Origin of the sequence: Brucella anthropi ATCC 49188, assembly GCF_000017405.1 — a bacterium.
GTDB lineage: Bacteria > Pseudomonadota > Alphaproteobacteria > Rhizobiales > Rhizobiaceae > Brucella > Brucella anthropi.
Map to the genome: position 1 here is coordinate 1 of NC_009670.1, position 56,402 is coordinate 56,402.

Sequence of the window (56,402 nt, forward strand, 5' to 3'; positions counted from 1 at the left end):
TTCAGATTCGCATTTTCGAGAATCATCGTCAAGAGTTTTCGGCGCCATTTTGGCGAACAAATTTCTTTTGCCTGTTGACAGGTAGAAAACGATGCAGACAGGAAATGTTTCAACGCCGTTCGGACGGCGTCCGATATCTCTTGCCCTCGTACGGCGGCAACTAACTGCCGGGGAAATCAGGGCGGGCAAGAGCGTAGACAAGTGGAAAGTGTTCCGCGACGCCTCGGTGGCTATCGAGTTGTTAGGGATCCAGTCAAACAGCCTCGCGGTCCTAGACGCGCTTCTGAGCTTCTATCCCGAAAACGAGCTTCGTCCGGATGCGCAACTCATTGTTTTCCCATCAAACATCCAACTGTCACTGCGAGCGCACAGCATGCCTGGTTCGACGCTTCGGCGGCATATCGCGGTTCTGGTCGATGCGGGACTGATCGTCCGAAGGGACAGCGCTAACGGCAAGCGTTATGCGCGGAAAAATACATCCGGCACAGTCGATCACGCGTTCGGTTTCGACCTGTCTCCCCTGCTCGCTCGTGCTGAAGAATTCGCAATGATGGCCCAACAGATATTGGCCGACCGCGCGGCCCTCAAGAAAGTCAGGGAGGCGCTGACCGTTTGCCGGCGGGACGTCAGGAAGCTAATCACAGCGGCTATGGAAGAGGGGGCTGACGGAGATTGGCAAGCTGTTGAGGACACGTATGTGGGGCTCATTGCCCGTATCCCACGCTCCCCGGATCTCAGCCAGGCGACGGCCATGCTCGATGAGATGGGAGTACTGAAGGAAGAAGTACTCAACCGACTGGCAATGCACGATAAAGTCATAAATAATAGCACCAATGCTGCCCATATTGAGCAGCACATACAGAATTCAAAACCCGAACCCCTAAATGAACTTGAACCACGCTCCAGAAAAGAGCTGGGAGCAAAGCCGAGTGCCGTTAGTGGAAGACGGAGTGAGCCGCCGAAGGTGTTCCCATTGGGATTGGTGATGAAGGCATGCCCGCAGATTGCGGATTACGGCAAGAACGGAGAAATTGTGCACTGGCGAGATTTTATGTCCGCTGCTGTCGTCGTGCGCTCAATGCTGGGTATCAGTGCTTCCGCGTATCAGGAGGCCTGTGAGGTTCTGGGGCCTGAAAACGCTGCGGTGGCGGCGGCCTGCATCCTCGAGAAGGCGAATATGATCAATTCTCCGGGAGGATACCTCAGAGACCTGACGCGGCGAGCCGAGCGCGGGGAGTTCTCGATCGGGCCTATGGTGATGGCGCTCCTCAACGTTAGTCGGCGAGAGGCTCGAAGCGCAGGATAGGTCTGGCGGGAACCCTTGGGTCTCGTTTGGTCTTGGTGCGGCGCTGGCAGTCTATTGCACTGCCGAACCACGAGGCATAGGCGGCCAACGGTTTTCATCGCCGATGGTGCCGTTGCAAAATCCTGGCGGGAACAGTTGAGAGGGCCGGAACGCATCACACATTTCTTCTGCTGGGCGAAAGAGCGATGTCAGAAGGCTTGGAAACGGGATCGCTACAAAACCCCATGGCCGCGTCATCCATATCTTGATCGGCGCTACCTCTTGCGAACGCGGCAATGTGCGTATGAGCATCTAAGACAGGAGATACATTAACGAGACCTCCTGCGAGCTCGGCCATGAATTGAAGGTTGTACCTGCGCCACGTTTGAGACAGCGTTTGCGCGAAGGTTGTCGAGCTGAAACTGGCGAACGATATCTATGCAACGCGCTCGGCAGCGCGAGACTATCGCGCCACAAAAGATTGTTCGACCACTTGCGCAGCCCGCTAGTCGCGGGATTGATTTACCTTTCGGTTTCGGCCGTTACAGCCGCAACCCATCTTCCGCGGTTTCCGGAAGCACGGTAGAGCGTGGGCGACCCAAATGGATAAAGTGCATCTCAAATTACCGCTTGCCGACGTGGATATGGGAGAGAAGCGCCTGCTAAAGACTTCAAAACTGCGACAAAAATTTAATCGATATCCATCGGGTTTGGCAGGCGGCCGTACATTCATTCCAAGGTAATGATATCGACCTGGCCGATCTCCACAATCAGCAGGTCGGTCGATCTAGGAGTGTTGCGTATTGGTTTCGTCGAAAGGAGTTTTGGGACGCCGTTCATCAACAATCGACGCGGCAGTCTGCAATGAGAAGGAGCCAGGAGGAGGATCTGGTCGGGTATCGTTGCCTGGACGCCTCGTATGGGATCTAAAAAGCGCAGGCGATGTCCTCCCTTTCACGGCAGTGAAAAAAAGACCGGAAATCTCCTTCTTGGAAAATGACGAAGGCAAGTATCTCGGCAATGTCTTCGTTGAAAGCGTTCCGGTCATCGATCACATGTCCAGAAAGCCGTGTCCGACATCTGCGCTGACAGAGGCTACTGTCAGAGCAACTATCACAGTTAGATGGCCGCTTTCACCGTTCCGGCGCTGTTTCTCGGATCTGGCTTCCTTGAACTGCCCGCGATAACACCAGCAGGATCGGGGTGAAGACCTCAATCTGTTGGACGAAACTCCAAGGCAAACCCCTCCAAGTCCATCGCGGTGAACGAGGATGAGGTCGCAGGCTTCAGCGGCACAATCCTGCTTGAAGAGGGTGGCTCATCGTTGAGGCAAAACAGATAGACGGAAGGTTGACGTCACACGTTTGCTCGATAGGCTGTCCGATATAGAAGAGGACTGCAGATCAAGGGCTAGCTGTGTTAATATGAAGGTCCGACTTTCTGACAAAAACAACACCAGTTGGTCGGCAACATCTTGTGGGAGCTCCCACAGCAACTAATGCGCTGAAAATAAAAAGATTTTTGAAAACCGTCTTTTTCCCTGTCGCGACTGTTGGTCAATTTGCATACCTGTAGACGGTTTTCGATAAGCCATGTTGTGATTTCCCCTGCCCGCAATTCGTTCCGCCAACCGCGGCGATGCCGAAGGAGTATCAGATGTTGTATCCTTTGCTGTCGATTTGAGCCGCGCGTTCAAAGCCAACAGACTCGACGTTGTTTGCTCCCGCGATAATTAACTGCCGTGATTTTTTGTGTCTGTTGATTTTGGTGCGCAGGACGGCGGCGACGGGGGAGTTATGTACCATGAGCGCTTGGGCCATTGCCGAGCTTGTCGGATGAGTTGACTCGCGATCAGAGGTGGCAGAGAAGATCATGTAGCAATAGAGGATAATCAATGGCTGACGAAGAAATCCGTACCCCTGCTGAAGGGGACCCGCAGACTGAGATTGAACAACGAGGTCCGAAGTCGCCTTCCAAGTCAAGAAGCGTTGCAGGTGGCAAGGCCCGTGGGGACACGAAAAAGCAAGTAAGGCGGAAAAGCCGCGGTCTAACCGAACTGGAGAAGCTCGACCGCGTTCGCCACATTGATGAGCACGTTGCGGCTGGCGATACCCTCAAGGCCGCGGTTGAAAAGGCCGGGATATCTGACCAAACCTATTATCAATGGAAAAAAGCGCTGGGACCCGCTCCCCAGTCAGGAATTCCAGAAGATGATGAGTTTGCCGAGTTTGTTCACCTCGAAGAAGAGAACCGTCGGCTGCGCAAACTCCTGGCAGAAAAACTTCGGGCGGAAAACGCCGATTTGCGTCGAAGGCTGGGTTTGAAATAGCCATCATATTAAGGTTTATCGAGCCATAGGAACGCATGAAGCTGATGAGCATGCGCTTTATAACGGGCCCAAGTCGATTGGTCTTGGGACTCTATTTAATTCAGACATACGACCCATGAGAACACCACGACCCAATTTTGTCGTCGAGTACAAGACGAACAGGCGCCAAGTGAAGCCAAGAGGAACCTCAATTTGGGGCAGTCTCGATTTGCAGGCCGTCGCTCGACAAATCGAAGTCGATGGGATGGTACCGGGTGATTTGGCAAACGCGGGCACTGCACCTCGCTCGCTAACGCCTGATAGTGCATCGCCGGTATCGATTCTGGAATCGCAGCCAGAACCACATCAACATACGCTTTCTTCGGGCGGCGAACGAATGCCGGAGCAAAGCCCGGATGTCGGCGCGCTAGACGATCAGACTACCGAAGCCGCATTAATGGTTCCGGCGCAGGATGACGATTCAGCAAAACCGGTGCCAGGCCGAGCTCAGGTGCGGAAGGGGAGGGGAGCCAAACGAGCACCTCCGATAGCCCCTAAACTCTTCAGAACGGAGGACGACGACACAGCGCCAAGCGTACTCGCGTTGCTTGAGGCTGACAATCGCTACCTAAAACGACTGATGATGAACAAGCTTCGTGAAGAAAACGAGTGGATGATGTCCAGGCTCAATCGCTTGCCGAGGTGAGGCCGTCCGGATCGCGCGTCACGTGGAATCTGGTGGTTGCCTTTTGATGCTCTTCGTCTGAAGGTTCAACGAGCTTTTGCTGCAAGCTCTCCCATTGGTGTCCCACCTCTAAGAACAGGGCGCGCATAGCACATGCGCTCGAAGGCTTTTCGAGCGGATCACCGTCTACATCCGTGGTTTTTCCAGGGGTCTTAATATGGCGGACTACGTACATCCAGTTCGCCTCAGCTGCGGCGCAGTTTGGTCAAGCTCCCGAATAGAGCGCACAAACAACGTCCCGGCCGGTTCTGCGATTACAGTGAGGTTATGCGAGCTGCAATAAGCAGTCTGCTCTTTGGCCTCTTCATGGTCTTCACTTTCACATGGATTCTCATGGAAGTTTGGTCGAACTAGTCCCGATTTCTCGGGGTCTTGAGACGGATCTGGTGAGGGGGTCTGCCGCTCTTGACGGTAGCTATACCGAACATTGGGTTCGTGTTGGATCGTTGGTGCGAGCCCTATGCGACGACAATACCCTCGTCTGACATAGGCTGGAAATGCACATCATTAGCTGGTGTTCCAGATTGACTGGCAAAGATTTTGACAGGCCCTGTCGACCCGCATCTGTCATTGGATCGCATGTATCTGTTACTCCCCAACACCGGGGCCCTTTAATAATCGTCGGCTCATTGTCGTAGCGCCAAGAAAGAACATAAAGAGAACGAAGGGGTGAGTTAGCTTCGTCACCCGACCCCTTGTTGGCGGTGCGCCTTTCCGTGCGCCCGTCGAACTTCCCGTCCGTGGCCCGAGCTTTGCGCGCTTGAATATCGAACACACCGATTGCCGTGCCGCGGGAAGTGGTGAATGTGTTCGACGCCTGTTATGGCAAGAATGTGGATGAAGAAAAGATCCCGCCTCTTGAATCTTTGCCCTGGCTTGATCTGAATCTATTGCAGAACCCAGAGGGGAGGGGAGGTGATTGCCCACCGATCGGCGGACATGTCGGCAGAAGCGGGCAGCGTCGGATCGCGGCATCATGGATTTTCTCTGTCCAACGGGTGAGGGGATGAGCCCATCACACTGAACCATCAAGAGTCGGACAGCATTGCCCAAGACGCGGAATCTTGCCGATCAATATGCACCCATTGATCCGCAGAGGATACTCAATCGAGATTCCGTTAACCGCTACGCACATTCCCCAGCGATTTAATGCAAAGCGTCGTCGAGCGAGACTATATGAGTTGCTGCAAATGAAAATTGAGCGACGAGGACGTGCCGTTGCAAGGCCTTTTGACCGTTTGCGCCAAGCAAGTTTTTCCAAAGAAACCGATACCAGCTGGCTTGGATCGAGCAATGGATAGCCGGTGAAATCGAAATTCCAGAAGCTCGGCATAACTACATGCAACTGCTGCAGGAGCAGTGCTCACTGCAAAAATACGCCCAGGACAGATACTTTCAGGCGTGCAGACAAATGATGCGTGGAGCGACAATCTTTCCCGCTCGGCCAACAGGCGATCGCCTCGCGCAATGACCGTGCTGATTGACCCGGATCCCGGCGCACATCGGCGAACATGGAGTTCATTGCGACGGCCCAATACTCTCAACAACTTCGTAACGCTGAACAAATGAACCTAAGCCCTTATTCAATAACGCAAGTATACTCTCTGAGTTGACGGGGACTGTTACTACTTTTTCTATGTTCATAACCGGCCACTCCATCTCGGGGTCGGCTACTATATCTGCGCGCATTTCTTTCAAGGCGCGCTGAGCTTCTTCATGACTGTCAAAGAAAACATCTGGAATGCCGGTTGGCTTCCAACGCTCCTCGGCGGTTACACCGGCATTTGAATATGTGTAAAAGGTGAAGGCAATGTCCTGTGCCAATGGTTTCTCCTAAAGCAATTTCGGCGGTGCGCCCCCGCCGTTCAATGCTCATTGACCCCTGGTGATCGGGGGATTCGAAACCGCATACCACGGCCCCATGGCCTTTAGTTCCGGAGAACCTATTGCATACGCCACAGGTCCCCCGACCGCAAAGGTCAAGGAGTCTGGTGCCTTACGGGTGGCACCAACCGGGTATGAGGGGTTTCGACGCCCCGAAGCGGCGCGTACCGCTTCGCTGCGGACGATATGTGATCTTGTTGAATTTGTCCTGAAATTTCTTCGATTATCTTCGATCACGGCTCCCTCGACATTGCGAATATCGGCATATCCGCAGAATGGCGTGGAAGGGGCCTGTGGCAGTCAAAATGGGCGCTAGGTGAAAGCCTGGAGTGTTTCGCCAGCCAACTTTCCAACGGTCCGGATGGAGGTTGCCGCTCTTTAGTGACATTTCGTTCGCTAGCAGCGGCTTGATCGAGCCGAGCCTGATGAAGCCGGCTCAAGACGCCGCCGGCTTGCCCTCTCGGGTGCCGCTTGCGAGCCGGCGGCGGCAAGGGAAGCTTCGCCGCGGCGGGCAGGTGGCGCTTGTGGTTCCGGACCTGCCGGCAACTCCCGCCGCGCCCTTGCCTCCGCATGCTCTTCGCGGCTGTCAGATGGGGTCCCGCAAAATGTGTGGGAAGGCAACCCAAGTGGAAAAGAGGGCGGCAAGAAATGCCGAAAAGAGAATGGAAAAGAAAGAAATCCAGGAACTGCGCATTCGTGTGCCATGCTCTGCGGTGCTGGAAAAAGCGGGCTTCGTCATCGATCTGAAAGAGAGCACCCTGCGGGCGGTAAAATATCGCCGTGACAGCGAAATCATCATCATGATTCATGACGGTCACGGCTGGTTTGACCCGCTTTCCGAAGCCAAGGGTGATGTATTCTCGCTCGTCGCCCATCTGGATGGCGGAGGCTTTAGGGCAGCACGCGATCGCGTCGCCGAGTTGATCGGCTATGTCCCGCAAGGAACCGCCAGACGCACGGTTAATCGTGTCCGAGGGCCAAACCTTGCAATTGCCGAACGATGGAACCGCCAACGCCGGCCATGGCCTGGTTCTCAGACCTGGCACTATCTCTCCGAAATAAGGTTGTTGCCATCGCATACACTCCATGCTGCCATTTCCCAGAACGCTGTTCGCGAAGGACCTTACGGCAGCATGTGGGCCGCCCATACGAACGATCTTGGCGCCATTACGGGCTGGGAGGAGCGAGGCCCGGAATGGAGGGGCTTTTCGACCGGGGGAACAAAGGTTCTGTTTCGCCTCGGCCGGTCTGTGGCGTCCCGGCTCTGTGTCACTGAAGCGGCGATCGATGCCATGAGCCTTGCTGCCTTCGAGGGTCTGCGTGATGGCACCCTCTATCTCAGTACCGGCGGGGGCTGGTCTCCGGCAACAGATGCGGCGCTGCGCATGCTTGCCGCCCCTTCCGGTGTCCAATTGGTCGCGGCAACGGACAATAACGCGCAGGGCGACACGTTCGCCGATCGGCTTCGAACCCTTGCGGAAGAGGCGGGCTGTGGCTGGCAGCGATTGCGGCCTCCTGCAGATGACTGGAACGAGGCTCTGCAGGAGAGGGAGGCGGAAAGAAGAAAAAGAAGGGGGGAAAGGGAAGGCGTGCCGCATTCGCGCCAGCCGCATCAAGGGAAGCTTCGCCCGGCCTGAAGCCGGCCCTTGACCCGGCCGGTCACGATGCCGGCGGCTGAGAAGGGGTAATGAAGGACTGAAGTGGATGGTGAGGTCGAGAGGGCAGCGCCGCGCATCGGTCCGGAACAACTCCCAGGGAGCCGAAGATGAATACCTCACCCGCAATCCGCAAGGTCTATCAGGGGGTCGCCGATCGCCACCAGATGTTCCGCATGTTCGACCGCCACGCCCAGCGACCTGATCGTTGGAACGATGATGCGACAGCGCTCTACAGCGGGGAATGGTTTGAGATCCGCGAGAGCGAACACGATTACATGTTCGAGATCCTGCCACCCCTATGGATCCGGGGGTCGTTGTTCGCCATGCGCGAGTTTCTGACCGGATCGATCACCAGCGTCTTCTTCGCGCTGCGCATCGACGGAACCATCCGCCACTTCCACGGCTATTGCGATCTTTCAGACACGTCTTCTGTCGAAAACATGCGGCTCGCCATCACCGAGCGCGAAACCCGGCCGGTGCGTGCCATGACCCGGGATGAGCGTCTGGACCACATCTGGAGCAGCACGGCCGATGATTATCGGGGCTATGCCACTGATCGCTGGCCACACGCCTCACGCGGCAAGAAAACGATCATCCTCTATGGTGGCGCGGCCGGCACCACGCTCAAGCTGCTCGAAGACCTGACCGACGACGAGATCGCTGCGAAACTGCCCGTGCATCTGCGCCACCTTCCCGTTTCCATCGCAGCGTGAGGGGGCGTGACATGGCCGACTATCATTCTCCCACCGTGGTAACCCCGAACGTCCCGTTTCACGACGTCACCCCTCTCGAAGCTCTCCTCTTGCCGCTCGTGTTCGATGAAAGTGCCGAAGAGGACGGGTTCTATTTTCATTCCTGGTGTGGGCCTTCCCACGTCATTACCGTAGGTATCGGCGAGCTTCGCGAGGCTCTTCATGCGTCCCAAAGCACCGAATCTAGGATCACCGTCTACGTGACCAAGCTGCTGGAGGAGCACGAAGCCACCCCCGAGGAAGATCTTCCGGATGATCTTGATATCGATCTGACGGCTGGGCCGGGCTGGGACGAGATCCTTCAGGATATCGCCCGTCGTTCATCCATATTGGACGAGATCGTCGTCACCGCGGCCTTCACCTGCACGAAAATGCGCGCAGACGGCTTCGGCGGCAGTGTCATGCGCATCACGAAGACGGCGATCCAGTATTCCTCGACGACCGACATGCTGGAGCGCATGTGGAACGAGCACCCAACGCAGCCGGCGCCAGACACCGGCTCGAATGAAACCGGTGGCCATGACACCCGGAGCCGTCTGGAGGGCATCGCCGCCGCCGCGGGTTGGGACAGTTTCACGTTGTCGCTGCAAATCTCCCGCTGGCTTGACCAGAACCGGCACACCGAAGCGCTGGCCGGCTATCTCGACGGCCTCGCATCCGACGAGACGGACTGACGTCAGTCCGACCACAGAACCCCGTCATCGAAGGAGCGATCCGGATGCCCACCACATCTCTCTTCTCGCCGTTCCGTCGCATCAACACGGGGACGGCGTCTGCTGCTGAAGTTCGAGCGCTCCTCTCGAGGCACGATACAGCACCCATGTCCCTGCGACGCTTCACCGGTATCCTGCATGCAGGTGAGTGGTTCGAGCTCGACGAGCCCGCGGCGCGCGCGATGGCTGGTCTGTTTCTCGGCCGTCTACGGCCCGGTGGTCTTATCGTGCTCCCAGGGCGGCGCCCCGAGCAGATCCGGTCCGTCTCTTCAGCCTTGTGACCAGTTATGGCGAACGCTGGTTCCACGGTTTCGTCAGCGTCACCGATCCCGCCGTGACGCCTGAGGCCATGCGGGCGGCGATTGTCGCGCGGGAGACCGGCGAACCTGTCCCGTACATCCGCGAGGAAGAGCTCGAACGCATCTGGAACGGCGCGGGTAGCGATGGCGGCTATGCCGACGACGTCTGGCCGCCGGGCAATAAGGGGTTCAGGACCATTATCGTCCGCAAGCCGGGCTTCAGGCCCGTTCTCAAACTTCTCGTCCACCTGTCTCCCGACGAGGTGCAGCAGCTTTTGTCGGTACCCTGACCGCCATCCGCAACGCCGCAGTCAATCAACATTCATTCCGACCAACTGGCCCGGAGCATCGTTTCGGGCCTTTCCATTTTCAAAAAGGACAACCCCATGGACGACCTCGAAACCACCATCGTGATCAACCCGGCGATCCCACTCGTCGACATCACCGAACTCGAACGGCTGGTTCTCTCCAGCGTGTTCGACGCAGGCGAGGTCGACAACGCGCTATTGCTCTATACCGACCGCGGCGCCGCCCTGACGTTCAGCCTGGCGGCGGGCGATCTCTCGGCAGCCTATGAAACGTCTCGCCGTGTGCCCAAGAGCGAACTGAATCGGATCGTTGCCGAATGCTGGCGTGACCAGATCGATGGTCGGGACAGAATAGAAATCGATCTGCGACCGAGCTCCTGGGAGTTCATTCTGCAGGACATTGTCGCGCGCTCCGAAACGCTTTCGGAAGTGCGCGTGCTCGAATGGTCCCGGCATTCATCGCAGAGACCTGACAGTTTCAGCGCCAGCATCATGCTGATCACCGCAACGGAATGCGCCGGCCGTTCCAGCGACAATCTCTTTGAGGATCTGCGCGCTGCGACCGAGACACAAAGGCCCGCCGAGGGCCTGCGATACCCGCCCGGTGCGCCTGATCTCTCAAATGCCGATCCGGTTCTTGCGCGTATGCGCCGCACGATCGACCGCCAGATCACAGGGCGTTTCCCGCACGACCAGTTCATGCTCGATCGGGGCGGTCGCAACTCGCTGACCACCATCCGCCGGTTCATCGAGTCCTTCGCCACGTCGGCGCCAGTGATCGCCGACATTGATAGCCGGCAGTTGGACGCGGCCCTGTGCTGCTGGGAGGCCATGCAGGACTACCGCATCCTGTTCGAACACGACAAGCCGCTGGTGCGGAACATTCATGCTCTGATGTTGCACTGGACCCAGCTCGGTTCGATCGAACTGCGGCGCTGGGCGCGGCCGGCTGCCATCTATGCGCTTCAGATCCATGACCATCTTGGACGGGAGCTGATCGATCGTCATGCCCCGTTCCACTACGGATTTATCCCGGCAGTCCTCGAAGTGCTCGAATGGACGGAAAATGGCCCGGACTTCGCAACAACGCTCGAGGACGCCGCCGTCCGCGTGCTGAAGAAGCTCGACGTGCAGCAGGGAGCAAACCGATGAGCGAGCAAGCCCCATCTCCCGCAATGTCGGCAGCTGGAAAGGATCCTGGCGATCCTGCGCGCAGAAAGCATTTCGTCCATGTCTACGCCGTGGTCCGGGTGAAGGTTGAAGTCGATGCCGAAAACCACCGGGCGACCATGGCCGCGGCTGACGAACGTCTGTTCGGCAACGGATTTGCCGTCAGCCTCAATCCCCGTGGCAACGGCGTGATCGAGGCCGATTATGCCGGGGAAGTGGTCGGTTATCTCGTCGATGAGGTGGACGACCCGGTCTATGAGAGAACCCGGAACTATGGTGCGGACCACCAACTGCAAACATTGGATGAGGGACGCCGGCGTCTGCCTGTCACTTTATCGGAGGACCTGCGCGTGACGCTGACGTTCGTACCCCAGATCTGGCGCGACGATCAGGCGATTGAGGACGATGTCTCCGAGCCGACAGACCGGACCGTGTCGCGGTCGCTGCTTCTCGAACGGTTTCCGACAGAGGCGGACTGGTATGCCAAGGCTGAGATCAGGGATGACCTGCGTTACGAAGGTGATGCTCCGCAATGGATCCGGGACTGGCCCGGCCCCTTTGAAGTACGGCTGGACGATGACGTTGCGGACGTCTGGGATGGCGCCGATGAATAATGAGCGTCTTCTGCGGTGCCTCCGAGCTCACCCTGATCTGTTTGGCGATGACGATGAACGGTCCCGCCGCGAGACACGCCTGATCCTGCGTTGCAAGGCGCGGCTGATGTCCGAATGGAACGCCCGCTCCGAGCATGTACGGCTGGAGGCCGACCGTCGTTTCTGGTTCCGGACCCTGTGAAGGGAAGGGAAGGGGAGGGAAGGAGAAGAAAAGAAGACCTCTGCCGCATGTGGCTCCGGCCCGTCAAGGGCGGGCTTTGCCGCTAAAGCGGCCCTTGACCGGCCATCGCCAATGCGGCGGTGAAAAGCTGGATTGGAAGGTCCGAAAAGACGCGAAAAGCGTCGGGGAGCTTCCGCTCCATCCCCGAAAAACAGCGATCACAAAGCCACGACATGCCCCGGCGGATTTTATTCCGGCCGCGCGATCGGTCGCTCAACAGAATGGAGAAGAGCATGCCCAGCAAGTCCTTCACGTCAACTTCAATTCCATCGTTTGCCGGTCGGCCTGGTGGATCGGAAAGCCGGTTCATCCCGGCGGCTGCCAATGACGACGATCCGGATCCGACGCCGCCGTCACCTGCGGCCGCCGCAAGGCCAGCATCGGTGGCGAATGAGATCCCGCCACTTCCCATCGCGGTTTGAGGGAGGATCGAACATGTTGACTTTCCCGGTCCAATCCATCCTCGACGTCATCGCACGTGGTCGAGCCGATGCAGAAGTCAATGGCGGCTTCCGTGACCCCTATTATGGGCTCGAACCCGGCAAGGGCGAGAAGCCCGGCCTTTGGCTCGTCGGGGACCACGGGGTTTACGTCATGTCCAACGGAAAATTGCCTGACAACGGCAAGCCGCTGGTCATCTATGCCGAACAATGCCACCCCGAGCGAAATGACGACTGGTTCGAGGTCAAACGCCAGACCTTCGGCGGCGACGACGGTGTCGATTTCATCGATGCCGAGAGCCTCGAAGCAATGATCGCCGCCAGCCCCGGCGGTACGCATCTCTCTTTCGCCTTCGATGACGACGCGATGCAGATCTCGGTCATTCAACGCGGCTGACGCATCGGCGTCCGCTACAACCACAACCTTTCCCCCTTCCACGCGAGCGTCATGCCGGTTCACCCGGTCGATGACGCTCGTCTTTTTTCAGGAGCATTCACCAGATGTCCAACGATTCCTTTTCCCTCGATATGTTCGGCAATACCGCGCTCTCCTCCGGGCTTGGTTTTGGCCTTGGCATGAACGAAGAATTTGCCCCCGAACCGGCCACGCCTGAAAACACAAGCGCCGCGCCTGAAGCGCCTATCGTCCCGTTACCGGTTGTCGCGGCGAAACTACCGTCGCCTCGCAAGATGGGCGATCGTGCCAATTTCTATCTCGATGACGATGATCGCGACCTTCCGAAAAGCTGGAAGGAGCGCGCCAGGATCAATGTCGCCGCCATCCTCTCCGCCAACGAGATCGAGAAGCTCGATATTCCGGTGACGCGCGAACACCAGAAGCGGCTGATCCGCTTCACCGGTTTCGGAGCCTCCGAACTGGCGAACGGCATGTTCCGTCGCCCCGGCGAGGTCGAATTCAGGGACGGTTGGGACGATCTTGGCGGTTCGCTGGAAAGTGTGGTTTCAGAGACGGATTACGCCTCGCTGGCACGTTGCACGCAATATGCTCATTTCACGCCCGAGTTCATCATTCGCGCCATATGGGCAGGTCTTCAACGTCTGGGATGGCGCGGCGGCCGCGTTCTTGAACCGGGAATCGGTACAGGCCTATTCCCGGCCCTGATGCCGGAGGCATTCCGCGCCTCCAGCTATGTCACCGGCATCGAACTCGATCCGGTCACCGCCCGGATCGTCCGCCTCCTTCAGCCGAAGGCGCGGATCGTCAATGGCGATTTCGCCCGCACCGATCTTGGGGTGATCTACGATCTTGCCATCGGCAACCCGCCGTTTTCTGATCGAACGGTGCGCTCCGACCGCAACTATCGCAGCCTGGGTCTCAGACTGCATGATTACTTCATTGCAAGGTCGATCGATCTGCTGAAGCCAGGCGCTCTCGCCGCTTTCGTCACCTCCCACGGTACGATGGACAAGGCCGATACGACGGCCCGTGAGCATATCGCGAAATCGGCCAACCTTGTCGCCGCCATTCGCCTGCCGGAAGGCGCGTTTCGCGCAGATGCCGGGACCGATGTCGTGGTCGACATCCTGTTCTTCCGCAAACGCAAGGCCGGAGAGCCCGAAGGCGATGTCACCTGGCTTGACGTCGACGAGATCCGGCCCGCCACCGCCGATGAGGGCGCGATCCGCGTCAATCGCTGGTTTGCCAGACATCCCGTCTTCGTGCTCGGCGACCATGCCCTGACCTCCGGGCCCTTTGGCGAGACCTATACCTGCCAGCCGCGTCCCGGCGAGAACCTTGAGGGTCTGCTGAAGGACGCCATCTCGCTGCTTCCCGAACATCTCTATGATGGCGAGCCGAGTATCATTGATCTCGATCTGGAAGAAGAACTCGCCGAGATCGTCGACCTGAAGCCCGATAATGCCAAAGTCCGCGAAGGCAGCTTTTTCCTCGACAGCCAAAATTCCCTCATGCAACTGATCGACGGCTCCCCCGTGCCTATCGGCATACGCAAGGGTCGCGGCGGCGACGGCATTCCGGAAAAGCATGCCCGCATTATCCGCAAATTGCTCCCGATCCGCGATGCCGTTCGCGAGGTGCTGAAAGCCCAGGAACAGGATCGTCCCTGGCGGGATCTTCAGGTCCGGCTGCGCATCGCCTGGGGGGCCTTTGTTCGGGAATTCGGCCCGATCAATCATACTACCGTCTCGATCAGCGAGGACGAACAGACCGGTGAGGTCCGTGAGACCCACCGCCAACCGAACCTGGCGCCGTTCAGGGACGATCCCGATTGCTGGTTGGTCGCGTCCATCGAGGACTACGACCTCGATACCGACACGGCAAAGCCCGGTCCGATCTTCTCCGAACGGGTAATCGCGCCACCGGTTGCGCCTGTCATCACCAGCGCCGGGGATGCGCTTGCGGTCGTGCTCAACGAACGTGGCCGTGTCGATCTCGAACACATCGCCGAACTGCTGCACATGTCCGCCGAGGAGGTGATCGAAGAACTCGGCGAAGCAATCTTCCAGAATCCCACCGACGGCTCCTGGCAGACCTCCGATGCCTATCTCTCGGGTCCGGTTCGGACCAGGATGACAGAAGCGGAAGCAGCGGCCAAACTCGATCCAGCTTTTGAGCGCAATGTCCGTGCCCTGCAGGCGGTCCAGCCGGCCGATCTTCGGCCTTCCGATATTACCGCCCGCCTCGGTGCTCCCTGGATCCCCGCATCCGACGTCGTGGATTTCGTCAAGGAGTTGATGGGCGCCGAGATCCGTATCCACCACATGCCGGAACTCGGCAGCTGGACGGTCGAGGCGCGCCAGCTTGGATACAGTGCAGCAGGTACGTCCGAATGGGGCACCAGCCGGCGCGATGCCGGCGAACTGCTCGCCGATGCACTGAACTCCCGCGTGCCGCAGATCTTCGATACGATCAAGGACGTCGGCGGCGAGCGGCGCATCTTCAATGTGATCGACACCGAAGCAGCGCGCGACAAGCTTCAGAAGATCAAGGAGGCGTTCCAGAAGTGGGTCTGGACCGATCCGGATCGCACCGATCGATTGGCCAGAATCTACAACGACCGGTTCAACAACATCGCGCCTCGGGCTTTTGACGGTTCGCATCTGAAACTGCCGGGCGCCAGCGCCGCCTTCCGCCTCTATTCTCACCAGAAGCGTGGCATCTGGCGCATCATCTCCGCTGGTTCCACCTACCTCGCGCATGCTGTCGGGGCGGGAAAAACCATGACGATGGCCGCCGCGATCATGGAGCAGAAGCGTCTGGGCCTGATCGCCAAAGCCATGCAGGTCGTGCCAGGACATTGCCTTGCACAGGCCGCCCGAGAGTTCCTGGCGCTCTATCCATCCGCCAACATCCTTGTTGCGGACGAGACCAACTTCACCAAGGACAAGCGGGCGAGGTTCCTCTCCCGCGCCGCGACCGCGACCTGGGATGCGATCATCATCACCCATTCGGCTTTCAAGTTCATCGGTGTTCCCTCCGCCTTTGAACAACAGATGATCCACGACGAACTGGAGCTTTATGAGGAATTGCTGACCCGGGTCGACAGCGAGGATCGTGTCTCACGCAAGCGGCTGGAACGATTGAAGGAGGGATTGCAGGAACGGCTTGAAGCGCTTTCGACGCGCAAGGACGATCTTCTGACCATCTCCGAGATCGGTGTCGACCAGATCGTCGTTGATGAGGCCCAGGAATTTCGCAAATTGTCGTTCGCGACAAATATGTCGACGCTCAAGGGCATCGATCCGAACGGTTCGCAGCGCGCCTGGGATCTCTATGTGAAATCCCGCTACATCGAAACTCGCAATCCCGGCCGCGCGCTGGTGCTCGCCTCGGGGACCCCGATCACGAACACGCTCGGCGAGATGTTCTCGATCCAGCGGCTGCTCGGACATGACGCGCTTGCCGAACGTGGCCTGCACGAGTTCGACGCCTGGGCAAGCTGCTTCGGCGATACGTCAACCGAGCTGGAGATCCAGCCGTCCGGCAAGTACCGACCCGTCAGCCGCTTTGCGAGCTTCGTGAATGTCCCGGAGCTGATCGCCATGTTCCGGGCCTTCGCCGACGTGGTGATGCCCGACGATCTTCGCGAATATGTCAGGGTGCCGGCGATTTCGACCGGCCGCCGCCAGATCGTCACCGCCAAGCCGACGCCTGCCTTCAAGATGTATCAGCAGATCCTCGAAGCGCGCATCAAGGCAATCGAGATGCGTGAGGGACCGGCGCAGCCCGGTGACGACATTCTCCTGTCGGTGATCACCGACGGCCGCCACGCGGCGATCGATCTTCGTCTGGTCATGCCGGCGAATGATAACGAGGACGAAAACAAGCTGAACATGCTTGTGCGCAACGCTTTCCGGATCTGGCAGGAGACAGGTGAAAGCATTTTCCGCCGCCCGGATGGCAAGGATTACGATGTGCCGGGTGCTGCCCAGATGATTTTTTCCGATCTCGGAACCATGAATGTCGAGAAGACACGTGGCTTCTCCGCCTATCGTTGGATACGCGATGAACTGATCCGGCTCGGCGTGCCCGCTTCCGAAATTGCCTATATGCAGGACTACAAGAAGACCGAGGCCAAGCAACGGTTGTTCGGCGATGTGCGTGCCGGCAGGGTGCGGTTCCTCCTCGGATCCTCCGAGACAATGGGAACAGGTGTTAATGCGCAGTTGCGCCTCAAAGCCTTGCATCACCTCGACGTGCCGTGGCTGCCTTCCCAGATCGAACAACGCGAAGGACGCATCGTCCGTCAGGGCAATCAGCATGACGAGGTCGATATTTTCGCCTACGCGACGGAGGGCAGTCTCGATGCATCCATGTGGCAGAACAATGAGCGCAAGGCGAGGTTCATCGCTGCGGCGTTGAGCGGCGATACCTCGATCCGCAGGCTTGAAGATCTCGGCGAGGGCCAGGCCAACCAGTTCGCAATGGCGAAAGCGATCGCCAGTGGTGACGAGAGGCTGATGCAAAAGGCAGGTCTGGAGGCCGATATCGCCCGGCTCGAACGGTTGCGTGCTGCCCACGACGACGATCAATATGCCGTTCGACGCCAGATCCGTGACGCCAAGCGTGACATCGAAACGGCGACCCGCCGGATCGCTGAGATCGGTGAGGACTTGATACGGCTGATTCCGACCGCGGCGGATTCCTTCACCATGACCGTTCTGGGTGAGGTCCACGATGAACGCAAGGAGGCTGGCCGGGCACTGATGCGGGAAATCCTGACGCTCGTACAGCTTCGCCAGCATGGGGAGGTTCATCTCGCATCGATCGGCGGGTTCGATCTCATCTATGAGGGCGAACGGTTTGGCAAGGCGGACGGTTATCGTTATGCGACGCTGCTGCAGCGCACCGGTGCGGACTACGAGATCGACCTAGCCGTCACGGTAACGCCGCTCGGGGCGATCTCCCGCCTCGAACATGCGCTCGACGGGTTCGGGGAGGAGCGTGATCGTTATCGCCATCGTCTCGAAGACGCCCGCCGACGGCTCGCCTCATATCGCACCCGTGAGGGCGGCAGCTTCGCCTTCGCTGAGGAACTTGCTTTAAAGCGTCGCCAGTTGAGCGATGTCGATGAGGCATTGGCCGCCTCGATGCGTGAGGAGAGCCACGGTGTTGAGCAGGCAGCCTGATCGCTTCCATCGCTTGTCCCCGCTGATCGGGGGGGACAAGTTGTATTTCTACGCTGCCTTCGGCTGTTCACATACGCAGAACCGCCGGAATTGCAAAATAGTCAAATAATTTGTATATTCCGATTAAATTGAATGGAGCGTGACCATGAAAAAGTTTTCGACTGTCGAACTGCTGCGTGACATCAAGACCGTGACGATGGCAGCTGATCGTCAGCCTGTTGCGATCACGCAGCATCGCAAGCCAAGATATGTGCTGATGACCTATGACGAGTTTGAGGCGTTGAAAGGCAGGAGCGATCCCCGCCGGGTCTACGGCCCCAATGAAGCACCAGCTGACCTCGCGGCGATGGTCCTGCCTGAACTGGACAGGCTGATCGAGGAAGGGCGTGACCCCAATGGTTGACGGACCGTCGAATGGCTCTGTCATTTCCTACCCCTATCTTTGGGCATGGCAACGCGACAAAGGGGAGACGGAGGGTCGAAAAGAACGGCCCGTCTGCATGGTTCTTGCAATCGCCAAAGGTAGCCAGACAAATCTCATTCTGCTGGCAATCTCGGGAACACCACCACGTTCAGATCAGACAGCGCTCGAGATCCCGCAGCTCGAATGCCGCCGTGCCGGTATCCGAGATTGGAAAGATGCCTGGATTACTGTGTCGGAATTCAATCACGACGTGGCAGAGACCTCCTTCCACTATGACCCGAACATGGAAGTGCTGGGATCGTTCAGCAAAGGCTTTCTTTCCAAGATTGCCGCAGCCTTCAAGCCGTATCTCGCAACCTTGAGCGCAAAAATCAGCCGTATCGACTAAATCTCATACGCGGCACACAGGGTCTATCCGTTCTTTTTTCCAGATTTTTGCTTGACCCGGATACGCAGCGGGCGGCCCTCTGCATGCTCAAGATCGAAGGCGTTTGTTTTCCTCACGAGATCGCTCAGCTTGCGAAACCCATAAGTTCGCGGGTCAAAATCCGAAGCGAGATTTGCAAGTTGATTGCCGACGGCGCCAAGCGGCACCCATCCATCCTCGCTTTCCATCTGGGCGATGACCTTCCTGATGATGGGCGTGGCGGCTGTCGGAGGCTGGAGAGAGGCTGTCGCCTGTGCCGTATCTGTCCCGTTCGCGGCAGCCACGGGCAACAGATTTTCGGTATAGATGAAACGCCGGCAGGCCTGCCTGAAACTTTCAGGCGTCTTCTGCTCTCCAAAACCGAAGACGTCGATGCCTTGTTCACGGATGCGAGAGGCGAGGCGGGTGAAATCGCTGTCGGAAGATACCAGGCAAAAACCGTCGAAGCGACCACTATGCAGCAGGTCCATCGCGTCGATGACAAGCGTGATATCGGAAGCATTCTTGCCGGCCGTGTAGGCGAACTGCTGCTGGGGAATGATTGCGTGCCTTGCGAGAACGTCGATCCACGCCTTTGAACGAGGATTGGCGAAGTCGCCATAGATGCGTCGAACACTCGCTTCGCCGATCTTGGCAATTTCTTCAAAAAGGCCATCAACGATTTTCGCGGACGCATTGTCAGCGTCGATAAGCACCGCGAGGCGCGGGGAACGGGGTTCTGCCATGCCAAAGGATCCTGCCTATCACAATTGACTGTAATCCAGCATCAACGAGCGGGTGGCGTGTGGCAACAACCTTGTTTCCCTACGCTCGCGATAGCTGGTCTATAAATTGATGAGCGCTCCGCATCCCCAAGAAAACAGGGAGCGCAACGAGTGCGGCCAGTCGGTCCCGCCGTCTCAGTGCATTTTCTGGAATTGCTCGCCCCAGTCGCGCATCGTTATCAGTATGGGGGCGAGTGAGACACCGAGCGAGGTGAGTTCATATTCTACCTTGGGCGGCACCTCGGGATAAACGATGCGCCGAATGATCCCATCCACCTCCAGCTCTCGCAATTGCAGTGTCATCATGCGGGGTGTGGCTGCCGGGACGAGGCGACACAGTGCGTTGAAACGCAGCTTGCCGTCCAGCAGGTGAAACAGAATGACTGGCTTCCATATGCCGCCGATAACCGACAGCGTAGCTTCGACTGCGCATCCGGTGCGATCGGCGCGGCGCCGCCCCCGTTTCATGCGGGTACTATCGTTCATGATACTACATGCTCAATTTGTATGTACTTCATCAAATTGACTTGTAGGCTTATCTGGAGGCTCTGAAAAGGAGATGCCTCGATGCAACGATACATATTGACCGGAAACGAAAACCCGCGCCTCAAGCTCGCCTCGGCCGATGTGCGCCAGCCGGAGAAAGGCGAAGTTGCCGTAGATCTGCGCGCTGCCTCCCTTAACTTCCGCGACGTGATCATCGCCAGAAACTTCAAAGACGTGGTGCCGCTCTCCGATGGCGCAGGCATCGTGTCGGTCGTGGGCGAACAGGTAGACGGCTGGGAGGTTGGCGATCGCGTGGTAATCGGATTTATGCCGGGATGGGTAGATGGCCCGATCACTGCCGCCAAGAAGGCAACAAGCCTCGGGGGTCAGACCATGGACGGCGTTCTGACAGAGCGCATTGTCGTGCCCGCCGACAGCATCGTGCGCCTTCCGGACGCGATGACGTTCGAGGAAGCCGCGACGCTGCCTTGCGCTGGCGTGACGGCGTTCGCCGCCCTGTTTGAGCGTCGGCCGGTGCAGCCAGGTGAATCCGTTTTGTTGCTCGGCACGGGCGGCGTATCGATCTTCGCTCTTCAGCTCGCTAAAAAGGCAGGCGCCCGTGTCATCATCACCTCCAGCTCGGACGAAAAGCTCTAGCGTGCCCGTAAGCTGGGCGCGGATGAAGTCATCAACTATCGCCGTACTCCGGCCTGGCAGGATGAGGTTCTGAAACTCACAGATGGCATCGGCGCTGACCTGGCGGTTGACGTCGCTGGCCCGGCCACGCTCAGCCAGACACTTGCCGCTACCCGTTTTGATGGTCGTATCTCCCTGATGGGAGTGCTAACCGGGTTTGACGGTCACATTGATACGGGAGCGATTCTCGAAAAGCGGATCACCCTGCAGGGGATCTATGTCGGCCCCGTGGCAACGCTCGCGTCCCTCGTGAAGACCGGAATCACCCCCCAGGTTGACCAGGTGTTCCCTTTCGAGGAAGCAGAAGCCGGCTATAACGCGCTGCGGGATGCAGGCCATTTCGGCAAACTGGTCATCAAAATAGGATAAAACCAGTGCGCGACGATTCCGTTCCCGCACCCTATGTGCCAGCTGAGGCGGCTTATCTTGCAATTTAAGGTGATGCGCGCTAAATGTAGTTACGTAACCACGATATTTGGAGGCTTGTCATGACGGTCACCACGCTTTCAGGCCGGGAACTCAATCAGGATCTTGGCCGCGCAAAACGCGCGGCCAACGAGGGGCCAGTCATCATCACCGACAGAGGACGGCCAGCGCATGTCCTCTTGTCGTTCGACGAGTATAAACGGCTGACCGGAAAAATGCGGACGCTCGGCGACATGCTGGCTGCACCGGGTGCGGGAGAAATAGATTTGCCGCTTTCGCCGCGGACGGAACGTGCGCAGGCAGTTGACCTGTCCTGATGCTGTTACTCGATACGAATGTTGTCTCCGAACTGCGCAAGATTGTGAGCGGCAAGGCGCATCCCAATGTCGTGGTCTGGAACGAAACCGTTGATCCGGCCGAAACGTTCATCTCTTCTGTTGTTCTGCATGAGCTTGAGATCGGTGTGCGGTTGGTGGAACACAATGACAGCGCTGCCGGGAGAGTATTGCGCAACTGGCTGGACAACACGGTTATTACGGCGTTCTCGGGTCGAATCCTTCCCCTTGACGACGCGGCGGCCTTACAGGCAGCCAAATGGCATGTGCCTGACCCCAAGCCGATCAACGACGCCTATATCGCGGCAACGGCGCTCACCCGTCGCATGACACTCGTCACGCGCAACATCAAGGATTTTGCGGGGATGGGCGTGAAACTCGTCAATCCTTGGGATCCTGCCATGTAGCAGCGGTGTGATAAACTTCGTTCGCGCCAAAACATAGCGACGAAACCGCGATAGCGCTCAATCTTTGCGCAAACCCGCATCCGGACCCAGAAATATTCCAACCCCGTTTGCGGGCATGTGGTCAGCGGAACTGTGCTCGGCAATTGGGGCCATTCACAAACGCAGTGCAGCATCTGCATGGCTGCATTGCACAATAAATAGTTTCCATCTGGGCAGAAATTAGTCATACAGCACATAGCTGATGCATTTTGACGGTCACCTCCCAGTTCCGTCGCATCAGCTGTTCCCCTCTGGAGGTTCAAGATCTCCACACTTCATGGGCCGCGGTTTCCGACGGCCCATTTTTTTATCTTTCGCTCAACTCTGATGTCGCGCGCCTCGCAAGAGGTGGCATCGGCCTGTCCCTCGTGCGTGGTGGGCGGAAAAAGAATGGGAAGGAAGAAAAGGGGGAAGAAGAAACCGGTCGCAGATCGGTCCTCCCGCCGACGCTCACGCTCAACCGCCGCCTGCCGCATCCCGGCAACTCGTCCTTCGCAGGGCCCATAGCCCCGCTTGTCCTTCGCCGCAGGGACGCTCGGCCGCAGTTGCGCCGGTCCGGCCGTCCCGCGGTCCGGAAGATGTCTTCGGAAAAAAGAAGACACGAACAGGAGTGGCAACGGGCCGCTCCGTATCCGGTGAAGGAGAAACCCATGTATCTTGTCACGCTCGATCCACGCGCGCTGAAAGACAACCCCGACAAGACACGCCAGTCAAAGTCATCGCCACAGGGTGATGCGCTACTTCTGGCCACCATCAAGGCCGTCGGTATTATCCAGCCGCCAGTGGTCGAACCCGAAAAGGATGGCGGTAACGGCTACATCATCGATGCCGGCCATCGCCGCGTGCGCCAGGCCATCGCCGCTGGCCTTGAGGAAATTCAGGTTCTCGTCGATGAGGCGGCGAACGACAATGGTGCGATGCGCTCCATGGTGGAAAACACGGCACGCGAACCCCTCAACCCGGTCGACCAATGGCGTGGCATCGAACGGCTCGTGGCTCTCGGCTGGACCGAGGAAGCGATCGCGCTGGCGCTGACACTTCAGGTACGGCAGGTCCGCAAGCTCAGGCTTCTCGCTAACGTATTGCCTGCGATGCTCGACCAGATGGCGCTCGGCGACATGCCGTCCGAGCAGCAGCTTCGCACCATCGCCTCCGCCAGTGTCGAAGAACAGAAGCAGGTCTGGAAAGCCAACAAGCCGAAGAAGGGCGAGCGGGCATCCTGGCACCAGATTTCCAGTGCACTTGCCAAGAAGCGTATGTACGCCAAGGACGCGAGCTTCGGCGACGATCTCGCGGCAGCCTATGGTGTCGAATGGGTCGAGGATCTCTTCGCTCCGGCCGACGAGGATACGCGCTACACAACCAACGTCGAGGGCTTCCTCGGTGCTCAGCACGAGTGGATGACGGCCAATCTCCCGAAACGTGGTGCCATCGTCGAGGTCAATTCCTGGGGACAGCCGGAACTGCCCAGGAAAGCCGAGCGCGTCTACAGCAAGCCGCAGAAATCGGACCATGCCGGCATCTATCTCGATCGTGATGGTAAAGTGCAGACGGTCTATTATCGTCTTCCCGAGGTGAAGAAGCCGAAGGGCGCCGGTGGTGCGACGACGGGCGGTGTCGGAGAGGCCGAGGACGACACGATCATTGGCGCAAAACCACGCCCCGATGTCACTCAGAAGGGCCTCGACATGGTCGGGGATTTTCGGACCGATGCCTTGCATGAGGCGCTCGGCCGCGCGCCGATCGAGGACGATACATTGCTGGCTCTGCTGGTACTCGCCTTTGCAGGTACCAACGTACGCGTCGATTCCGGAGCCGGGGACACGGTTTACGGGCAGAAGCGTTTTGCCCGGCATGTCGTCCGACTGATCGATGAGAATGGCAAGCTGTCCTTCGATCTCGACACCTTGCGGGTCGTTGCCCGCTCGACGCTGGTCGAGGTGCTGTCATGCCGCCGTGGTATGTCGAACAGTGGCGTTATCTCCAGGATTGCCGGCGATGCCATCGGGGCGGATGGCTATCTGCCGAATATGGGCAGCGAAGACTTCCTGCTTTGCTTGTCGCGCCAGGCGCTGGAGGCGTCCTGCAAGGACGCTTCCGTTCTGCCGCGCCAGAAGGTGCGCGAAACCCGCGCTGCGCTGGTCGACCATTATCAGGACGGCCATTTCGTGCACCCCTCGGCTCTCTTCGCACCGGAGGCTGGCGACGTGGCAGATCTGATAAAGCGTGGCGAGGTCATCGACGCCGATGACGACGGCCCGGGTAGTGACGAGGAGGAGATTGCCGCCTCCGAGGATGTCGAGGCTGGAACCGAGGCGGCTCACAGCGACCCGTCCGAAGCCGGTGATGGTGAATCGGGTGAGGATCCTGCCGATACAGACGGTGGATCCGACACGCCGGCAACCGACGAAGACGACAGCGCCTACGGTATCGCCGCCGAATAGCGGTGCAGCTCTCATCCAGATCGTCACCCGCCGCCGGCTCATCACCGGCGGCGGTTTTGTTTCCAGCCCCTCAAATCCACAGGAGAAATCTCATGTCCGCCTCTCTCGTTTTCACGCTCGTTCCGATCGGATCCATCGTGTCCTGGTCTGATGGAACGCCCAAGCCGCCGGAGCGCCATAAGAAAAAACTCGCTGCCTGGAGGACCAGAAACAGCTCCGGCCGCCTGATCCGCAAGCAGCCCAGCCAGACCCGTGGCAGCTACACCGCGCCTGACTGCTTCACCATCCATGAAGGCGACCATGGCAGCAAGGGCACCATCGTGCTGCGTGTCTATCGCACCTTCGATGTTGGCGCCTGCTCCCTGAGTTTCACCGTGGTGGAGCGTCCGGCGATCGGTTCGGTCCGCATCTTCGATCGCGCCGGCGAGGGCGCGGAGCTCGTTCATGTCGCTGCCGATCATCCCGCGGCGGAAGAATGGCTCGCCCGCCACCGGCATCCGCACGCCGTGCTGGAAGAGGTAACGCGCAGCCAGGAAAGCCCGTCCGAGGACAAGGCCGCCGCATAAGCCGCCATTCCCTTTGTACATCGAAATCATCTACCGCCGCCGGCCTGTCCGGCGGCGCTTTCGTGTTCAATTCCCTTATCGAGAAGGAGGACATAGATGTCCGCACTCATGATCTTCGACCTTGCGCCGATCGGCGCCGTCATTTCCTGGTCGGACGGCAATCCTCGCCCGTCCGAGGACAGAATTCACACGCTTGCCGGATGGAAACGCGACAATGCGGTTGGACGGCTGGTGCGTAAACGCAGCCGTACTGTCATGGCACAGTCTCGCATTCCCGCAAGTTTCAAGGTTGCCACGGACGGTATCGACGATCTCGGTGCCATCATCGGCGCCGACTTCAGGATGTTTTCCGTCGGCAGCGTGCTCACTTTCGCCGTGCTTGAACGGCCTCAGGTCGGCTCCATCCGTATTCTTGACGGTGATGCCGAGGATGCTGAACTCCTGCATCTTGCGGCCGATCAAGCCCATGCCGAGATCTGGGTACGGAGCTGTGGCTTCAGCAATACGATGTTGCGCGAGGTCACCGCGGATGAGGTTGCCGCTGACCGGATCGAGGGGAGGGTGGCATGAACAGGCAAGCCAACGCCCATGATGCAATGACCCCCCAAAATTCAGGGGTCGAGTTCGCGCGCAGTGCTGATGATTTCCCGGTCGCCCGGATCGGCGATATCACGCTCGCGATGCTGCCGTTGGTTGATGGCGGCGTTTTCCTTGCCAGTGCCTGGCGTGTGTACCGGCCACTCGCGGAGATGACACGAGCCGATTTTTACGGTCACGAACGCCGGCTGGACGACGAGGCGGCATTCCGCGATCGCGTGTTCGAGACGGCCGAACACCGTCGCGAGCTTGCAGGTCTTGACCGTGTCGAGAGGCGGATCGCCTGCAGCACCCCATGGGGCGCCTCGCAAATGGCGACGGTCTATGCCGAGGGTGTGACGTCACACATGACGGCCGGTCACGGCGGATTTCACCTGTCGATGGAACGCAATCTGCGAATCCATCCTTCGCTTCGCAAGGAGACCCCGTGGTACGAAGAAGATGCCGAATGGGCGATCGTCGCCGTGACTTTCCCGGAGCTATTCACCAGCTACGAGCGCCGGATCGCCGGAAATACGATCCGCAATAGCTGGCCGGATGCGTGGGAAACAATCAACGGCTGCGTGCTGGATCCTGCCGAATCCTGGGAAAAGGCCCGCAGGCTTTTCGACACCGCGCATGCAGACGATTGGGTGGTCATTTCCGCCATCCTTTCCGACCAGCATCAAGGCATGACCGAAGTGATCGCCACGCTCGGCGGGAAACGCGACCTTTCTGCCGGGGAGCGGCGCTATCTTGTGCCAAGTCCCGAATATGGCACCCGGAACCCGCTCGGTTTCGTCATCGATCCGGGCCGTCATCAACTCTACGACGGTTCGTCGAGCTTCGTGGGCTGGAAGGCGCGGAGGACGGCCGGATGAAACCCGTCAATCCTCGCGTGCTGTTGAAGCGAATGGAGGCAGCCCATCGGGACACCCGCCGGCACCTCGATCTCGTTCATCGGCAGATCGCATGCCGCGCCGAACGCATTACGATCACACAGAAGGCAAAGGCGAGACACTCATCCCGCAAGCGGTCGGGTACGCGGTGGTGCCGAAACGACCAGATGCTGCTTCAGGCACATCTCGATCGGCTTCAATTCGAGCGGCGTCTTGAACTCGATGGGCTCGCCGGCAAACTGGCTCGTCAGGAACAGGCGATCGACACGCTGCGTCGAAAACTCGGCGAAGAGGCCGGCCGCAGGGTTGCGTGAGCACCTCGCAGGGACGGTCTTGCGAAGGGGACCCGGGGTGCTGACACGGTGATCGCCAATTGTGGTGAGGGCGCGTCATTGTCGGGCGGGTATCCCACCACGCGTTTCCAATGATGCCTTAAACCCCTTGCCGCTCCGCCCCTCGGTTGTGTTGCGGTCTAAACCGGCGGCCGTCTGCTTCAAGGCCGCTATCGCGCCGCGCGGCGGCCGGAACAGCCTGTCTCACATCACCATCCCGCGTCCCGCGCAGGGCTGCACCCCGCTTGGCCGCAGGCCGATGACGCTCGTCATGGCCGCCCCGGACCCTGAAGCAACCGTCATTCCGCCGGCTTTTCCAGACCGCACCCGAGGGACGGAGCGGCAAGGGGCCGCTTCGGGTCCCCGGAGGAAAACCCGAAGAGGAAACCCTCATGGCAAAGCCCGCTACCCCCTCCCGTCAGTCGCCCCGTCCGTCGGCACGCGTCGTCCAGCTCCGCAAGGGAGCCACCCTCGAAATGGTTCGGCTCACTTGCCCCGATACCGCACAGGCACTGCTGATCGCGGAGAGTTTCGGGACCGCCGTGGTCGATAGCGGCGGCATCCGCGATCTGCATGAGCGGCTGATTATCGAAACCGCAGACAGCCTTTCCGAGGGCCTGGGCGAGCGGGCGATGCAGATCCATCTCCAGCGTGTCGTTGGCGCCTATGTCGGGTCCGCTCATGGTGCGGGACAGTTTTACAGCCGCGCCGTCACCGAGGCTCGCGATGCAACGGCCAAGGCGGCCAACGACGCCCGCGACGAGGACCTCGATGGACCGGTCGGCTACGATAGCGCCGCCCAGCGCAAACGCGAGTTTGCCGCGGACATGGCGATACAGTCCCACGCCCTGCGGATGGCAGCCGAAGGGGCCGTCGCGGCCTATGAACAGGTGGTTGGTGAAAGCTGGAAGCCGTTCGACCGCCCGGTCGAAAATCCCGGCCAAAATCTCGACCGCAAGGCTGCCGCGGCACAGATGGCGGCATTCGACTGATCCGCAAGATGGCGGGGCTTCGGCCCCGCTTTTTTTGTGCCTATAGCGGTGCCCGCTTTCGGCCAGCTTCGCCGGCAGCCGTTTAACCGTCGCAGTTTGTCACTATATCCCCATGGACGGCGTTATCGAAGGGGATCACATGAACAACGAACAAACGTCCAAGATGAAGCCCTGGGTCACCTCGCAAGGCCCGGTTCCTGCCAGTGCCAATGATCTCAAAAAAGCCGCTGCCATCAACGAGTTGCTGACCGAACCCGCGGCAATCCTTCCGCAGCAGGAAACCGATCCGATCTTACCATTCGAGATCGGCATCTTCGAGCAATTCAGCGGCAGACTTCAGCCTAAAATTGCCAGGATCCGTCTTCGGCGTGCTGTCGCCGCCTATGCGGCTGCAAAAAACTACCTGCTGGCCTGCGCCCAGCCGGATGCCATGCGCCATGATATTGCCGGACGTCCGACATCGCCGGTCAGTGCCGACGACAGAATGGCAGCGCAACTGCGCGTGACCGAAATTCGCCGCCAAAGAAAATTGCAGGCCGATATGGCCGGCGGCACACCCGATATCGATATCGGCGGTACCCAACAGGATTGACCCTATCCATCTCCGTCCAGCGCGCCACCCCTTTGTCGTCTTCGGGTGAGGACCAGTGTGGGTCTGCCCCTGCCGTGAGCGCATCGATGGCCAAGAGGCTTTGAACGGTCGCTGCAATGCGGCCCCGTCCTTGCTGTCGGTCCTGCAGGAGCCGGCGGCAAGCCGCAACGGCTGCGCCGTCCTCCACTGCGTTCCGGCCGTTCCGGTGCAGCTCACCGCCTGACAGCTCCTGCCCTAGTCCCTCCGCGACGAGGCCGCAATGGCGCGGCCTCCTGATTGGAGGGCAAAGGAAAATGAGCAGGAAAGAGCACAGCGATCGAAGCGATATCTATTCACGGATCACCGACCGGATCATCGCCGATCTGGAAAAAGGCGTCCGGCCGTGGATGAAACCCTGGAGTTCCGCCAACGCCGCTGGTCGGGTTACCCGGCCGCTGCGCCACAACGGACAGCCCTATTCCGGCATGAACGTCCTCCTGTTGTGGTCGGAGGGTATCGCGCCAGGCTTTGCCTCACAGACCTGGATGACGTTCAAACAGGCCTTGCAGCTGGATGCTGCCGTGCGCAAGGGCGAGACCGGTTCCACCGTCGTCTTCGCCAGCCGCTTCACAAAGTCCGAGGACGATGGAAAGGGCGGCGAGGTCGATCGGGAGATCCCGTTCCTGAAGGCCTACAGCGTATTCAATGTCGAACAGATCGACGGTCTGCCCGACCATTATTACCATCATCCGGTCGTGCAGATCGATCCCGTCGAGCGCCTCGAACAGGTTGACCGGTTCTTTCGCCGCACCGGGGCCCTTATCCGGCATGGCGGTAGCCAGGCCTATTATTCGCCGGTCATGGACTACATCCAGATGCCCCCCTTCGAGACGTTCAAGGATGCGGCCAGCTACTATGCAACCTTGAGTCACGAGGCAACCCATTGGACGGCAAGTCCGGAGCGGGTCGGACGCGACCTCAGCCGCTATGCCAAGGACAGATCGGAGCGTAGCCGCGAAGAGCTAATTGCCGAGCTGGGCAGCGTTTTTTTAGCCGCGGACGTGGGAATTTCGCCCGAGCTCGAACCACGGCCCGACCATGCAAGCTACCTCCACTCATGGTTGAAGGTATTGGGTGAAGATAAGCGCGCAATCTTCCAGGCAGCGGCCCATGCGCAACGCGCCACCGCCTATCTGCATGGCTTGCAGCCGAACGGTGCTGAACACAGGGAGGCTGCGTGATGGCCCTCCCGTGCACGAGATTGCTCATCCTGGCGTGCTCGGCGACCAAACGCAACGATCCCCGATACATGCCGGCCATCGACCGCTACGATGGCCCGCTCTGGCGGACGCTGCGCACGGTCGATCCGCGAAGGGAGAAGGCGCAAGTCGCCTTTCTCTCCGCCCATCTCGGCTTCCGCGCTGCAGACATGCCGATCGAAATCTACGATGCCCGTATGACGGAAACTATGGTCGCTGCGATGAAGAGGGGCGATCTCGGAACACGCTGGCCGCGACCGACGTCTCATGCCCGCGTCATGCCGTCTGGCGAACATCCGGGAATGCACATCGCTTCGCTCACCGAGCATCGGAAATTTGCCTTTTGCGACGTCGCGCTCGCCGGCGGGCATCTCTATCTCGACGTCATGCGGCACCTTGTCGATCTGTTTTGTAAAGGCGGCTATGTCGCCGGTGACGCCCGGATCACGGAGATCAATGAATCCATCGGTTTCATGCGACGCGCCCTGCGCCGGTGGCTCGTCGACCAGAACGGGGAGGCGGGCTGATGGCGTATTCTCCGCTTGTCCCGAACCAGGTCACCGGATCCTCTGAAATCCGGCTGCGGGCGCTCAGCCTCGGTGCTGGCGTGCAATCGACCACTATGGCCCTGATGGCGGCCCATGGAGAGATCGGTCCGATGCCCGATTGCGCCATCTTCGCAGACACCGGATGGGAACCGAAGGCCGTCTATGATCATCTCGCATGGCTGATGTCATCCACTGTCCTGCCATTCCCGGTCCATATCGTCTCGAACGGAAACATCCGCAACCAGCTCATGGAGGCAGGCGCTGGCAACCGCTGGGCCTCCATTCCCGCCTTCACCCGCACGGTAACGCCAGTCGGTTCCCGTGTGCCGATCCTCGATGAAGATGAGGAGGGCGAAATTGTCACCGTCGGCACACGCCAGACCAGAACCGAGACAATCTCGATTGGCATGATCCGACGCCAATGCACCTCCGACTACAAGATCGTTCCGATCCGCAGGAAGGTCCGCGAGCTTGCCGGGCTCACCCGCCGGCGGTCTCCCGACGCACCGGTTGTGGAACAATGGATCGGCATCAGCCTTGATGAAGTCGTCAGAATGAAACCAAGTCGGGAGGCATGGCAAATCAACCGATGGCCGCTCATCGAACAGCGCATGAGCCGACGCGATTGCCTTGCGTGGCTGCGCCGCCATGACTATCCCGAGCCCCCGAAATCCGCCTGCATCGGGTGCCCCTTCCATGACGATGCACGCTGGCGCTTCATGCGCGATCACGACACCGATGCCTGGATCGATGCGGTCGAGGTCGACCGCGCCATTCGCAGCGGATTGCGCGGCATTCGCGGGCAGGTCTTTCTCCATCGCTCGGGCGTGCCGCTCGATCGGGCGGACCTGTCGACGGCCGCCGACCACGGTCAGCTCGATCTGTGGCCGAATGAATGCGAGGGGATGTGCGGTGTCTGATCGATCCTCCAGCGCCGAAGTGCGCAACCCTCTTCTGCAACTGCCCGCGGCGCAAAAAATGCGATCTCTGCCACCGGAAGCGCGTGCGGTTCTGGCAGAGCTTCTGCGGGAACTGTCGTTTGACGCGCGGGAACGCGCCGAACGGAGCTGGCGACAGAACAAGGCGCCGATGGCGGTCTACTGGAAAGCCGTTGCCGTCTATGCCGGGCATCTCTATCGGATCGCGCGTCTGACAGGAGCCCGGCGCGATCGGGCGAGCGCAACCCGTGCCTCAGAGGCGGAAGTCGGCAATGGCGCCCCTGGACATGACACCCGGCGTTCTGATCGGCGGTGAACCGGACAAGGCGGTCTTCATCCCTTTCGGCAGGGTTGCCGACGGCAGATATCAGGTGCCGCCGCTGACGCATCACAGGGATGAGATGAGCTGTGCCGTGCGTCGGTGAAGTCCATCCGTGCGCTGCCTCAAACGCAACGGGAGGGGCAGGCGGAAAACCCACCGTCCCGGAAAAAGTCGTCGCCGGACGAAAGCGCCAGCATGCGGCCGATCACGAACGTCCGTGCCACCGAAAGGGTTCGTTTGAAGCAGGGGACCGCCGAGACCCCGCGCCCTGCCAGGTTCCTCCGCCCTGGACACCGGTGCACCCACGCAGACCTCGATGGAACTGGTGTGACCGCAAGACGCCTGCGGCTCGATCGGCCGACCGCAACGACCGGCCCGGACTATTTTCCGCCGCCCGGCAGGCCGGGCTTTGCATCGCGAAACAAAATAGCCCGCTCCAGCCGCCCTCCACTGCGTTCCGGCCCCTGAAGGGGTGCAGTACCGATCGCTCCCGGTCCTTACACCGTCATCGAGGCAGCGATGGGCGCAGCCCGATCACACGAAAGGAACCAAGTCATGGCAGTCATCGGCGAATTCACCACCAACGGCAACACCATCGTCGGCAACGTTCGCACTCTAACCGTCGCAATGAAGGCCCGCCTCAATCCCATCGAGCGCGTCTCCCGCGACGCCCCGGACTTCCGCGTCACCTCTGGCGCCGCCGAAGTGGGAGCCGGCTGGAACTCGGTCTCGGCGAACGGCGAGCCCTACATCTCCCTCAAGCTCGACGATCCGAGCTTCAACGCCCCGATCAACGCCGCCCTGTGGCCGGCCGAAAAAGAAGGCGACTACGTCCTCGTCTGGTCCCGCCCGAACCGCGAGGCCGCATGACCGGGATCCACGAATGGCCCCGCCGCGAGGCGGGGTCGTTCGCAAAAAGCAACAAAGCCGGAGCCGGGCAGCGAGCCAGGATCCGGCTTTGTCATTGTCATGGGATGCCTCAGGCGTTGAGTGCGTCCTTTACGGCCTTGCCCGGCGTAAACGCCAGCTTCTTCGCGGCCGCGATCTTGATCGTCGCCCCGGTTGCCGGGTTGCGCCCCTCGCGCTCCGGTGTTTCCTTCAGCTTGAATTTGCCAAAGCTCGGAATGGACGTCTCCGCACCGGCCAGCGCCGCCTCGGTAATCTGCCGGAAGACGCTCTCCACAATCGCCTTGGCCTGCACCTTGCTAAGGTTCTGCTCGGACGCGATCTTGTCAGCAATTTCATTGGTCGTGGTCATGATATAACAGCTCCTCGTGTTTCACACCTTCCGGTATGATCTTGAAGATGCCGCAACGATAAGTGCGAAACATCCGCATTCGACCGAAAAGGCGCGAAAACCACAGGAATTATGCGTCTTCGGGTGTCCCTGAGGCCCGGCGGGCCATCTACCCCCGTCCAATGGACAAGGCCGACGAACAGGTCAGGTCTCTCCCGATACGATGAAGAAGCAGGCGGGTATCGAACCCGCCTGCTTCTTTCCGGTGCCATACGGAGAGGTGGGGTCTGCTCAGATCGTCCCATTGTGCCGTTCGGAAATGACGGCCTCAAGGACGCATGGTTCCCCCAATTTGCTCCGCCCGCCCTGCCGGGCAGGTTCCGCAAATCGGCTCCCCCATACGCCGGCTTCGCCGGTCGCGTGCCGCGATCCTTGACCCCGCCATCCCCTCACGCCGCTGGTCCCCGTCTTTCACAAACGTCAAGGAGACGACGATGACCTATGCCCTCGAAATCCAGGTTGAAGAGTTGCGCGCCGAGATGCGGGCCGTAGTCGATGCCGCAGAGCGCCGCCAGATCAAGGCCGAGCTCGAACTCGCCCAGGCTGAGCTGGCCGCCGCGCTTGCCGAACAGGACGGCAGCCATTCCTCGGAGCCTCCGTTCTGACGGAGGCTTCTGCCGCAGTTGCCGGCCCAGCCCGCCGGATCGACCGGCGGCCAGGGCCCGACGCTTCGCTTCGCCACCGACCACACCAATACCGCAGCCTGCATCCCACCGGAAGAGATCGGGAAGGTTGCCGCGTCGTTCCTTTAGATCCCCTGTCATCGGCATCGGGGATGTTGCAGCCCGGTCGTTGCACTGCAACCTGCCGGCAACGGAGTTTTCCCCGCCTTCGGCTCCTCGCGCTTCAAAATTCCGTCGCCGGCAGGTCCTCCGCATACGCTGCGGCCCTTTCGGGTGCAGCACGCCTTTCCGGGCCGCGGCCTATCCCCGCAATGACACGTTATCGAAAGGAGTAAACATCATGCGCCAACTCGCCCAATTCCTCACCGCCACCGGTCGCCGGCTGCGCGCACTCGGCAAAGTCGCCGGCCATTTCTTCCGCAAAGGCAAACTCGGCCTCAAGCTCGCAATCAAGATCCCGTTCTTCGTCGAGATCGAGATCGCCTTCGAGACGGACTGGGACCGGCGCCGATAAGGCACCAGTCGAGGCCTGCTCGCGCGGGCCTCGTTCCACCTGACGTCCCGCCGGGCGATAGCCGCGTGTCCGCTTCTGGCGAACGAGATCGAGAAACAGCAGCACCGCCTCCTCTTCACGCTGGAAGATATGCGCCTTCGACTGGCCGCGCGCGCCGATGCGTCCCCAGCGGCGCGTCAGCCGGGTCTCTCCAAACAGGGTCTCCGAGATATCCATGGCATAATAACGAGCCATGTTCATCGAGACGTCCCTGCGTTCGATATAAAGCTGATAGGGCTGGGCAATCATGACGACAGAATCGTCGATTGCCGATTCTGCGTCCAACCAGAGATTTGAATCGGTCAGGCCCGACCGATTCATCTCGGTGATGGATCAATCGCACCAGGGATGCCGTGCGCCGTCCCAGCGCCGCGCCAGACCTTCAGCAACCAGAATGTCGCCGATGGACTGCCCGTCGCGGACAACCCTGCGCAACTTCCGGCCATACCTGTCCTCGTCCCGATCACCCGCCACAAGCGAGAATGCCCCGTCATTGAGGAGGTCGAGCAAACGTGTCTTCGCCGCCTCGCCCTTGATCCTCTCCGCCTCACACCGCGGCGGGCTGAGTTCCGGCGTGTCGATATCCGCAATCCTGATCTTCTGATCACCAAGCCAGAACGTGTCGCCGTCGACCACGCAGTCGCGATGCGGTCCATTCGGACAGATATCGAAGCGAACCGAAACCGGAGCGTTTGCCCGTGCAGACATCGGCGGCCCGAGATCAACGATGATGTCCTGCGTTGCGACAAGATAACCGCCAAACACCACCAAAGCGATGATGGTCGCCAATACGATGCTGCTGGGTCGGATACGGCTGCGTTTCCACCTCGGCCGTTTCGGCGGTCTTCGTTCAGCCGTGGCGGCTGGTTTCCGCTTGTCGGTTCGTTTGCTTCGCTCGTCATCGAGCTTGACGATCTTCTTCAATGCCTGCCGTTCCTCGCAATCTGTTTCGTTTCCCGCCTTATCCGAATATTTGCGGAGTGAAAGGGGATTGAGGGCGAGCCGCTACGCGGACGGCTCTATTCGCTGCGCGAACGGAGCCCGCAAGCGGTCTCCGCCGATGCCGGTGACGATCCTCTCCCTCGGCTGCGCCGACGGAAATCGCCTTTGGCGATCCATTCCGGTCTGATCGGGAAAAGAGGGCGCCGCCCTCTCTCCCCAGCAAGGTCCAGTCGCCGGTCTCCCCGTCCTTCCGCGCCGGCTTGTGCAGGACGGGTGATCCCCCTCCGGCGCCTGCGCCTTGCCCCCCTCTCACCCGCCGCTCCGCGCGCGCTCGGGAAGCAGGAGCGGGGCCTGCTTCCTGACGAAAGGCCCTTCGCTTCGCGAACCGAAGGAGCTTCAAAATGACCCTCAACGCCTATCTTGTCGAAGTCGAAACCCGCAGCATCCGTATGGTGACGATCGATCCGGCAAACAGCCTTGCCGACATTCGCCGTCATATCGGATGCAACCTCATCGACATGGTGAGGATCGACCGGAACCATTGCATCATCGTTGACGACAACGGGCTGATGGACGAGATCCCATGCTTCACCGAGGTGGCGGATTATGCAAGTCCGCTGGCCGGCAATCTCCTGATCGTCGGTACCGACCAGTTTGGCGAAACCGTTTCACCGCAGCGGCCCATCGAGGATTTTGCCGCCATCCTGACGATCCGGTTCCCGGTCCTGTCACCGACTTTCGAGGCAATCAGCGGACCGCATGTATTCGGCAGCCGCGTCAGCGGTTTTACCGCCACGCTGAAGGCCGCCAATCCGGCCGTCATCGCCACGGTGTGAGGGCGACAGAAGGGGGCGGCAATCCCGTCCCCGCTCACCCGATACGACGCGCTAAGGACCCGACGGATGGGTCTGTCATCGCACCTTCGCCGGGTGGTCCGGATCGACCGGCCCGCCCGGCGGCAAGAGGGCCTAGCCCTCTCACACTCTCCCTCAACACGGACACGGCGCCCCTGGCGCCGTGGGCTCTTCTTCTCTGACTTCCCATTTTGCACCCGCCACTCCGGCGTCAAGGACTGCGCGGTTCCCCCAATTTTCAGGCGCCGCCTTTGGGCGTCGTCAGAAAATCGGCTCCCCCGCTTGCCGCCTCCGGCGGCCGCGTTCCGCGATCCCTGACCCCTCGCGGCTATCGTGCGGACTCCTTCCGTCAGAAAACGAAAGGAGACTTCCTATGACACAGCGCAAGATCAAATACATCGATGGTGGAAGCCCGGAATACTGGCGGCAGCGCACCGAGGGGTTCCGTCTCATCCGCGAGGCAGAACGGGCACTGATCCGTGTCAAAAACGCGCCGCAATACATTGCCGGCAGCTGGGACGAAGACTATGGCGACTATGAGCCGGTCGAAAATCTCGGCCCCTATGACGATATGGATGAGGCAATCCGAGCCATCGAAGCCAATGAGACGGCCGTCGACATCCTCGTTGCCCAGCGCCGGACCCATTTCGGCGACTGGCCTGTCGCCGCCGTGATCCGCGAACTGGGGACCGACTGATATGAAGACGAGAGGCGGCACGGTCGCCTCTCGTCTTTTCCGCGTGGTCCTGACCGCTTGCCGGCATCGAGCCTGCGCGCGGTCTTGAGGGGCGAGACTTGCCGCCTCTCCCCTCAAACTCCCCTCTCCCTGCGGTGCGGGGCAGGCCCCGCCCGGCCTCCCGGGCCGGTAAACGGACGCTGCCGCGACTTCCCCAAACAATACGGAGAGGAGGATCGTCCTGCGCTGCGCCCTCATGCTTCGGGCATCCGCTCCAGACGATCCTCCTCTCCTGCGGTGCGTTCGCCGCCCAGTCGTTCGCATGTCATCGATGTCCGCTCCCTGCGGTCACGGGCATCCCGACTGCTCCCGACGGCGGCTCACTTCAGCATCTCTCACCACCATGTCCGGCCCACGCGCTATTCCTCCTCCGCGGATCACAGGCGATACACCTGTGATCGCTGTTGCATCGTCTGACGACTCGCAACAGCATTGGCGGGTCGGGCACGTGGGCTGGACATGGTGGTGAGAGATGGCAGGATACGGAAAAATGTGCTACATTTTATCCAGTAAATCGCGAAACACGTCCGCGATTGATTATTGCTACTCTGTGCTGGAGCTGTTGAAGCTTATGGATGACGGAATTACCGATGGTGGGGCGGCAGTTAAAGCCAAGCCGCAAACCATTCATAGCCGCGTTTCGGCGGACGAATATGATGCAATCGATGCAGCCGCAAAGGCGGCTGACATGACGATGAGTGCATTTTTTAAAGCTGTATTCCTGCAAGGGGCAGGAGTGAAGCCAGTCTTTAATGACGAAGACCGGGCGCTTTTGTCTCTCATGCTAGAAGACATGCGTGTGATTGGCGTCAATCTCAATCAGGTAGCCCGAGCTCTGAATAGTGGAAAATTGGTATCTGATAGCGAAATCCGCATGGTGGTCGGGGATGTGCAGAAGATGCAGGTCGGCGTCCTCAGCGAGTTGCGGCGCGTTACCAAGCGATCCGGATACAGGCATCGCAGCAAGGAATAGCAGTCGATGGAGTTTTTTCTCGGAGCCTTTGAGAGTGAATGGGAGCAGCATCGCGCGGCGCTGTTGCATGAGCTTTCTTTGGGTTCCAGTGCTGCGAGTGGCGCGGAAGAAGAAATGCGCCGGAGGCTGCGCGAACTGCAAATCGCAGGAGGTGTCGCAGCAGCAGGTAGTGCTTCAGTGCCGAAAATGCGTACGGGATCCTCAAGGGCACAGGGTTTCCAGATCTTTGGAAGTACGGCAAGCAAGCCAATTGCGGCAGCTAGGCCGATGGAAGCGCGTCTGGCCGCGGTCGCAGCAGGCAGTCAACCGTCCGTGGTAAAAATGGCATCGTACGGTGGCGGTGCGCGGTTCGGCGCGATGGTCAATTACGTATCTCGCAGCGGGGAAATACACGTCGAAAAGGAAAATGGTGAGCGCCTTCATGGTCGCGAGGATCTAGCCCGGTTGCGGGGAGATTGGGAGCCATTGTTTCAAAATCGTGCCGAGAGCAGGGATATTGGAACTTTCCATGTGACGATCGAAGCTACTGGTTTCAAAACAGAAGAAGCTTTGCACCAGCTCGTACGCGAAAGCCTGGCGAGCGGGTTAAGTAATCGCAGCTTCGCTTATGCAGTTTCGCAGCCATCACATGGAGTTTTGAAAGTTGACGGTCTGGTGGTCTTGCGCAGCGCGGAAGGGGAGCGGTTGACCGGCGACCCGAAGGCGGCTGACATTATTCAGAGACGTTACAACGAAAGCGCGGTGTCCGAGCTGGCGAGGGCGCGGTTCCGTTTTACGGGGTATGGTAATGGCGTGGAATATGGCGCTGCCAAGCTGCGAAATCTGGTCGAGGAACATAAGGGAGAAGTTCGCGATGATAAGGGGCGCGAGATCTCCGATGCGCGTTCCGCCGGCGACCTGGTGCAAAAGCAGTGGCGTCGGGAGTTGCATAGCCGCAAGGGCAGGGATGTGGCGCATGTCATCATGTCTGCCAAAGCAGGCACCAATGTTCAGGCTTTCGAAGGCGCTGTTCGGGATTTTCTGGCCGCTCAGTTCGAAGGACACCGCTACATATTTGCGATGCATGATCCGTTCAGCGATCCGAAGGAGATGGGGCAGGGCGGAAAGCGACCGCATATCCATGCCCATGCCATTATCGCTATGCGTTCGGATGCCGGTGATCGGGTAGAAACCTCGCCACAGGTTTTTCGCCAATGGCGCGAACTTATGGCTGAAAAGGCGCGCCAGCACGGAATCGCTATGGAAATGACGGACAGGCGCGAGTTTGCAAATGCTCCAGCCTACACGCGCAATCAGGTGCGGCCGGTTAATCGCGAGGGACGAACGGAACATGAGGGGACGAGTGCGGCGGCTCAGTCGCGTTATGATGCCAAGCGGTCAGGTCGGCGGAGCGTGGCGCGAAGCGTGCGCAGCCTTGAATATACCGTAAAGGTAACTCAGAGTTGGGAGAAAATTGCAATGGCAAGCGGCAATCATCAGATTGCCTCATACGCCATCCAGCAAAGAGATATAGTTGTATCAACCAGTTCGCATCAATCGGAAGCTAAAACTTCTAACATCGTTCATGCAGAATTCGGGTCACATTACCGCACCAATTTGGTAAAGTTGCAAAACATCATTTTGGAGGGTGAAAAAGTGCGCGAAATGTCGAGAAGCGATTTTGAGGCATATGAGAAAGAAGTTGAAACAGCTTTGTTCCGGCTTGGCCGCAATCTCGGACCGGAAGAGAAAGCCGATCTGGATCAGGTAGCGCAGTATACGCGCGAGCATGTCAATCTAATGCGCGAGCATATGGAATTGACTGAACAGCGTGGATTGACCGTTGAAACCCCATCTCGTGAAAGCGAGCAAGATAGCTCGTCAATGCAGATCGCTCGCGAAGCCGATTCCGAAATTGCCAAGCCAGCGCATGTTATCGTGGAAGCAGAGCAGGGTCGGCCATCGGCAGATAATGCCAGCGAACCTCGTTCAAGCATGGATGACGAGGAGAAAGCAGCTGCAGCATCCTATCAGGCCGAAATGGATCGTTCATTCCCGGATGAGATCACGAGACGATATTATATTCGTGAGGATCACGGGGGGACGCAGCGAGTCTTTGTCGATTCAAAGGGTGAGCGCGAAGTGTTCCAGGACAATGGAGAGAAGCTGCGCGCTAAATCGTTCGATGCTCAGGGCGTTCGGTTGATGATCGAAACAGCAGCGCATCGAGGCTGGACGAGCATCGAAATAACGGGGAGCAAGGAGTTCCGCCGTGAAACTTGGTTGGAGGGCCAGGCGCACGGTATTTCGGTCAAGGGCTATCAGCCGACGGAACTGGATTGGCAAGATCTGGCGCGTCGCGAGCAGTCCTACTTGCGCAATGAAATTGTTCCGATCGAGGGCAGGGCGCTGGACGCGGCTCACCGGGATCAGGAGCAATCTGCAGGATCGGATCAGTCGAGCAAGGTCGATAGAGAGCCACAGAATGCAGATAATTCTGGAACGTCACACTCGAAGACCGTCGACTATAAGGAGGGTGTGCAGGGCATCCTCGTTGAGACAGGCGAAAAGCCTTATCAGGATAATGAAAAAAATGAGCCTTCGCCATTTGTCGTTATTGAAACGGCCAATGGCAATCGCACGGTATGGGGTGTCGGATTACCGGATGCGTTGCATCGCGCCGGCGCTGAAATCGGCGATGAAATTCATTTGCGGTCCACTGGGACGGAACGCGTTTTGAAAACCGTCATTCAGGAAGTCGATGGTCAGAAGCAGCGTGTCGAGCAAATGGTCGATCGCCGGGCATGGGAAGCGAACGTGCTTGAAGAGCGGGATCGGACAGATGGAAAAGTTGAAGGTTCCAAACAGCTCGACAATCAGATTAATATGGAAGTGAAGGGCGTTGCTCGCGATGGAGAAACCCTGCGCACCGATCCACCCCAGCAACAAGTTCCGCGATTGCAGGAACTAGAACAAGAGCAGCAGCAAAAGAAAGAACGCGACGAACACGAGCGTTAAAGGACGATGCGACACGATTATATTTATAATTCACCTCCCGATCCGAAGGCTGACGACGCTTTTGCAAAATTCTTTGCGGTTCTGTTCTGGCTCGTCCTTGGTTTGGTTGCAATCGTGTATGTCGCTACTGTCGTTGGAGATTGGTTTAACGCGGCCTTAGCGTTGATAACGGATATGTTCGCTTACGTTTTCAGCTTTTTGCCGTTTTGACGGATTGCTAAAAAATGGCAGGCGCTTTTGCAGTCCGGCTACATTTGAGGTTTATGCTGTGAAGCAGCTATTTTTGTGCGCGCCGCTCAAGGGAAGATCGCAGCAAGTCGACCAGAGAGGAGCGCTGATCACGTTTGAGTTTGTCGAGATTGCGCTGCCGCCAGCGAATTGCCGGAAGATCTGCGACATGACCGATCTTCAGCAAGGACCAATCCGGTTCACCACGCTCGAACCTGATTAGAAATTCGCGGTGCTCATCCGGCATTCCGCCGATCAGTTCGTCAATCATCTTTTGCTGCGCTTCGATCAGTTCCTCAATGTGAACCAGCTCCTCGGTCATGCCTTCAAAACCATTGCGGTATTCGTTCGTGAGGTCTTTGACCCGGCCCGAAAGCACCTCGCCCATGGGGCGATTGTGGCTGAGGAGATAAACAAGAAAAACTTCGCGCAACTCGTCGCTCAGCCCTTCATGTGCGAACAAACCCTGCACATCGAAAAGATCACGCGGATGCTGGCGATCAAGCGCTGCAACCAGCTTTCCAGCAAACAGGTCTTCAAAGGAAACGACGCTGGTTTCGGCAAAACCGAAGGCGTCTTCGACCGCCTCGGTGACAGGGATAACAGAAGGCTCGTGCACTACGCCGCGCAAGACAGGGGAGACTTCAATCTTCACTTGTGTTCCCTCGGCCATGACAAGAAGCCGCAAGATCGCGCCGTCGTGGATATTTTCGGCGACGCGAGCGCCGGGTACTTCTGCTAATGCTGTCCTTCTGATCCGCTTCATGGCTGCGTCAATCTCGGCTAGTGCCTCCGGCCTGTCGTTGACGGGCAAATACATGAGGTCGATGTCAACGGAGAGGCGCGGCAGGTTGCGTATAAAGAGATTGATCGCGGTTCCACCCTTGAGCGAAAAACAGGTTTCGCGCGCTACAATAGGAATCAGGCGCATAAGCAGCCTGACCTGGCCCTGATACTGATCACGAAATGGCATCGAAGTCCCTCGGTACGGTGATGTGATAGACCGGATCAAGCTTGCCACCGGGCACAAGCATGCGCTTACCCTTCCCGAGATCGATTGCGGTTTTGTCCAGTCGCTTGACCCACGCATGGCCATGACGATCCGCGAAATAAAAGAACAGACGTTTGACCTTCACGCTGTCGCAATCCAGAAGCAGTCTTTGCAGCCGCCTCGGGCTGAAATTTGCGGCACTCTGCATAATCATATCGGCCTGATGGAAACTCTCATTGCGCGGCAGTTCATCGAGCATTTCGAGATAAGCGCGCTCTGGCTGCGAAAGCGTCATAGGCCAGTCCCACTGTCCCCATGCGAGTGTGCCAAGCCCTTGTGTGATTGGTTCATTGCGGAATAAGGTGGCGCTGTTGTGATAGATAAAGCGCTGGGGCAGTTGCAGCTTGTTCAGCCATGCAGGCGGTTTTTCTGGTCCGTAGAGATGAACAATCCTTGTCTCGTGAGCGAGGTAATGCGCAAAGCCCTGTAATTCTAACGCCGTGCGTCCGCCGACATAGAGCGGCGCTCGTGAAAGCAGGGTTTGGAGCGATATGATGACTTGCTGCCAACTCAGCGTGCCGCGCGGTTTTTTATAGATGCTGCGTACCGGCTGTTCCAGCCAGCCGTTCTTAACGTAATAGGCGCGCAGGTTACTGGCGATGCCGCGCTGTTGCAGCCAGGCAGCATCCACAACCAACCCTTCTGGCAGATCTCTTTCGAGCCGGTTTAACAGTGAGGTGCTTTGCTCAGCCATACTGAGTATACTAAATGAGTCTTAAACCATTATCAAGTTTGAGATCGTTGTCATTTACTCAACAAAATTGAGTAAAATCAGATATATTCAAACCTTCCCTTCAAACGTCCGTCGCTACCGAATAAGAGGGCATAGCGTTGGTTTCCCGCTAAACAACGCTAAGGGGGAACAAACAGGAAAAGACGCTGGGACGATCCCGAATCGTCGATGTTGTCTTGTCCTCATCAATTGCAGTAGCCGTCAGAGAGCGCCAATTAGAACGCCACCTGCCGCGGCGGCGAGCACCACGATCCAGGGTACGATCTTCCACGTCATCAACAGCACGAAGCAGGTGAGTGCCAGGGCGAACTGGTATGGGCCGACGATGGCGCTGGTGAAGACCGGATCGTAGAGTGCCGCGCCAAGGATACCGACCACGGCAGCATTGGCGCCGCGCATCAGGGCTTGCGCGCTGTCGCGTTTGCGAAAGCTGTCCCAGAACGGAATGACGCCGAGCAGGATCAAAAAGCCCGGCAGGAAAACCGCAATCAGCGCAATGCTCGCGCCGATGAGGCCGTTGGGCTCCGGCCCCAACACGGTTCCGAGATAGGCCGCGAAGGTGAAGAGCGGCCCCGGAACAGCCTGCGCCGCCCCGTATCCGGCTAGGAACTGATCGTGGCTGACCCAGCCGCTTTTCACGACTTCTGTTTCGAGCAGCGGCAGCACGACATGGCCGCCGCCGAAGACCAGTGATCCCGCGCGGTAGAACGAGTCGAAGACGGCCAGCTCTTGTGAGGGTATGGCGGGGGCGAGGATCGGCAGTCCGATCAGCAGGGCGAAGAACAAGACGAGCGAAACTGCTCCAAACGTCCGTGAGACGGGGAATTCGATGTGCCGGGTGATTGCTTTGTGATGATTGCGGCAGAAGAGAAGGCCTGCCGCCGCGCCGGCGGCGATCGCCGCCACCTGGCCGAGTGCGCCCGCCACAAGCACGATGATCAGCACCGCGCCGAGAGCGATCGTGGCCCGTTCGCGGTCCGGGCAGAGGTTCCTTGCCATGCCCCAGACGGCCTGTGCCACGATGGCAACAGCAACGATCTTGAGACCGGTAATAACGCCGCCGCCGACCGGGCCGCCAAATGCCGCAGCGCCATAGGCGAAGAGAACAAGTAGGAGCGCCGACGGCAGGGTAAAGGCTGCCCAGGCCGCAAGTGCACCGAGCGGACCGCCGCGTAAGAGTCCCAGGGCAAAACCGACTTGGCTCGATGCCGGGCCGGGCAGGAACTGGCTGAGCGCCACGAGATCGGCATAGCCTTGCTCGTCGATCCATTTGCGCCGCGACACCAGTTCGTCGCGAAAGTACCCAAGATGCGCAATCGGCCCGCCGAAGGAGGTGAAACCGAGCTTGAGAAAGGTTGTGAAGACCTCCCCGGCCGAGCCTCTGACGGCGCTGCTTTCATCGTGGCTCGTTGTTGTATCCGTCATCGTTTCATTGCCTCTCCGGTAAATTCACGGACGCGCTCCTTGGCCAAGGCGAGACCTTCGCGCCCTTTGTCGGTAATGGAATAGAGCTTGCGCACCGTGCGGCCGTCGCGCTCCTCGCGCGAGGTTAGGTAGCCGTCCCGCGTCATCTTGTGCAGCAGCGGATAGAGCGTACCGGCAGACAGGCGGTAGCCGTGGCTTGCCAGTTCATCGATCATCCACTGTCCGTAGATCTCATGCTCGGCTGCGTGATGAAGCACGTGCAGACGCACGAGGCCGGAGAGGAGATCATGGTGCTCCATCTTCAGCGAATGCCTTTTCCCAAGCGCATCGTTTTCCGATTGGCTCCCTGTCATGCCACCTGCCTTCTTGATTCGCGGAATGATCGGTTCATACTATCCGTTTACGATAGCGAAAATCGATTGCAGGGAAAAGACAAAGATATGGAACTCATCCTGATCGGCCTTGTGGCGCTGCTGACCGCCGGTGTAACGCTCTTCTCCGGTTTCGGTCTTGGGACGATCCTGATGCCGGTCTTCGCGCTGTTCTTCCCGGTGCCCTTGGCGATCGCGGCGACCGCGGTCGTGCATTTCGCCAACAACATCTTCAAGTTCGGGTTGATGGCCAGGCAAGCCGATTGGCGGGTCGTGGCACGGTTCGGGGTGCCGGCCGCCCTCGCTGCCATCGTTGGAGCAAGTCTTCTCACCTGGTTCGACAGGATGCCGGCTCTCGCGAGCTACATGCTCGGTGGATCGGCCTATGAAATCACTGTCGTCAAGGCGGTCATCGGTGTGCTGATTGTCGCCTTCGCCCTGCTGGAACTATGGCCGCGCTTTCAGGCGCTTGCATTTCCGCCGCGCTGGTTGCCACGCGTGCTGTCAGGGTTCTTCGGCGGCCTGTCCGGCAATCAGGGGGCGTTACGTTCTGCCTTCCTCTTGAAGGCGGGCCTTACGAAGGAGGCTTTCGTCGCCACTGGTGTCGTCGCGGCGGTGATAGTCGATGCGGTACGGCTGGTCACTTACGGGACGAGTATCATGGCGGATAACCTTGCCCGATCGCAGGAAATGCTCATGCCGGTAGTCATCGGCACGATCTGCGCGTTCGCCGGTTCGTTCGTAGGCAAGCGTGTCCTGCAGAAGATCACGTTGCGGACCGTGCAGCTTATCGTGGCTGTGGCCATGTTGGTGATTGGGGCCGGACTTGTGTCGGGTCTGATCTAAAAACACCAGCATACTCGCGCGGGACGCGGGCAATGGATTGATCGGCGTCAAGGCGACCGGCGCTTTGGTCCGCACGAGATCACGGTGGTCAAAGCCGTGGTCAGACTCGAAAGCTTCATATAGCTGTCATCGAACAGCTATATCGAATTCCGATATCGGTATCCGAGGGAGATGAGATGCGGGACGGTATTTATCGTGTGCTTTTTCTTTCACGCCGCAATTCCGCGCGCAGTGTGATGGCACAGGCAATCTTGAACAAGATTGGCAAGGGCAGGTTCGAAGCCGTCAGCGCCGCTGTCGATCCCGCACCCGCAATCGAACCTGTTGTTCTGGATTTGCTGCGGAGCGCGGAGTATCCGGTGGAGGACATGAAGCCTCAGCACTTTGAAGCATTCGGAGCGTCTGGGGCGACGGAGCTCGATTTCGTCTTTACGCTGAGTGACACCGCTGCAGGCGAGCCTCTCCCCGAATGGCCCGGTCTTCCGGTCACGGCCCACTGGCGCTGCCCGGACCCGACCCTGGTCAAGGGTGAGGCGTGGGAGCGCAAGCGGGCGTTCACGGAGGTTCTTGCAGGACTGGAGCGTCGGCTGGGCATCTTCATCAATCTGCCGTTCGCCTCGCTGGACCGCATGAGCCTGCAGAACCGGATCCAAGATATCGGTGAAGCACGAGAGCCCTAGGCTCAGCAATCGGCCCTCACCTGAGGGCACAGCGTTGCATCGGCTCTAAGTGCTTCGACTAACACCCAGTCGGCGCATTTCCCGATAGACTGTCGACCGCCCAAGGCCGAGCTGCTTTGCCGCTTCGGCGGGAGATATGCTGGCTGCGATCAGTTTCATCGCCGCATCGACCTTTTTCATGTCGAGCGGCTGGCGCCCCGGCTTCTTTCCTTTCGCTCGCGCGGCGGCGATGCCGTCCTTTGTGCGCTCCGAGATCAACCTGCGCTCGAAATGGGCGATGGCGCCGAAGACATGGAAGATCAGCTCGCCGGCAGCCGAGGAGGTGTCGATCTTTTCCTCGAGGCTGAGAAGGTCGATCTTGCGCTCCCGCAGCATCTTCACGGTTTCCAGCAATTCCGCCAATGACCGTCCGAGCCGGTCGAGCCGCACGACCGCGAGCGTGTCGCCAGCACGGGCATAGGCAAGCAGTTCGGCCAGGCCCGGCCGGTCCATGTTCTTTCCGGATTGGACGTCGCTGAAAACCTTTATGGCACCGGCCTGCTCAAGGCGCATTGCCTGGCCGGCGACATCCTGATCACCAGTCGAGACGCGCGCATAACCGAGAATTGCCCCCATATTCATGTCTCCGAAACGTCCGTTCTGTGGACAACCGAAGCTGCGTGTGTCGGAATACTGTGATTCCGTCCACAGAATATGTCTCTTTATTCCGAACTGTCCATGAATTTTCGAGTCCTTTTAGGGACGGCGGAAGGAGCACCATGCGCAAGCACGAACTGCTGAACGAAGCCGAGCGGGAACAGTTGCTGGGTTTTCCGACGAGCCGAGACGATCTTGCCCGACTTTACACCTTCGAACCGCACGACCTCGACCTGATCCGGCTTCGCCGAGAGAATCGCAACCGTCTCGGTGTTGCTGTTCAACTTGCGCTGTTTCGCCATCCCGGCATGACATTGGCACAAATTCTTCAACGCAGCGCCGGGCTTTCCGAAGAACTCGTGTCCTTCATTGCCGAGCAGCTCGACCTGCCGGAAACTGCCTTCGCCGCATATGCCGTCCGCGACCAGACAATGACCGATCATGCCCGCGAGCTCGCCTCGGCACTCGGCCTTCGAGGCGCAAGCCGGACCGATATCCCCTTCATGATCGAGGCGGCCGCCAAAGCTGCCTGGGGAACGGACAAGGGTGTCGTGATCGCCGCCGGTATCATTGACGCGCTGCGCCAGGCCAAGATTCTTCTGCCTGCTACCTCGACCATAGAGCGCGCTGGCATTGCCGGCCGGGCGCGTGCCAGAAAACAGGCGGCTCATGCGCTCCTGTCCGGTCTTCGGCCGGCTCAACTGGACGCGCTCGATGCGCTTCTGGCTGCAGATTCGACCGGCGCTATGCCGCTCACCTGGCTCAAGACGATCCCGGTGGCTGCAAAGCCCGATCACGTTCGAGGCATTCTCGATCGTCTGGGCGTGGTGCGGAGGATCGGCATCCCGCCGAAATTAAGCGCCGCCATCCACCCCGCCCGCTACCGGCAGTTCGTGCGTGAGGGGCGCGTGTCCCCCGCCTATATGATCGAGCGTTACACGACGTCGCGCCGGCGGGCGACGCTCGTTGCATTTCTGATCGACCTCGAAGAGCGGCTTACCGACGCGGCCATCGAAATGGCAGACAAGCTGATCGGCGGTGCGTTCAGCCGTGCCCAGAACAAGCAGGCCCGCCGCTATGGGGCGACCGCGAAAGACGTCGCCCGGCTGATGCGACTGTTTCGCGGTACGATCGACGCTCTTGCCGGTGCTATCGACAACCACTCGGACCCGGTCGAGGCAATTGACGAAACTGTCGGCTGGATCAATCTGCTCAAAGCCAGACATGAGATTGCCGAGCTCGCCGAAACTGCCGATGTCGATCCCCTCACGGTGGCCGTGGACCGCTATGCGACATTGCGGAAGTTTGCTCCGGCGCTGATCGAAGTTCTCGAATTCAAGGCCAACCGAGGAAGCACGCGAACGATAGCCGGCGTTCAAAAGCTTCGCGAACTCAACAGGTCGGGCAGGCGCGATGTGCCGCCGGATGCGCCGATGCCGTTCAAGGAGGAATGGCGGAAGCTGGTGATCGAGCCGGATGGCAAGATCAATCGTCGGCTCTACGAAACGGCTATGCTGGCGCACTTGCGCAACAAGTTACGTTCCGGGGACGTCTGGGTTGAGCGGTCGTCAGCCTATCGCCGCTTCGACAGTTACCTTCTGCCGGAACCGGCCGCCGCTCCAATCGTCGCCGAACTCGGATTGCCGACCGCCGCCGACACATGGCTCGAAAAGCGCGGCCGGGAACTGGACTGGCGGCTGAAGAAATTCGCGCAGCGCCTCAAACGCAACCAGCTTGAAGGCGTCCGCTTTGCCGAAGATCGGTTGCAGGTCTCACCCGTCAAGACCGCAGTTCCCGACGAAGCCGAAGCACTCGCCGATCGCCTGGACGCAATGATGCCGCGCATCCGCATCACCGAACTGCTGCATGAAGTGGCGCGCGAGACCGGATTCATGGCGGCCTTCACCAATCTGCGCACCGGCGAAAACTGTCCGAACGAGAGCGCGCTGCTGGCCGCAATTCTGGCCGATGCGACCAATCTCGGGCTCTCCCGCATGGCGGCCGCCAGCCACGGCGTCACCCGAGACCAGCTCATCTGGACACAAGACGCCTACATTCGTGAGGATACCTACCGGGAAGCGCTCGCTACCATCATCAATGCTCAACACCGCCTGCCTATCGCTTGGGTCTGGGGTGACGGAACCACGTCAAGTTCTGACGGGCAGTTCTTTCGTGGCGGCAAACGTGGCACGGCAGGAGGAGACATCAACGCCCGCTACGGCGTCGATCCGGGCTTCAGCTTCTACACCCACGTCTCCAATCAACACGGCCCTTTCCACATCAAGGTTCTCTCGGCGGCGACGCACGAGGCGCCCTATGTGCTCGACGGGCTACTTCACCACGGCACCAATCTCTCGATTGCGGAGCATTATACCGACACTGGCGGCGCGACCGATCATGTGTTCGCGCTCTGCGCCATGCTTGGGTTCCGTTTCTGCCCGCGGCTACGCGACTTCCCGGATCGCCGACTGATCCCGATCGAGCATCCCGCGGGCTATCCCGAAATCGCGCCGCTCCTCGGCAAACGCATCCGCACCGATGTCATCCGCGAACATTGGGATGACGTGATGCGTCTGGTCGCTTCGCTCAAGACCGGCCATGTCGCGCCATCGGTGATGTTGCGGAAGCTCTCGGCCTATGAGCGTCAGAACAAGCTGGACATAGCGCTTCAGGAGATCGGCAAAATCGAGCGAACCCTGTTCATGCTCGACTGGCTGGAAAGTCCGGGGCTGCGACGTAGATGCCACGCCGGTCTCAACAAGGGCGAGCAGCGCCATGCCCTCGCGCAAGCGATCTACACCTTCCGACAGGGACGCATCATCGACCGCAGTCACGAGGCCCAACAGTACCGGGCCTCCGGCTTGAACCTCGTCATTGCGGCGATCGTCTATTGGAATTCCACCTATATGCGTGACGCCATTGAGCATCTGCGCTCGCAGGGGGAAGCTGTTTCCGACAATCTCCTGGCTCATACCTCCCCGGTCGGGTGGGAGCACATCGCCTTTTCCGGTGACTTCCTCTGGGATCGCGCCGCAAAGACGACCGGCCGGAAACCGCTCAACTTATCTACAAAACAGCGAGTGGCGTGACCGCGTTCCACCTTAACGTTGTTTAGCGGGAAACCAACGCTATGCCCTCTTATATGTGACGAAGATGCCACGATAAGCCAGCATGTCTTCAACCATGCGAAAGCTTAGCGGAAAGCGGAAATACAACCACACCGCCTCTGCAATAATCTCAGATGGATAACGATGGCGGCGGTAAAGCGAAGAACGAGGTTCGGTCATCACCCGTTATCGCAACTGATGTTTACACTTAGGTTAAGGTAACAGTGCCCGCTGCCGTTATTCACGGTTTTTCTCTACCCAAATCATAAAGCCGATCAAGGCGAGTAGCGCCACCACTATCGTTCCGATAAACCACCAGCTCATTCTTTCTCCTCCTGAAAACATAACTCTTATTGCGCGAGAAAGTTCACGCAGCACGGATAAATAGAAACTCCCGATCAGTAGTGCACACTGACCGGTCCTATTCACCGCAATCGAGTCACGATTCCATCAGCATTGAACGGATTAAAAGGTATCACCTGATCAGAAAATATTGCCCTACACTAGGGGGTATGTAGCTAATGCCCTCGCCTGCTGTCCCAGAAATGCACCGATAGGACTCAAACAAGCGCCATGAGGATTGTCGACCGTACTCAGAAATAGCCCCTCCACTGCTTCCGCGTGAAGGGGCTCGTCATGGACATTGATGAAACTACCTACGGTAGGCTAAGCCGCTCCAAATTCGGCCTTCGTCTCGGTGACGACCACCATGCACTGCTCCGATATAGGCGGCCACTGCGGCAACTAAGGCTGAAGCAGCCAAAAGGAAGGCGCTCAGAATGCCAGCTATTTTGGTCTTCTCAGCAGTCTCCAATGCTTGTGCTTTTGCTTCCTCAAGCGCCTTGCTGGCTTGTTCTTTTGCCTCATCAATCTGCTTTCGCGCTTCATCGAGCTTCCTCTGCGCTTCCGTTCTCACGGTCTGGACCCGCTCGATTGTCTGATTGACGCGATTTTGGGCGTCGGTCTCACTCATTCCCGTTTGAGCCGTAACCTGACGGACGAGCCAAGCTTTATCTTCGTCGGTTATCTGGCCTGTCGAGAGCAGGTTGGAGAAAATGCTGCCTGCCTGTCGGGTGAAATCAGCAGCATTTTGACCCTCCCCACTAGAAGCGGGTGCTCTATCATTTCGCAGCAACGTATCTGTAAAATAGTCGACGGGATTGACCTTCAATCCCTGGGGAAGCATTTGCTCAATGGAGGGTGCTGCTGCTTGCCCAGTGCCTTGGATAATGCCGCGAGCCGCACTGCCAGCCCCAGATATTAGTCCTCCGGCCAATTGGCCAGCTCCTTGCGCCGTTCCTCCAATGACGGTTCCCCTGAGGTCGCATCCCTTCTCTGATCGAGACCTGTAAAGTCAACGACATCGCTCGCCTTACCTTTCTCAAGGCTAGACTAACCACTATCATAAGGGGCATTCCCAAAGTCGACGACCTGTTTCCATGGAACGTCAAGCAAGGACAGCTGCGCTCAGCACCGAACGCTTACTGTGATCGCACGTAGATCGGTTCAAATGTGAAGGTCAAGATCGAGCGATATGATTTTCTGGCAACCACTCTCCTGTGAATTAAAACACCGCGGGAAGCGCTGATGGTCCCTCTTTAAAAAACTTTTTTGGAACTTATGTCGCCAGCGGGAGTTTCATGTCTGTTACTTAATTCACTGGAGAAATACAATGAAAATCAGAACGTTAGCGTTCTTAAGCGCTTGTATCATCGCGCCTTCGGCTGTGTTCGCTCAGGACACCGGCAAAACCTCTCCGGAAACTCCAGCGGTAGCAACGCCCAATAGCAACAATCCAGACGCGCCGGTTAAGGGTGCCAACAGCTTTACAGAAGATCAGGCCAAATCAAGGATTGAGGAGGCAGGATACACGGGCGTAAGCGGCCTTAAATTGAACGAAGAAAACGGCATCTGGGAAGCCTCTGCCATGAAAGGTAACGAGAAGCTGGACGTCCAGCTTGACTACCAGGGCAATGTCACAAAGAAGCCAATGTGAAGGTTTGGCTTCCGTCCGCCATTTGAACATGGGAGATTTCTATGAAAACCGTTACCGGATTATTTGACACTTATGAAGCAGCCAAGGATGCCGTGGCACGTCTCGAAAACGCTGGGTTCCCGTCAGACGACATTTCCATTGTATCCCACCGCCGCGACGATGACGGTGAGAGTAATGCCGGCTCTGGCGCGGGGGTTGGTGCAGGTCTAGGTGCGGCTGTCGGTGGTGCCGGTGGTCTTTTGACAGGACTTGGGTTGATGGCGATTCCAGGCGTTGGGCCAGTCGTGGCCGCAGGTTGGCTCGCAGCAACATTGACCGGTGCAGTCGGAGGCGCAGTTGTCGGGGGGGTCGCCGGTGGTCTCATCGGAGCGCTCACGGAGAGCGGGGTGTCGGAAGAAGACGCTCACTTATACGCTGAAGGCGTTCGTCGCGGTGGTTCACTTGTGACCGCTCGCATTGCCGATGATCGCGTCGCGGAAGCAGACGCTATTTTAGCCGGTGCCAGCCCGGTGGATATCAATGCGCGACGCAAACTTTATGTCGAGGAAGGCTGGCAAAGATTTGACTCCAATGCCGATCCTTACACCAAAGATGAAATCGAACGGGAACGCAGCCGTTTTCTTTAAAGCTTGAGCGGGCGAAAGCCCGCTCCACCAATGTGCTAGATAATCGTTCACAATTTTTTGCGTCTTACTGCATACAGGATCTCTTTTCGTTGATCTAACCAATGTTACCGATGCAGACTGTTGACGTGAAATACTTCCGTTTCTCCTCTGCCCATGATCCGGGATTATCAATCCCGCGTTTGATAAAACGTGACGTCCGACCGGTTCAACGCGGCGCGGGCACCGGTCCATACTGAGATGAAACTCAACACTATCTGGTACGCCCGATTTTACTTTCGATCAGGATTTTCTGGTCAAGCGGTTCTGGGGCTATCACGATTGCGCTCGCTTAAACGGCCTGATCTCTTGGTCCATGTAATGTCGCGATGGGGAGTTTTAAAAGCAGTGACAACCCCGTCGACTTCCATTCGCGCGTTAGCGTTGCATTCAGCCCCTGCAACGTCGCCTTTTCGAGCGTCGCTCCGAACCCTTGCCGTCCCGGCGGACTTTGTCGAGCTGGACCGCCCGTCTCTGTCCAGTGAAGGTACACCATCTCACAGTCAGTCTCTATATGAATTACAAGCCGGCCCTCAGGGGATGACAGAGCGCCATATTTCGCGGAATTTGTCGTAAGTTCGTGCAACAGAAGACCAAGAGAAGTCAACGTATTTCCAGACAGGGTGATGTCGGACCCTGTAATATCGAGACGGGAACTCTGCTCGGTTTTGTGAGGTAACACGACCGCCTCGATCAGAGCAGAAACCGAAAAGGACCGCTCAACGCCCCCATCGTCTTTTAGATCAGGCAGTGTCAGTGCATGTGCGTTGGCGAGGGCATTCATACGTGCTCTCAGATCGGCAACAAGTTCTTCCTTGGTGCCCACCGAGCGCGCACTGACCGAAATCAGCCCGGACGCCAGAGCAAAAAGGTTTTTGATCCGGTGACTGATTTCCTGAAGAAGGATGTCTTTTTGATGGGCTACCATGCGTAGTGCCTCGGCCTGCAGCGCCAGTTCATCTCGCTGCACAGCGAGCTGTTGCTTTTGCCTGTGCATTTCAAAAAAAACGTCCGCCTTGCTGCGCAGGATGTCAGGCTCGATCGGCTTCTGGATGAAATCCACGGCGCCCGCTTCATAACCCCGGAAACGACGCTGACCTCCACCGCCCGCTGTCACGAATATAATGGGGACATGACGCGTTCGCTCATTGCCCCGCATGAATTCTGCAAGCTGAAATCCGTCAAGTCCGGGCATCTGGACGTCAACCAACGCCAGCGCAACATCATGCTGCAACAGCAATTCAAGCGCCTCATCACCGGATTTCGCTTTCAGCAACTGTAACCCTTCGCGTCGGAGGAGACCCTCCAGCACAAGAAGATTTTCTTCAAGATCGTCCACAAGGAGAAACGATACGGGTTTCATGAATTGGTTTGAACCTTTTTTAGATAGGTTGCTATCGCATCGAGCGACAAAATCTCTGCATGCTCACATCGGCTCAGCGCTGCGTATGGCATTGCAGAGGCATGGGCACTTTCCGGGTTTTGAACAATGGCGTTCCCGCCTGCATCGACGATATGGCGGAGCCCCGCTGCCCCATCTTCGTTGGCTCCGGTAAGCACAACACCTATCAGGCCGGTGCCGAAGACCTCCGCGGCGCTCTCAAACAGTACGTCAATGGATGGACGCGAATAGAGAACAGGATCATCCTGAGAAAGAGAAAAGCTTCGGTCCGCCTCAATACGCAAGTGATAGTCGGGCGGGGCGAAGTAAATGTTACCCTTTTCAACAGGTTGATTGTCTTCAGCTTCCCAGACCGGAATATTGCATTTCCGGTTAAAAAGTTCGACCATCAAGCTTGGCCGGTCAGGCGGAACATGCACGACGACAATAACGGAAAGGCTATAGTTTAGCGGCAATGACGGCAAAATCCCCGACAAGGCTTCAAACGCGCCTGCAGAAGATCCGATCACGATCGCCTCGGGAGCCAGTGTCTTCATGATGAGACTTTCTGGTAGATCTTTTCTTCGCGTACAAAATCGGCAAATGTGCCGGCGTGATCCGAAAAGCGCACGCTTTCCTTGGCACCCAGACCTAGGAAACCTTTATGGATAAGCGACTCTTTAAAAAGGCCCAGGACACGATTTTTAAGCGCATGGTCGAAATAGATCAGCACATTTCGACAGGATATCAGATGCATTTCCCCAAATACTGCATCAGTGGCAAGGCTGTGATCTGAAAAGACCACGTTGCGGCGCAGGGATTTATCAAAGACCACCCGACCATAGGCCGCCTGGTAGTAATCTGACAAAGACGTTCGCCCGCCCGAGCGTTGGTGATTTTCCGTGAATGACCGGACACGATCAAGGGCGAACACCCCAGCCTCTGCTGCGCTCAGAGCGTCCTGATTGATGTCTGTCGCATAAAAAAGCGTCCGGTCCTCGAGCCCTTCCTCACGAAAAAGGATCACCATGGAATAGAGTTCTTCTCCACTGCTACATCCAGCTATCCAGACTTTCAGCGATGGGTAGGTCCGCAAATGCGGAACCACCTGCTCGCGGATTGCCCGGAAATAATCCGGATCGCGAAACATATCGCTGACCTGGACGGTGAGGAAGCGGAGCAAATGCGACAGCATGTCGGGATCGTGAAGTAGCTGGTTCTGCATGGCGGAGAAACTCGCAAATCCCAGTTGCTCGCGCGCCTGTTTCAGACGGCGCCGGATCGAGCCCAGTGAGTAATTGCGAAAATCATAATGATACCGGAGAAACAGCGCCTCCAGTAACAACCTCATTTCGATATCTTCTGCTGAATCGTTGGGCTGCGCTCCCCTCATTTGGGCATCCAGACACGAACAAGCGAAAGGAGTTTGTCGACATCAAGTGGTTTGGCCATATAATCATTTGCACCGGCCTCGATGCAACGCTGCTGGTCATCCGGCATTGCCTTGGCAGTAAGTGTGATGATGGGAAGTTTCTTCCACGCCGGGTTTTCACGGATCTTCCGGGTGGCGGCGAGGCCATCCATGACTGGCATCATGATATCCATCAAAACAATATCAATAGCGGTTGATTCACTGGCCTGGCTCTTCGACAATGCATCAAGTGCCTCGCGTCCGTTACGCGCGATAATGACTTCCGCGCCCCGGGGCTCAAGAATGTTGGTGAGGGCATAGATATTGCGGATATCATCTTCAACAACAAGAATTCTGCGACCTTCAAGAAGCGCATCGCGATGGCGGGCTTTCTGGATCATTTTTTGCTGCTCGGGCGGCAGTTCTGAAATGACCTGATGCAGAAAAAGACTGACTTCATCGAGAAGGCGCTCGGGCGATTTTGCGCCTTTGATGATGATGGACTTGGAGTAACGGCGCAGCTTTTGCTCATTTTCCGCTGAAAGCTCCCGGCCGGTATAAACAATAACCGGCGGGAACGAGTAAATGTTTTCCTGGCTGAGAGTTTCGAGCAACGCAAAGCCGGAAGTGTCAGGCAGCGAAAGGTCGAGAACCATGCAATCAAAGGTCTGCTCGCGAAGGAGGTTCAGACATTCCGCAGCGCTCGCTGCCGTAAAGGTCTCGACGTCCCCGGAGCCAAGCAGATTGGCAACCGCCTCTCGATGGTTCTTGTCATCTTCCACAATCAGGACGCGGTTCGCACGCCGGGACAGCTTTTTCTCAAGTCTGGCCAGAACATCGACAATTTGTTCGCGGCTGACGGGCTTGCGGAGATAACCGACAGCGCCCAGCGAGATCGCGGTCCGTGTATGATCGCCTGCAGAAATGACGTGGACCGGGATATGCCGGGTGCGAACGTCATTTTTCAAGCCGTCCAATACCGAAAGTCCCGACTGATCGGGCAGTCCAACATCGAGTACGATCGCGTTTGGCGAAAATTCACGCGCGGTTTTGACAGCCTCCTCTGCGGTGCGCGCGACAACACAATGAAAACCCATTTCCCGGGAGAGATCGCGGACAATCTCTGCAAATGTCTCATCGTCTTCAATGACGAGGAGTACCCGCTTGTCTCCCCCAATCTCCTCGCGATCATCTGAAAGCTGGCGCGCAAGTGCCGCCTCTGACACCGCCCCAGGCATCTCACCAGGGCTTCTCGTCGGCAAAAAGGACGAAGTGGTTGGAGAAACGTCTCTGGCAGACATTTGCCTTAAGGGCAACGTAACCGAAAAGCGGCTGCCCTGTCCGGGCTTGCTCTCGACTGCGATAGTTCCTGCAAGAAGGCGCACAAGCTGCCGCGAAATCGAAAGGCCCAGACCGGTGCCGCCAAATCTCCGGCTAATCGTG

Annotated in this window: 57 protein-coding genes and 2 pseudogenes (1 of these 59 running past the window's edge); 40 read left to right on the forward strand and 19 right to left on the reverse strand. The window is 58.6% G+C overall.

From position 1 onward, the window contains the following. Positions 1 to 91 precede the first annotated feature (91 nt). Entirely contained in the window at positions 92 to 1,306 is a 1,215-nt protein-coding gene (gene repC, locus OANT_RS23855) for a plasmid replication protein RepC (RefSeq protein ID WP_011982934.1), read from the forward strand. Between the two features lie 1,631 nt (positions 1,307 to 2,937). Here repC and OANT_RS26805 read toward each other — a convergent pair. Beyond that, a complete protein-coding gene (locus tag OANT_RS26805; RefSeq protein WP_155275991.1) occupies positions 2,938 to 3,105 on the reverse strand; it encodes a hypothetical protein in 168 nt (55 codons plus the stop codon). A 74-nt stretch (positions 3,106 to 3,179) separates the two neighbouring features. Between OANT_RS26805 and OANT_RS23865 the strand changes: the two genes are divergently transcribed. After that, the gene (locus tag OANT_RS23865) at positions 3,180 to 3,614 is read left to right on the forward strand and encodes a transposase (RefSeq protein WP_011982936.1); all 435 of its coding nucleotides are present in this window, start codon (positions 3,180 to 3,182) and stop codon (positions 3,612 to 3,614) included. Positions 3,615 to 4,279: 665 nt separating this feature from the next. On the opposite strand, the gene OANT_RS23875 is transcribed toward OANT_RS23865, so the two are convergent. After that, complete coding sequence (locus OANT_RS23875) at positions 4,280 to 4,513, reverse strand: hypothetical protein (protein WP_035226686.1); 234 nt, start codon at positions 4,511 to 4,513, stop codon at positions 4,280 to 4,282. Between the two features lie 1,343 nt (positions 4,514 to 5,856). Further along, positions 5,857 to 6,162: an RNA-binding protein gene (locus OANT_RS23880; RefSeq protein ID WP_011982939.1), complete on the reverse strand. Its 306-nt coding sequence runs from the start codon at positions 6,160 to 6,162 to the stop codon at positions 5,857 to 5,859. A gap of 722 nt (positions 6,163 to 6,884) precedes the next feature. Between OANT_RS23880 and OANT_RS23885 the strand changes: the two genes are divergently transcribed. The 12 genes from OANT_RS23885 (at position 6,885) to OANT_RS23945 (ending at position 18,818) form a co-directional block, all read left to right on the forward strand. Beyond that, positions 6,885 to 7,859 carry a DUF3991 and toprim domain-containing protein gene (locus OANT_RS23885; protein ID WP_035226685.1) on the forward strand — a complete coding sequence of 325 codons (975 nt, stop codon included), beginning with the start codon at positions 6,885 to 6,887 and terminating at the stop codon, positions 7,857 to 7,859. Positions 7,860 to 7,987: 128 nt separating this feature from the next. Then, positions 7,988 to 8,593 carry a DUF1419 domain-containing protein gene (locus OANT_RS23890; protein ID WP_011982941.1) on the forward strand — a complete coding sequence of 202 codons (606 nt, stop codon included), beginning with the start codon at positions 7,988 to 7,990 and terminating at the stop codon, positions 8,591 to 8,593. A gap of 11 nt (positions 8,594 to 8,604) precedes the next feature. Further along, positions 8,605 to 9,306, forward strand: a complete 702-nt coding sequence (locus OANT_RS23895; protein WP_011982942.1) for a hypothetical protein — start codon at positions 8,605 to 8,607, stop codon at positions 9,304 to 9,306. A gap of 316 nt (positions 9,307 to 9,622) precedes the next feature. After that, positions 9,623 to 9,934: a hypothetical protein gene (locus tag OANT_RS23905; protein WP_049768469.1), complete on the forward strand. Its 312-nt coding sequence runs from the start codon at positions 9,623 to 9,625 to the stop codon at positions 9,932 to 9,934. A 96-nt stretch (positions 9,935 to 10,030) separates the two neighbouring features. Further along, complete coding sequence (locus OANT_RS25180; RefSeq protein ID WP_011982943.1) at positions 10,031 to 11,104, forward strand: hypothetical protein; 1,074 nt, start codon at positions 10,031 to 10,033, stop codon at positions 11,102 to 11,104. Continuing rightward, positions 11,101 to 11,736, forward strand: a complete 636-nt coding sequence (locus OANT_RS26955; RefSeq protein ID WP_011982944.1) for a hypothetical protein — start codon at positions 11,101 to 11,103, stop codon at positions 11,734 to 11,736. The genes OANT_RS25180 and OANT_RS26955 overlap by 4 nt, the downstream gene beginning before the upstream one ends. After that, positions 11,729 to 11,917 carry a hypothetical protein gene (locus tag OANT_RS23920; RefSeq protein ID WP_125269957.1) on the forward strand — a complete coding sequence of 63 codons (189 nt, stop codon included), beginning with the start codon at positions 11,729 to 11,731 and terminating at the stop codon, positions 11,915 to 11,917. The genes OANT_RS26955 and OANT_RS23920 overlap by 8 nt, the downstream gene beginning before the upstream one ends. 272 nt (positions 11,918 to 12,189) lie before the next feature. Then, entirely contained in the window at positions 12,190 to 12,378 is a 189-nt protein-coding gene (locus OANT_RS26605) for a hypothetical protein (protein WP_147284762.1), read from the forward strand. A gap of 13 nt (positions 12,379 to 12,391) precedes the next feature. Continuing rightward, a complete protein-coding gene (locus OANT_RS23930) occupies positions 12,392 to 12,793 on the forward strand; it encodes a DUF3085 domain-containing protein (protein ID WP_011982946.1) in 402 nt (133 codons plus the stop codon). Between the two features lie 104 nt (positions 12,794 to 12,897). Next, on the forward strand, positions 12,898 to 18,006 hold the full coding sequence (locus tag OANT_RS23935; RefSeq protein ID WP_011982947.1) for a helicase-like domain-containing protein: 5,109 nt from the start codon (positions 12,898 to 12,900) through the stop codon (positions 18,004 to 18,006). A gap of 145 nt (positions 18,007 to 18,151) precedes the next feature. Continuing rightward, positions 18,152 to 18,409 (forward strand): type II toxin-antitoxin system Phd/YefM family antitoxin, encoded by a 258-nt coding sequence (locus OANT_RS23940; protein WP_011982948.1) that lies wholly within the window; start codon positions 18,152 to 18,154, stop codon positions 18,407 to 18,409. Continuing rightward, positions 18,402 to 18,818, forward strand: a complete 417-nt coding sequence (locus OANT_RS23945) for a hypothetical protein (RefSeq protein WP_011982949.1) — start codon at positions 18,402 to 18,404, stop codon at positions 18,816 to 18,818. Before OANT_RS23940 ends, OANT_RS23945 begins: the two co-directional genes overlap by 8 nt. A 23-nt stretch (positions 18,819 to 18,841) precedes the next feature. On the opposite strand, the gene OANT_RS23950 is transcribed toward OANT_RS23945, so the two are convergent. Beyond that, the gene (locus tag OANT_RS23950; RefSeq protein WP_011982950.1) at positions 18,842 to 19,582 is read right to left on the reverse strand and encodes an NYN domain-containing protein; all 741 of its coding nucleotides are present in this window, start codon (positions 19,580 to 19,582) and stop codon (positions 18,842 to 18,844) included. Positions 19,583 to 19,756: 174 nt separating this feature from the next. Further along, positions 19,757 to 20,107: a winged helix-turn-helix transcriptional regulator gene (locus OANT_RS23955; RefSeq protein ID WP_011982951.1), complete on the reverse strand. Its 351-nt coding sequence runs from the start codon at positions 20,105 to 20,107 to the stop codon at positions 19,757 to 19,759. 81 nt (positions 20,108 to 20,188) lie between these two features. On the opposite strand from OANT_RS23955, the gene OANT_RS25185 reads away from it, so the two are divergent. The 16 genes from OANT_RS25185 (at position 20,189) to OANT_RS24035 (ending at position 32,327) form a co-directional block, all read left to right on the forward strand. Continuing rightward, positions 20,189 to 20,764, forward strand: a complete 576-nt coding sequence (locus OANT_RS25185) for a zinc-dependent alcohol dehydrogenase family protein (protein WP_049768470.1) — start codon at positions 20,189 to 20,191, stop codon at positions 20,762 to 20,764. A 12-nt stretch (positions 20,765 to 20,776) separates the two neighbouring features. After that, a complete protein-coding gene (locus OANT_RS26050; protein ID WP_080514378.1) occupies positions 20,777 to 21,172 on the forward strand; it encodes a zinc-binding dehydrogenase in 396 nt (131 codons plus the stop codon). 119 nt (positions 21,173 to 21,291) lie between these two features. Beyond that, positions 21,292 to 21,546, forward strand: coding sequence for a type II toxin-antitoxin system Phd/YefM family antitoxin (locus OANT_RS23965; RefSeq protein WP_011982952.1), 255 nt, complete (start codon positions 21,292 to 21,294; stop codon positions 21,544 to 21,546). After that, on the forward strand, positions 21,546 to 21,971 hold the full coding sequence (locus tag OANT_RS23970) for a type II toxin-antitoxin system VapC family toxin (RefSeq protein ID WP_011982953.1): 426 nt from the start codon (positions 21,546 to 21,548) through the stop codon (positions 21,969 to 21,971). The genes OANT_RS23965 and OANT_RS23970 overlap by 1 nt, the downstream gene beginning before the upstream one ends. Before the next feature lie 689 nt (positions 21,972 to 22,660). Further along, positions 22,661 to 24,454, forward strand: a complete 1,794-nt coding sequence (locus OANT_RS23980; protein ID WP_011982954.1) for a ParB/RepB/Spo0J family partition protein — start codon at positions 22,661 to 22,663, stop codon at positions 24,452 to 24,454. A gap of 92 nt (positions 24,455 to 24,546) precedes the next feature. Then, a complete protein-coding gene (locus tag OANT_RS23985) occupies positions 24,547 to 25,020 on the forward strand; it encodes a UCP036055 family protein (protein WP_011982955.1) in 474 nt (157 codons plus the stop codon). 96 nt (positions 25,021 to 25,116) lie between these two features. After that, positions 25,117 to 25,590, forward strand: coding sequence for a UCP036055 family protein (locus tag OANT_RS23990; protein ID WP_011982956.1), 474 nt, complete (start codon positions 25,117 to 25,119; stop codon positions 25,588 to 25,590). Continuing rightward, complete coding sequence (locus OANT_RS23995) at positions 25,587 to 26,477, forward strand: DUF7007 domain-containing protein (RefSeq protein ID WP_011982957.1); 891 nt, start codon at positions 25,587 to 25,589, stop codon at positions 26,475 to 26,477. The genes OANT_RS23990 and OANT_RS23995 overlap by 4 nt, the downstream gene beginning before the upstream one ends. After that, on the forward strand, positions 26,474 to 26,809 hold the full coding sequence (locus tag OANT_RS24000; RefSeq protein WP_011982958.1) for a hypothetical protein: 336 nt from the start codon (positions 26,474 to 26,476) through the stop codon (positions 26,807 to 26,809). Before OANT_RS23995 ends, OANT_RS24000 begins: the two co-directional genes overlap by 4 nt. Before the next feature lie 410 nt (positions 26,810 to 27,219). Further along, a complete protein-coding gene (locus OANT_RS24005; protein ID WP_011982959.1) occupies positions 27,220 to 27,819 on the forward strand; it encodes a hypothetical protein in 600 nt (199 codons plus the stop codon). A gap of 112 nt (positions 27,820 to 27,931) precedes the next feature. Further along, a complete protein-coding gene (locus tag OANT_RS24010) occupies positions 27,932 to 28,411 on the forward strand; it encodes a ProQ/FinO family protein (protein ID WP_246750206.1) in 480 nt (159 codons plus the stop codon). Positions 28,412 to 28,704: 293 nt separating this feature from the next. Continuing rightward, on the forward strand, positions 28,705 to 29,631 hold the full coding sequence (locus OANT_RS24015) for an ArdC family protein (protein ID WP_011982961.1): 927 nt from the start codon (positions 28,705 to 28,707) through the stop codon (positions 29,629 to 29,631). Further along, positions 29,631 to 30,176 (forward strand): hypothetical protein, encoded by a 546-nt coding sequence (locus OANT_RS24020; RefSeq protein WP_011982962.1) that lies wholly within the window; start codon positions 29,631 to 29,633, stop codon positions 30,174 to 30,176. Before OANT_RS24015 ends, OANT_RS24020 begins: the two co-directional genes overlap by 1 nt. Next, positions 30,176 to 31,117, forward strand: a complete 942-nt coding sequence (locus OANT_RS24025; protein WP_011982963.1) for a hypothetical protein — start codon at positions 30,176 to 30,178, stop codon at positions 31,115 to 31,117. The genes OANT_RS24020 and OANT_RS24025 overlap by 1 nt, the downstream gene beginning before the upstream one ends. Beyond that, a complete protein-coding gene (locus OANT_RS24030; protein ID WP_198650704.1) occupies positions 31,110 to 31,451 on the forward strand; it encodes a hypothetical protein in 342 nt (113 codons plus the stop codon). Before OANT_RS24025 ends, OANT_RS24030 begins: the two co-directional genes overlap by 8 nt. 561 nt (positions 31,452 to 32,012) lie before the next feature. Further along, a complete protein-coding gene (locus tag OANT_RS24035; protein WP_035226669.1) occupies positions 32,013 to 32,327 on the forward strand; it encodes a DUF736 domain-containing protein in 315 nt (104 codons plus the stop codon). Positions 32,328 to 32,436: 109 nt separating this feature from the next. Here OANT_RS24035 and OANT_RS24040 read toward each other — a convergent pair whose 3' ends face one another. Then, a complete protein-coding gene (locus OANT_RS24040; RefSeq protein WP_011982965.1) occupies positions 32,437 to 32,715 on the reverse strand; it encodes an HU family DNA-binding protein in 279 nt (92 codons plus the stop codon). Positions 32,716 to 33,188: 473 nt separating this feature from the next. Between OANT_RS24040 and OANT_RS26960 the strand changes: the two genes are divergently transcribed. Then, a complete protein-coding gene (locus OANT_RS26960) occupies positions 33,189 to 33,359 on the forward strand; it encodes a hypothetical protein (protein WP_011982966.1) in 171 nt (56 codons plus the stop codon). A gap of 634 nt (positions 33,360 to 33,993) precedes the next feature. Here the strand turns inward: OANT_RS26960 and OANT_RS26230 are convergent. Then, positions 33,994 to 34,251, reverse strand: a pseudogene (locus OANT_RS26230) (WGR domain-containing protein); the annotation flags it as partial. 12 nt (positions 34,252 to 34,263) lie between these two features. Continuing rightward, on the reverse strand, positions 34,264 to 34,695 hold the full coding sequence (locus tag OANT_RS26060) for a thermonuclease family protein (RefSeq protein WP_373366461.1): 432 nt from the start codon (positions 34,693 to 34,695) through the stop codon (positions 34,264 to 34,266). Positions 34,696 to 35,273: 578 nt separating this feature from the next. Between OANT_RS26060 and OANT_RS24055 the strand changes: the two genes are divergently transcribed. The 4 genes from OANT_RS24055 to OANT_RS24070 all read left to right on the forward strand — a co-directional run bounded on the left by OANT_RS24055 (position 35,274) and on the right by OANT_RS24070 (position 40,432). Next, on the forward strand, positions 35,274 to 35,708 hold the full coding sequence (locus tag OANT_RS24055) for a DUF3846 domain-containing protein (protein ID WP_011982969.1): 435 nt from the start codon (positions 35,274 to 35,276) through the stop codon (positions 35,706 to 35,708). A gap of 391 nt (positions 35,709 to 36,099) precedes the next feature. Then, entirely contained in the window at positions 36,100 to 36,423 is a 324-nt protein-coding gene (locus OANT_RS24060; protein ID WP_011982970.1) for a hypothetical protein, read from the forward strand. Positions 36,424 to 36,934: 511 nt separating this feature from the next. After that, positions 36,935 to 37,435 carry a MobC family plasmid mobilization relaxosome protein gene (locus tag OANT_RS24065; protein WP_235823086.1) on the forward strand — a complete coding sequence of 167 codons (501 nt, stop codon included), beginning with the start codon at positions 36,935 to 36,937 and terminating at the stop codon, positions 37,433 to 37,435. A 6-nt stretch (positions 37,436 to 37,441) separates the two neighbouring features. Continuing rightward, positions 37,442 to 40,432 carry an LPD7 domain-containing protein gene (locus tag OANT_RS24070; protein ID WP_011982972.1) on the forward strand — a complete coding sequence of 997 codons (2,991 nt, stop codon included), beginning with the start codon at positions 37,442 to 37,444 and terminating at the stop codon, positions 40,430 to 40,432. A 277-nt stretch (positions 40,433 to 40,709) separates the two neighbouring features. Here OANT_RS24070 and OANT_RS24080 read toward each other — a convergent pair whose 3' ends face one another. The 4 genes from OANT_RS24080 to OANT_RS24095 form a co-directional block, all read right to left on the reverse strand. Further along, the gene (locus OANT_RS24080) at positions 40,710 to 41,633 is read right to left on the reverse strand and encodes a nucleotidyl transferase AbiEii/AbiGii toxin family protein (RefSeq protein WP_011982973.1); all 924 of its coding nucleotides are present in this window, start codon (positions 41,631 to 41,633) and stop codon (positions 40,710 to 40,712) included. Next, on the reverse strand, positions 41,620 to 42,405 hold the full coding sequence (locus tag OANT_RS24085; protein WP_011982974.1) for a type IV toxin-antitoxin system AbiEi family antitoxin domain-containing protein: 786 nt from the start codon (positions 42,403 to 42,405) through the stop codon (positions 41,620 to 41,622). The genes OANT_RS24080 and OANT_RS24085 overlap by 14 nt, the downstream gene beginning before the upstream one ends. Positions 42,406 to 42,645: 240 nt before the next feature. Beyond that, positions 42,646 to 43,869 carry a chromate efflux transporter gene (chrA, locus tag OANT_RS24090; protein ID WP_011982975.1) on the reverse strand — a complete coding sequence of 408 codons (1,224 nt, stop codon included), beginning with the start codon at positions 43,867 to 43,869 and terminating at the stop codon, positions 42,646 to 42,648. After that, the gene (locus tag OANT_RS24095; protein WP_011982976.1) at positions 43,866 to 44,168 is read right to left on the reverse strand and encodes a PadR family transcriptional regulator; all 303 of its coding nucleotides are present in this window, start codon (positions 44,166 to 44,168) and stop codon (positions 43,866 to 43,868) included. The genes chrA and OANT_RS24095 overlap by 4 nt, the downstream gene beginning before the upstream one ends. 141 nt (positions 44,169 to 44,309) lie before the next feature. On the opposite strand from OANT_RS24095, the gene OANT_RS24100 reads away from it, so the two are divergent. Together OANT_RS24100 and OANT_RS24105 are read left to right on the forward strand one after the other, a co-directional pair. Continuing rightward, positions 44,310 to 45,086 carry a sulfite exporter TauE/SafE family protein gene (locus tag OANT_RS24100; protein ID WP_011982977.1) on the forward strand — a complete coding sequence of 259 codons (777 nt, stop codon included), beginning with the start codon at positions 44,310 to 44,312 and terminating at the stop codon, positions 45,084 to 45,086. A 176-nt stretch (positions 45,087 to 45,262) separates the two neighbouring features. Then, complete coding sequence (locus tag OANT_RS24105) at positions 45,263 to 45,766, forward strand: arsenate reductase/protein-tyrosine-phosphatase family protein (protein WP_011982978.1); 504 nt, start codon at positions 45,263 to 45,265, stop codon at positions 45,764 to 45,766. 45 nt (positions 45,767 to 45,811) lie between these two features. Here OANT_RS24105 and OANT_RS24110 read toward each other — a convergent pair whose 3' ends face one another. Beyond that, a complete protein-coding gene (locus tag OANT_RS24110; protein ID WP_011982979.1) occupies positions 45,812 to 46,381 on the reverse strand; it encodes a recombinase family protein in 570 nt (189 codons plus the stop codon). Positions 46,382 to 46,524: 143 nt separating this feature from the next. Here OANT_RS24110 and OANT_RS24115 point away from each other — a divergent pair, with 143 nt between their 5' ends. Then, positions 46,525 to 49,491, forward strand: a complete 2,967-nt coding sequence (locus OANT_RS24115; protein ID WP_011982980.1) for a Tn3 family transposase — start codon at positions 46,525 to 46,527, stop codon at positions 49,489 to 49,491. Positions 49,492 to 49,539: 48 nt separating this feature from the next. Here OANT_RS24115 and OANT_RS26820 read toward each other — a convergent pair. After that, positions 49,540 to 49,689, reverse strand: a pseudogene (locus OANT_RS26820) (IS6 family transposase); the annotation flags it as partial. Positions 49,690 to 50,161: 472 nt separating this feature from the next. After that, positions 50,162 to 50,785, reverse strand: a complete 624-nt coding sequence (locus OANT_RS24120) for an ATP synthase subunit B family protein (RefSeq protein ID WP_011982982.1) — start codon at positions 50,783 to 50,785, stop codon at positions 50,162 to 50,164. A 396-nt stretch (positions 50,786 to 51,181) separates the two neighbouring features. On the opposite strand from OANT_RS24120, the gene OANT_RS24125 reads away from it, so the two are divergent. Together OANT_RS24125 and OANT_RS24130 are read left to right on the forward strand one after the other, a co-directional pair. Continuing rightward, complete coding sequence (locus tag OANT_RS24125) at positions 51,182 to 51,505, forward strand: hypothetical protein (protein WP_011982983.1); 324 nt, start codon at positions 51,182 to 51,184, stop codon at positions 51,503 to 51,505. A gap of 41 nt (positions 51,506 to 51,546) precedes the next feature. Next, positions 51,547 to 52,131, forward strand: a complete 585-nt coding sequence (locus OANT_RS24130) for a general stress protein (protein ID WP_011982984.1) — start codon at positions 51,547 to 51,549, stop codon at positions 52,129 to 52,131. 328 nt (positions 52,132 to 52,459) lie between these two features. On the opposite strand, the gene OANT_RS24135 is transcribed toward OANT_RS24130, so the two are convergent. The 4 genes in view from OANT_RS24135 to OANT_RS24150 are tightly spaced (each overlapping or abutting the next) and all read right to left on the reverse strand, a layout consistent with a single transcriptional unit that may run on beyond the window. Further along, the gene (locus tag OANT_RS24135; protein WP_011982985.1) at positions 52,460 to 53,530 is read right to left on the reverse strand and encodes a response regulator; all 1,071 of its coding nucleotides are present in this window, start codon (positions 53,528 to 53,530) and stop codon (positions 52,460 to 52,462) included. Beyond that, positions 53,527 to 54,105, reverse strand: a complete 579-nt coding sequence (locus OANT_RS24140; RefSeq protein ID WP_011982986.1) for a chemotaxis protein CheB — start codon at positions 54,103 to 54,105, stop codon at positions 53,527 to 53,529. Before OANT_RS24140 ends, OANT_RS24135 begins: the two co-directional genes overlap by 4 nt. Then, positions 54,102 to 54,941: a CheR family methyltransferase gene (locus OANT_RS24145; RefSeq protein ID WP_011982987.1), complete on the reverse strand. Its 840-nt coding sequence runs from the start codon at positions 54,939 to 54,941 to the stop codon at positions 54,102 to 54,104. The genes OANT_RS24140 and OANT_RS24145 overlap by 4 nt, the downstream gene beginning before the upstream one ends. Continuing rightward, a protein-coding gene (locus OANT_RS24150) for a response regulator (protein WP_011982988.1) crosses the window boundary here: on the reverse strand, positions 54,938 to 56,402 show its 3' portion. The gene runs 1,961 nt beyond the window's last position; 1,465 of the gene's 3,426 nt are visible here — the last part of the coding sequence; its start codon lies beyond the right edge, outside the window — the gene reads right to left on this strand; its stop codon occupies positions 54,938 to 54,940. Before OANT_RS24150 ends, OANT_RS24145 begins: the two co-directional genes overlap by 4 nt.

Bases quoted from the DNA above. Each gene is read 5' to 3' on its own strand.
- OANT_RS23920 (WP_125269957.1), top strand. From the start codon at position 11,729: ATGAATAATGAGCGTCTTCTGCGGTGCCTCCGAGCTCACCCTGATCTG.
- OANT_RS26955 (WP_011982944.1), top strand. From the start codon at position 11,101: ATGAGCGAGCAAGCCCCATCTCCCGCAATGTCGGCAGCTGGAAAGGAT.
- OANT_RS23945 (WP_011982949.1), top strand. From the start codon at position 18,402: ATGGTTGACGGACCGTCGAATGGCTCTGTCATTTCCTACCCCTATCTT.
- OANT_RS23995 (WP_011982957.1), top strand. From the start codon at position 25,587: ATGAACAGGCAAGCCAACGCCCATGATGCAATGACCCCCCAAAATTCA.
- OANT_RS24135 (WP_011982985.1), bottom strand. From the start codon at position 53,530: ATGAAACCCGTATCGTTTCTCCTTGTGGACGATCTTGAAGAAAATCTT.
- OANT_RS23940 (WP_011982948.1), top strand. From the start codon at position 18,152: ATGAAAAAGTTTTCGACTGTCGAACTGCTGCGTGACATCAAGACCGTG.
- OANT_RS26605 (WP_147284762.1), top strand. From the start codon at position 12,190: ATGCCCAGCAAGTCCTTCACGTCAACTTCAATTCCATCGTTTGCCGGT.
- OANT_RS24105 (WP_011982978.1), top strand. From the start codon at position 45,263: ATGCGGGACGGTATTTATCGTGTGCTTTTTCTTTCACGCCGCAATTCC.
- OANT_RS23985 (WP_011982955.1), top strand. From the start codon at position 24,547: ATGTCCGCCTCTCTCGTTTTCACGCTCGTTCCGATCGGATCCATCGTG.
- OANT_RS24145 (WP_011982987.1), bottom strand. From the start codon at position 54,941: ATGAGGGGAGCGCAGCCCAACGATTCAGCAGAAGATATCGAAATGAGG.
- OANT_RS26960 (WP_011982966.1), top strand. From the start codon at position 33,189: ATGACCTATGCCCTCGAAATCCAGGTTGAAGAGTTGCGCGCCGAGATG.
- OANT_RS24060 (WP_011982970.1), top strand. From the start codon at position 36,100: ATGACACAGCGCAAGATCAAATACATCGATGGTGGAAGCCCGGAATAC.
- repC (WP_011982934.1), top strand. From the start codon at position 92: ATGCAGACAGGAAATGTTTCAACGCCGTTCGGACGGCGTCCGATATCT.
- OANT_RS23980 (WP_011982954.1), top strand. From the start codon at position 22,661: ATGTATCTTGTCACGCTCGATCCACGCGCGCTGAAAGACAACCCCGAC.
- OANT_RS23895 (WP_011982942.1), top strand. From the start codon at position 8,605: ATGGCCGACTATCATTCTCCCACCGTGGTAACCCCGAACGTCCCGTTT.
- OANT_RS24125 (WP_011982983.1), top strand. From the start codon at position 51,182: ATGAAAATCAGAACGTTAGCGTTCTTAAGCGCTTGTATCATCGCGCCT.
- OANT_RS23965 (WP_011982952.1), top strand. From the start codon at position 21,292: ATGACGGTCACCACGCTTTCAGGCCGGGAACTCAATCAGGATCTTGGC.
- OANT_RS24130 (WP_011982984.1), top strand. From the start codon at position 51,547: ATGAAAACCGTTACCGGATTATTTGACACTTATGAAGCAGCCAAGGAT.
- OANT_RS24025 (WP_011982963.1), top strand. From the start codon at position 30,176: ATGGCGTATTCTCCGCTTGTCCCGAACCAGGTCACCGGATCCTCTGAA.
- OANT_RS24085 (WP_011982974.1), bottom strand. From the start codon at position 42,405: ATGGCTGAGCAAAGCACCTCACTGTTAAACCGGCTCGAAAGAGATCTG.
- OANT_RS24035 (WP_035226669.1), top strand. From the start codon at position 32,013: ATGGCAGTCATCGGCGAATTCACCACCAACGGCAACACCATCGTCGGC.
- OANT_RS23930 (WP_011982946.1), top strand. From the start codon at position 12,392: ATGTTGACTTTCCCGGTCCAATCCATCCTCGACGTCATCGCACGTGGT.
- OANT_RS24100 (WP_011982977.1), top strand. From the start codon at position 44,310: ATGGAACTCATCCTGATCGGCCTTGTGGCGCTGCTGACCGCCGGTGTA.
- OANT_RS24000 (WP_011982958.1), top strand. From the start codon at position 26,474: ATGAAACCCGTCAATCCTCGCGTGCTGTTGAAGCGAATGGAGGCAGCC.
- OANT_RS24070 (WP_011982972.1), top strand. From the start codon at position 37,442: ATGGAGTTTTTTCTCGGAGCCTTTGAGAGTGAATGGGAGCAGCATCGC.
- OANT_RS26805 (WP_155275991.1), bottom strand. From the start codon at position 3,105: ATGGCCCAAGCGCTCATGGTACATAACTCCCCCGTCGCCGCCGTCCTG.
- OANT_RS23875 (WP_035226686.1), bottom strand. From the start codon at position 4,513: ATGTACGTAGTCCGCCATATTAAGACCCCTGGAAAAACCACGGATGTA.
- OANT_RS23865 (WP_011982936.1), top strand. From the start codon at position 3,180: ATGGCTGACGAAGAAATCCGTACCCCTGCTGAAGGGGACCCGCAGACT.
- OANT_RS23970 (WP_011982953.1), top strand. From the start codon at position 21,546: ATGCTGTTACTCGATACGAATGTTGTCTCCGAACTGCGCAAGATTGTG.
- OANT_RS24055 (WP_011982969.1), top strand. From the start codon at position 35,274: ATGACCCTCAACGCCTATCTTGTCGAAGTCGAAACCCGCAGCATCCGT.
- OANT_RS24020 (WP_011982962.1), top strand. From the start codon at position 29,631: ATGGCCCTCCCGTGCACGAGATTGCTCATCCTGGCGTGCTCGGCGACC.
- OANT_RS24010 (WP_246750206.1), top strand. From the start codon at position 27,932: ATGGACGGCGTTATCGAAGGGGATCACATGAACAACGAACAAACGTCC.
- OANT_RS24065 (WP_235823086.1), top strand. From the start codon at position 36,935: ATGGCAGGATACGGAAAAATGTGCTACATTTTATCCAGTAAATCGCGA.
- OANT_RS23885 (WP_035226685.1), top strand. From the start codon at position 6,885: ATGGAAAAGAAAGAAATCCAGGAACTGCGCATTCGTGTGCCATGCTCT.
- OANT_RS23890 (WP_011982941.1), top strand. From the start codon at position 7,988: ATGAATACCTCACCCGCAATCCGCAAGGTCTATCAGGGGGTCGCCGAT.
- OANT_RS23990 (WP_011982956.1), top strand. From the start codon at position 25,117: ATGTCCGCACTCATGATCTTCGACCTTGCGCCGATCGGCGCCGTCATT.
- OANT_RS23950 (WP_011982950.1), bottom strand. From the start codon at position 19,582: ATGGCAGAACCCCGTTCCCCGCGCCTCGCGGTGCTTATCGACGCTGAC.
- OANT_RS24115 (WP_011982980.1), top strand. From the start codon at position 46,525: ATGCGCAAGCACGAACTGCTGAACGAAGCCGAGCGGGAACAGTTGCTG.
- OANT_RS24040 (WP_011982965.1), bottom strand. From the start codon at position 32,715: ATGACCACGACCAATGAAATTGCTGACAAGATCGCGTCCGAGCAGAAC.
- OANT_RS24015 (WP_011982961.1), top strand. From the start codon at position 28,705: ATGAGCAGGAAAGAGCACAGCGATCGAAGCGATATCTATTCACGGATC.
- OANT_RS24005 (WP_011982959.1), top strand. From the start codon at position 27,220: ATGGCAAAGCCCGCTACCCCCTCCCGTCAGTCGCCCCGTCCGTCGGCA.
- OANT_RS24140 (WP_011982986.1), bottom strand. From the start codon at position 54,105: ATGAAGACACTGGCTCCCGAGGCGATCGTGATCGGATCTTCTGCAGGC.
- chrA (WP_011982975.1), bottom strand. From the start codon at position 43,869: ATGACGGATACAACAACGAGCCACGATGAAAGCAGCGCCGTCAGAGGC.
- OANT_RS23935 (WP_011982947.1), top strand. From the start codon at position 12,898: ATGTCCAACGATTCCTTTTCCCTCGATATGTTCGGCAATACCGCGCTC.
- OANT_RS24110 (WP_011982979.1), bottom strand. From the start codon at position 46,381: ATGGGGGCAATTCTCGGTTATGCGCGCGTCTCGACTGGTGATCAGGAT.
- OANT_RS25180 (WP_011982943.1), top strand. From the start codon at position 10,031: ATGGACGACCTCGAAACCACCATCGTGATCAACCCGGCGATCCCACTC.
- OANT_RS24080 (WP_011982973.1), bottom strand. From the start codon at position 41,633: ATGCCATTTCGTGATCAGTATCAGGGCCAGGTCAGGCTGCTTATGCGC.
- OANT_RS24095 (WP_011982976.1), bottom strand. From the start codon at position 44,168: ATGGAGCACCATGATCTCCTCTCCGGCCTCGTGCGTCTGCACGTGCTT.
- OANT_RS23955 (WP_011982951.1), bottom strand. From the start codon at position 20,107: ATGAACGATAGTACCCGCATGAAACGGGGGCGGCGCCGCGCCGATCGC.
- OANT_RS25185 (WP_049768470.1), top strand. From the start codon at position 20,189: ATGCAACGATACATATTGACCGGAAACGAAAACCCGCGCCTCAAGCTC.